The sequence below is a fragment of the bacterium genome (assembly GCA_036504735.1).
In the GTDB taxonomy this organism is placed as follows: Bacteria; Electryoneota; RPQS01; order RPQS01; family RPQS01; genus DASXUQ01.
In genome coordinates, this window is the sequence record DASXUQ010000016.1 from 1 (window position 1) to 57,671 (window position 57,671).

Sequence of the window (57,671 nt, forward strand, 5' to 3'; positions counted from 1 at the left end):
CCTTATCTTGTCATCTCGTTAGAGTCCGTGGACTCCACCGGAGTCTTCGACCTGCAGACCGTTACCCTTTCACTTGTCATCCTGCAGCCCGTCTGCGGGATGCAGGATCTCTCGGGGACTCGCCTACACCACGCACAGTAAAAGGTCACGTCCTCCGCCTATCCTACCAGAGCGCCAACCCCACCCCCATCTTAACCGGCGAAGACAAACTCCCCAGCTACAGCAACTACTTCCTGTCCAAGGATAGCTGCAAGTGGCGATCCCGTGTGGGCCACTATCGCACCGTCACCGCCAAAGACGTCTGGCCGGGAATCGACGTCCAGTACCGCATCCATATCAATATGAATATGAATGCCAATTCCGTAGGGGCACACAGCAGTGTGCCCGTCGGTGTGCCCGTCGGTGCGCCCGTCGGCATCGAAACCGTCTACCACCTTCACCCCGGTGCCGATCCCAATCAGATCCAGCTCCGCTACGAAGGCCAGGACACCCCCATCGCCGTAGATGCAAACGGCAGTTTGCTCTTGTCCACGTCGCTGGGTACAGTCAAGGAACAAGCCCCCTTTGCCTATCAGAACATTAACCACACCCAGACCGAAATCCCCTGCCGCTATGAACTGACCGCTGAGGATGGTTACCAGTTTGTGTTAGGGCCATACGATGCGACAAATGAGGTAGTGATTGATCCGGAACTTATCTACAGTACCTTTTGGGGCACGGGGGGATTTGATAACCCGGGCGTGGTGACGTTGGATTCTGCGGAGTGCCCGATTGTGGCTGGTAGCACCGAGTCGCACAACTTTCCTACGACGCCGGGAGTCTATGAAGACCACTGGGTCGGCCAGAACGGATTCGTCACCAAATTCAGTCCCGGCGGAGACTCGCTGCGCTTTTCCACGTATTGTGGCGGAGCCTTTAAGGTGACGCTATCTTTGGACACAGATCAATCGTTGGTGCTGGTCGGCAGCGAAGTATGGAACAATTGGCCGGTGACCGCCAACGGCTTTGACACCACATTGGGCGGTAACAGCGATATTGGGCTGGCAGCATTGTCTGCTGATGGCGGTCAGCTTCTTTGGGGATCATATTGGGGGGGCAGTAGCAGAGAAGATAATGCGGTGAGCAGTCTTGGCCCGGACGGAATCCTCTACATTACCGCGCTGTCCCAGTCTCAGGACTTTCCGCTAACGGAGAATGCGCTCTATACGACGCCACATGGAAGCGATGCGTCCATATTGGCGGCTTTCGATCTGCATCAAATGCAGGTGTTGTTTTCGTCGTATTTTCCCGTTAACTATCCCATCCCCTTTGCACAGCCCGGCGGTGCGGTCTGGCTTTGCGGGCAGAGTGATTCATCGGGTCTGCCGGTCACGCCCGATGCTCTCTTTCCTGGATTCGTCGCGCAGACACCACCTTTCTTTGCGCGTCTCCGTATGCGGCCTCCGACGGTTGAATATGCCTCATACTTCGGCAACCAAATCCCGCGAAGCGGCGATCAAGTTTACCAGGTTCAGGCGTTGGACAGTTCTCATGTCTTGCTGGCTGGCGTCTCTTGGGCAGCCGCTCCCGGTTTTGCCATGCCAAGCGGGGGGTATCAGTCGGCTCCTGATTCCCAATTCGACGCCTTTGTGATCGAGGTTGCCTTGCCTTCAACACTAATCGCAGGAACTTTTTTGGGAGGCTCAGGCATGGAAGGCGGACCGTCAATTGCCGCGGCTGCGGACAGGTCCGTCCTCATAACCGGATGCACACGCAGCGCCAACTTCCCGCTTTCGCCAGACGCTTACCAGCGCACGTACCACCCCGGCGAGTATGAAGCCGCGCTTGATTTGTATGTCGCACGGTTATCTGCGGATTTGTCAACGCTCCTCTATAGTACATATCTCAGTGGCAGCAATGGCGATGAACCGTGCTATGAACAAAGCATAGCCCTGCATGATTTGCGACATGTCTGGTTCGCAGGCGCAACATGGTCGCCAGATTTTCCCACCACGCCGAATGCTCTCATGCCCGGTCCACGCGAAGGGGATTATACGTGGCTGGCCTGCTTCGATCTGCACGACTCAGCGGATGCCGCACCGCCGTCCTTCATCCTTCCGCCTTCATCCTTCAGCCTTTCCTGCTTCCCCAATCCCTTCAACCCCACCACCACGCTTTCCTTCACGCTGCCCGCATCCTCCGAGGTGACGCTGGAGGTGTTTGATGTGCTGGGGCGCAGCGTCTATCAGCAAAACTTGGGACGAATGACTGCCGGAGAGCATCAGCACCGCTTTGATGCTACGACCCTGTCCTCGGGCATCTACTTTGCCAAACTGCAATCTGGAGAATCATCCCAAATTCGCAAACTGGTGTTGCTGCGTTAACCCGCTGCACTCTAACCGCCCATTCGGCGGTTGTCGGAGGGGCGGATCTCAGACCCGCCCGCACAAAAAACACACTCGCCGAAACCCCGCTCGGCCTCCCTTTTCCTATTTCCATTTCAAATTTCCCATTTCGCAATTCCTAATTCCCTATTTTCCAACTCCACCTCAATTTGACTTCCGGTACAAATGTTCATATATTACCAAACGCCTTTCCCCATCCCCCGAAAATCTTAATACGCGGCAGATGCATGATTTACGCAATTTGCGCCTCTAAAAATAACCGCACTAACAACAAAATCAATAAGTAACCCAGTTCGTTTGGTAAAAAATATTTTCGCGCGCCTTTTTTTCGCACCATGAGTCAAGTCCAATAGCCTTCTTCATTTCAGCCTTTTCAGAGGGCCTTTCTTTCATCCTTCATCCTTCATCCCTCATCCTTTCTTATGAATATCGGTATCATCGGCCCCGCGCGGTCCGGCAAAACCACCACGTTTCACCTGCTCACCGGCACCATCCCCAAGCCGGAAGATGCCTTCAAGCATGAAGTCCAGCACGGCGTTACGCACGTGCCCGATGCCCGCGTGGACAAGCTCTCCGAAATGTCCAGCTCCAAAAAGAGCATCTATGTCACCGTCGAGTATGTGGACACTCCTGCCCTCGAAGCCGGAGCATCCAAGACCGACTGGTTCCGCGCCGCCATGGACGGCGGCATCAAGACCACCGATGCCTTGCTGCTCGTCGTGCGGGCCTTCGGCGCCGAGGACCAGCCCGGCGGCGTTAATCCGCTGCGGGACATCATCGCCGTGCAGGATGAACTTGTCCTCGCCGACATGATCATTCTCGAGAACCGCCTCGAACGCTTGCAGAAACAGCGCCGCGTCAAAGCCCCGCTGCCCGAAGAGAAGGCCGAATTGGACCTGCTCACCAAGGCCCATGCTCACCTCGGTGAAGGCAAACCTCTACGGATTCTCGAACTCGAGCACAATGAGCAGAAGGCTCTGCGCGGCTTTCAGTTTCTCTCCGAAAAACCGCTGCTGGCCGTGGTCAATGCCGCCGAAGACATGCTCGCGTCCACCGATCTCCACAAGCTGGGCGACGACCTCAAACACTATCACATTCAGGTCATCGCTCTCTCCGCCGCCCTCGAAGGAGACATCGCCCGCCTGCCCCGCGATGAGCAGGAAGCCTTCATGTCCGATCTCGGCGTCACCGAACTCGCCCGCGACCGCGTGCTCCGTGCCAGCTTCGATCTGCTCGGCCTGCAGAGCTTCCTCACCACCGGTGACAAAGAGTCCCGCGCCTGGCCGATCCACAAGGGCGACACCGCGCAGGAAGCCGCCGGAGTGATTCATACCGACCTCGCAAAGGGTTTCATACGGGCCGAAGTCGTCCACTTCGATGACTTCGTACGGGAAGGGGGTTACCCCGGCTGCAAGGCCAAGGGCCTGCTACGGCTCGAAGGCAAGGAGTACCCGGTGAAAGACGGCGACATCCTCGTGATCAGGCACAGCGGTTAGCAGACGTTACAGCGACCTCTCGCACAAAACCCGGCCCTATGGCCGGGTTTTTCGTTGTTTGCCCTTCCACTCGCACACCGCTCTCGCACGCGCCCCTCTCAGCGCATCGTCTTTGAAGCACGTTTCCCCTTCGCAGCGCCCTTGCAGAATCCCGCGCGCTACCGCTCCGTGGTATGCGATTTGCAAAGTCTGGAGCGGATCAATTGCAGGATGCCAATGACGTTTGATAACGGAAACGGATCGACGGCCCCATGAACTCGCGCGTTCCAAACCTGCTGATGAACAACAGTCTCATCAGTCAGGAACAGTATCTGCTTTTCAAATCCCGGCAGAAGGACTCCGGCAACTCGGTCGTCACGGAGCTGTGCAAGCTCGGCGTGATCACGGAGGAGCAGATCGCGTCTTTTCTGGCGAGCTACTATGATTTGCAGAGAATGGACCTTGAAGGCGTCGAGGTTCCCGAGGTCGTGCGCAAACTGCTCTCGCCCGAGTTCGTCCAGAAATATCAGGCGCTGCCCGTCAAACGCACGGGCAAGATTCTGCAGGTCGCGCTGGTGGATCCGAGCATTGATTTCGTCGTTGAGGACATAAAGTTCATCACGGGCTTTAACGTTCAGCCGGTCGTCGTCACCGAGACGCAATTCCTTCGCGCCATCGAGATGTACTACCACATGGGCGGGACGCTGGACAAGATCCTCAAGGACATCGGCGATGATGTTGGGGCGGAGATCGTGCCCGACCGGCAGGAAACGGAAGCGGACAAACTCAAGGAAGAGATCGAAGCCGCGCCGGTGGTCAAACTGCTGGACGGCATCATCGCCGACGCCGTGCAGAAGGGCGCGTCGGATATTCATATCGAGCCCTACGAGACCCAGCTTCGCATCCGCTTCCGTGTGGACGGCATGCTGACCGAGGTCATGTCGCCGCCGCTGCACATGCGCAACGCGATCATTTCCCGCGCCAAGATCATGGCTAACCTCAACATCGCGGAGCGCCGCGTGCCGCAGGATGGCCATATCAAGATGAAACTCTCAGACCGCACCATCGACCTCCGTGTCTCCACGCTGCCCACGCTGTTCGGAGAGAAAGTCGTGATGCGTATTCTGGATAAGAGCAACCTGACCCTCGATCTCTCGACCTTCGGATTCGAAGAGCATGCCCTGGAAGATTTCGCGCGGGCCATCCGCCTGCCGTACGGCATGATTCTCGTCACGGGTCCCACGGGATCGGGCAAGACCACCACACTGTACAGCGTGCTGGCCAAGCTGAATACGCCGACGGTAAACACAATGAGCGCGGAAGACCCGGTGGAGTACAACTTCTCCGGATTGAATCAGGTGCTGGTGCGCGACGAAGTGGGCTTGACCTTCTCAGCGGCGTTGAAAGCGTTCTTGCGGCAGGACCCGGACATCATCATGATCGGCGAAATCCGTGATCTGGAGACAGGCTCGATTGCGGTACGCGCGGCGCTCACCGGGCACTTGGTGCTCTCAACGCTGCACACGAACTCGGCCTGCGCGACCATTTCACGACTGACGGATATGGGAATCGAGCGATTCCTTGTGTCGTCGTCGCTGTCTTTGATTGTAGCCCAGCGGCTCATCCGGAAGATCTGCACCAAGTGCAAGGCTCCGGTCGAGGTGCATCCCGAGGCGCTGACGGAGGCAGGAATCGATCCCGAGCAGGCGCGCGGGAAGATATTCTATCGAGGAGCCGGATGCATCGAATGCAACAACTCCGGCTACCGCGGACGATCAGGTATTTATGAAGTGATGCCGATCACGCCCAAGCTGCGCACCATGATTCTCGACGGGAAGCCGCCTGCGGAATTGGAGGCGGCGGCGGTCAGCGAAGGTATGCTGACACTGCGGACCGGAGCCATCAAAAAATTTGAGCGAGGCATAACCACCATTGAAGAAGTTCTCCGCGTGACAGGAGACACATGACAGGATTCGTGCCATGAGAAGCCGACTTTCACTCTGCCTGAACGATCTGACCCTCGACGAGATTTTGCATCTCGAAGAGGAGTTGGATCGCCGCAAGGAAAAATACCGCCGCAACTATGCGGTGCTCTCGGTGCAGGCCGACCGTGTGGTCCTGCAGGCGGAGCACGCGCCGGATCTCGGGTTGTTCGCGCGGGAAATGCGCCGCTATATATCGGCGAGCGCGGCGGCGGGCGGCGGCACCTTGCTCGCCTATTCACCGGAGGTCAGCGTTCTGCTGTTCAATTCGGTGCAGGGATCGAGCCGCACCTGTGGAGCATTGCTCAGCGGGCTGCCGGAGTTTAATGGGCGCTTCGGACTCCAGACCATGCGCATCGGCGTGAAGCTGGGGCTGGCATCGGGGGTGGATATCCTTGCGGCGGGATCTCTGCGCTGTGTGCGCGCTTCGGGGCTGGTGCGGCGCGCCAATCAGGCGGCGTGGCGGAGCGCGGCCAACAGCCTGCTGATGGACGAGAACAGCTATCAGGAGTGGCCGGACAAGTTCTCGGCGGTGCCGGCGCCGTTTGACATTGACGGCCAGCACATTTACCGGCTGATTCCGGGCTCGCTGGGGATGAACAACAGCAAGTGGGATAATGAGCCGATTCTGCGATTTCTGAAGCGCGTCACCGATGCCGGCATCCTGACTCTGAAATATGACATGGAGCGGGTGCCGGACTCGACGCCGGGAGAAGAGGCGCTGCAGTTGGTCATCGAGGGATATGATGCACAGCATGACATCAACCTCGTCCTGACGGAGCGAATCGTCGCCGCGGAGTTTGCGGACAGAATGGACGTGGTTAAGCGAATGCTGAGTTCGACGGGATTGGCGCTGGTTCGCCACGAGCTGATCGCCAACTCAGGGGTGTAAGAGCGCGAATACTATCAAGGAGCATGGAATGAGTCTCGACATACGAACCTTGCTGCGCGAGCTGATCGACGCCCACGGCAGCGACCTGCACATTACGGTGAACAGCGCGCCGCGCATCCGCGTCGACCAGCAGATTGTGGCGCTCAAATACGAACCGCTCTCCCCGGAGCAATGCAAGGCCCTGGCCTACAGCATTCTGACGGACAAGCAGCAGAAGCGGCTGGAGATGGATTTCGAAGTGGACTTTGCCTTCGGCGTGGACGGGCTGTCCCGTTTCAGAGGCAACGTCTTCTTTCAGCGGGGCTCCCTGACGACCGTTATCCGCGCGATCCCCTTCAAGATTCCGACCATCGAGCAGCTCAAGCTGCCCAAAATCTGCCAAGCCTTTCCGATGAAGCCCAAGGGGCTGGTGCTGGTGACGGGGCCGACGGGTTCGGGCAAGTCCACCACGCTGGCGGCGATCATCGACCGCATCAACTCCGAACGGCCGGTGCATATCATCACTATCGAAGATCCGGTGGAGTACATCCACGCGCACAAGCAGGCGATTGTCAACCAGCGTGAAGTCGGCGCGGACACGAAGAGTTTTGCCACGGCCCTCAAATACGTGTTGCGGCAGGACCCCGACGTGATCATGGTCGGTGAAATGCGCGACCTTGAAACCATTCAGGCGGCGCTTACCGCCGCGGAAACCGGCCACTTGGTGTTCGCGACGCTGCACACCAACTCAGCCACGGAGTCCGTCAACCGCATTATTGACGTGTTTCCGCCGCACCAGCAGGGACAGGTGCGCGCGCAGCTTGCCATGACGCTGGAGGCGGTGATGACGCAGAAGCTGCTTCCCAAGAAGGCGGGCAACGGTGTGACCATGGCCGCAGAGGTCATGGTATGCACACCGGCGATCCGGGCGCTGATCCGGGAGAACAAAGTCCACGAAATGTACGGCGTGCTTCAGGTTTCGCAGAAATACGGTATGCTGACGTTGAACATGTCGCTGCACGATCTGGTGACGAATGGCCAGGTGTCGGTGGAGCGCGCGCTCAACGTTTCGAACCTTCCGGAAGAACTGGAGCGGATGTGCGGAATGGCGCGGCCCAATCCGGGAGACCGGGCGCGCAATTTGGCCGGTCGAATGGACAGATAAGAAAGCGAGAGGGATACCATGCCGGTCTTCGTATATAACGGTCGCACACAGGGCGCAAAATCCGTCGCGGGCGAGATCGACGCGAAAGATAAGCAGGACGCCATTGCCAAGCTGCGGCAGCGAAAGATTGTCGTTGCCGACGTGCGCAACAAGCCCAAGGATCTGGCCATGGGTGGCATGGCCAAGAGTGTCGGCGTGAAGGATCTGAAGATCTTTGCCCGGCTTTTCGGCACCATGGTGAATGCCGGTCTGCCCATTGATATGTGCTTGCAGATTCTGGTGGATCAGACCAAGAACAAGACGTTCCGCAAGGCTATTGCGGACGTGCACAATTCCGTTTCCGGTGGTACGTCGCTGGCGGAAGCTATGGCCAAGCAGAAGAAAGTCTTCGACAATCTATTTGTGCACATGGTGGCCGCAGGCGAAGCCGGCGGCGCGTTGGCCATGGTCTTTCAGCGGCTGGCGGTCTATCTTGAAAAGGCCGACGCCCTCGCGCGCAAGGTGAAGGGCGCGATGATTTATCCGGCGGTGATTGCCTGTGTGGCCTCGGGAGCAACGATCTTCATGCTCATCAAGGTCATTCCGGTGTTCGCCAAGATGTTCGCGGACCTGGGCGCCGAGCTGCCCGGACCGACAAAGTTCGTGCTCGCGCTGTCCCTTGTCGTGCGCAAGACATTTCTCCCCGGCCTGGGCGTGATGATTATCGGGTTCTTCATGTTTAAGCGCTGGCGCAAGACAGATTCGGGAAAGCTGGCCGTGGACAAGTTTCTGTTCAAGTCCCCCGTGATCGGCAAGGTCATTCAGAAGACGGCGATTGCCCGTTTCAGCCGGACATTGGGTGTGCTGATTTCCTCGGGCGTGCCGATTCTGCACGGATTGGACATTACCGCCAAGACGGCGGGCAATATGGTGGTGCAGAACGCGATCGACAAGGTGCGGCGTTCGATTTCAGAAGGTAAGAATATCACCTCACCGCTCGGAGAATCGGGAGTATTTCCGCCGATGGTTGTGCAGCTTGTGGCCGTGGGCGAGCAGACCGGACGTCTGGCGGAGATGCTGGGCAAGATCGCCGACTTCTATGATGAAGAGGTGGACGCTGCCGTGTCGGCGATGACGGCCTTGATCGAGCCGGTGGTGATCGTGCTGATGGGCGGCGTGATCGGCGGCCTGCTCGTGTCCATGTATTTGCCGATGTTCGATATGATTGGCGCGATTAAGTAATCGGTATGCGCATCACCTTCGGAACACGGGAGAATTTCTCCACCTTTCTTGCGGCACGGCTCGTGTTTGCGACCGTGCTGCTGGGAGTCGGCGGGCTGTTCCGCACAGAAGCGGACAGCGCCTGGCCTTATTGGGGATTGTTCTTTGCCAATACCACGCTGAGTCTCGGCTGCTGGGAATGGTTTCACCGGCGGCCGCCGGCCAAGGCTCAAAGCTGGTTTGCGCTGACCGGGGCGGTCGTGCTGGACACCCTGATTCTGAGGTATACCGGGGGCGCGCGCAGCGAATTTGTCTTCCTCTATTTCTTTTCCATCGGCTCGGCGGGGCTGTTGACAGGATTACCGGGAAGCTTATGGACGGCGGCGCTCTCGTCGGCGGGTATTGTCTGGCTGTATTATGGGCTGTCGACACAGTTCATGGCGGAGCACAGTCTGAATGCGTTCATCTATGCGGTGAACTTCCTGCTGACGGCGGTGCTCTCCTCTTATGTGTTCGAGAAGCTGCGGGATCGTGAACGGACGCACCAGCGCACACTGGGCGAACTGGAACGGACACGGCTCGACACGCAGGCGATTCTGGATTCTCTGGGCACGGGCGTAGTCGTACTGGACAGCGAGGACAAAACCCTGTACGTGAACCCGGCCAGTCTCTCTGTCCTGGGGCTTGACGCCACAACATCGGCTCCTGACGTCGAACCGGTGTTTGCGGCGGATGTTCCTGTGGGGAAGGCCTATCGCGATTGCTGTTTGCAACTGGATGATGGGGGGAAGGCAGAGGAAGAGCTGCTTCTTCCCGCCAGCAAAAAGCCCGTGGGGATCTCGGTGTCGGCTCTCATGACGGCAGACGGGCAGCGACGCGGCCATATTGTACTGCTCAGCGACCTGAGCCGGATGAAAGAGGCGGAGCGGCTGGAGCGTGACCGGGAGCGGCTGGCGGACATCGGCAAGCTCTCGCAGGATTTGGCGCACGAAATCCGCAATCCACTGGCGACGGTGCGTGGCTGCGTGGAGGTGATCAAGCTCTCGGAGAAGGAACCGGGCGAGATGAGCCCGTACCTGGAACTGGCGCTGCGGGAATCGGACCGGCTGAACGGACTTTTGCGGGACTTTCTGGTCTTCTCACACATGGAGCCGCCGCGCAAGCAAAAGGGAGATCTGAGGGCATTCGTTCAGGCACGGATGCACGATGCCGGCCCGGGGATCGTGGCCAGAGATATGCTGGGGCGCGACCTTCCGGCGGAGTTCGACGGCGATCAGTTGACGCTGGTGGTGGAGACGGTTCTGCTTACTCTGGCGGAGTGGGCGGAGGGGAAGGGAGAGATCCGGATTGAAGAGGGCGAGCTTCGCGGACGAAGCGTGCGCTTCACTCTGTGTGACAAAAGCATTACCGCTGCGGCCCGCGAGGCGGCCTTCCGGCCCTTCTCGGAATCGCATCGGTTATCGAATGGGCTTGCGCTTCCAACGGCCATGCGCGCAGTTCACGCGCATGGCGGCAAGCTCACATTGCACAGCGAGCCGGGAGTTGGGACCTGGTTCGAATTAGCCATATAAGTCACCATGGCCAAAGAAAAGATCCTCATCGTGGACGATGAGCGCAGTATGGGCGAGTTTCTCACCCTGCTGCTGAGCAAGGATGGCTACCGGGTACGGGCTACGACCTCCGGGCGAGATGCGCTGACGCAGCTCGAGGAGGAGTCCTACAATATGCTGATCACCGATCTGCGGATGCCGGAAATGAACGGCATCGATCTGGTGCGGGAGGCACGACACCGGTATCCGGAACTCGGCGTGGTGGTCATGACCGCCTTTGCATCGCTGGACTCGGCGGTGGAGGCACTGCGGCTGGGCGCCGCGGATTACATCACCAAGCCGTTCCAGGTGGAGGAGATCCGCTCGGTGGTGGAAAAGGCGTTGGATGCTATCGCGCTGCGCAAGGAAAACCGGAAACTGAAGGCGAAACTGCTGGAAGAAGGCGGTGTTCCGCGGCTGATCGGCGGCTCTCCGGAGATGCGCGCGCTGATGGATCTGATTCACCGCGTCGCTCCGTCGGACTCTACGGTGCTGATTACGGGAGAGTCCGGCACGGGCAAAGAGGTGGTGGCGCAGGTGATACATCAACTCTCGGAGCGATCTCTCGGTGAATTCGTCACCGTGAATTGCGGCGCGCTGCCGGATACGCTGCTGGAAAGCGAACTCTTCGGGCACGTGCGTGGGAGCTTTACCGGCGCGGTGCGGGATAAAGAAGGGCTCTTCAAGGTGGCCAACGGCGGGACGCTATTCCTCGATGAAGTGGGAGATATGTCTCCGGCGCTGCAGGTCAAACTGCTGCGAGCGCTGCAGGAACGGGAGATTCTGCCTCTGGGTGCGACGCGTCCGGTGAAGATCGACGCGCGGGTGATCGCCGCGACCAACGCCGATCTGGAGGAGAAGCAGCGCACAGGGGAATTTCGCGCGGATCTGTTCTACCGGCTATCGGTGATTCCGATCCATATTAAGCCGCTGCGGGAGCGACGGGATGATATTCTGGAATTGACGGACCACTTTCTTGACCGCGCGTGCCGGCGGCACGGGTTGACACGCAAGACGCTCTCCGAAGAGGCGCGGCGGCTGTTCATCAGTTACGGATGGCCGGGAAATGTGCGGGAGCTGGAGAACACCATTGAACGGGCGGTAATCCTCTCCGAGGAGATGGTATTGGAAGCATCGATCCTGCCGGGGAAGATCCAATCGGCGCAGAGCGGCAGTTATGCCGGCAACGGTGACGGGGGTCACGGGACACTTGAGGATGTGGAACGAGCCTATTTGCTGCGGGTGCTCGAGGAGACCGGCTGGCAGAAGAAGAGAGCGTCGGAGATTCTGGGTATTGACCCATCGACCATTTACCGGAAACTGCAACGGTACGGGATTGATGTGCCGAAGTAGTCGGGAAACGGCGACGGGAGGTTTATCTGCACGCGGCGAGATGCATGACACGTTGCAAAATGCCCGCGCGAATCGCAGGGGAAAGGCGGATCAGCAGAGCGTGAGGGAGAGCTAAGTGTTGAACGACGGTGAGATTAGGCGGCGACGGCAGGGACTGGCACAAGCCTTGCCAATGTAAATAACAGAACGCGAAACCAACCAGTAACACAATAGACCATTCGGAGGAATCATGTTGAAAGCCATTCGCAGCAAGAACGCCCGCAGAGGTTTTACCCTGATCGAATTGTTGGTCGTGATCGTGATCATCGGTATTCTGGCCGCCGTTGCCGTTCCGCGCTTCATGGGTGCGCAGGACCGTGCGCGTGTCGGTGCCGCCCGTGCGGACCTTGACCAGTATCGTCAGGCCCTCGGAATGTACGAAATCGACTATGCGGACTATCCGGCTGCCATGACCCAGGCGAACGCCCCGACGGTGCTCGTGGATCCGCAGGGAAATCCGTACATGTCGCTGCCTTCGGGAGCGAACTTCGCGGCCTTTACGTACACGTATAACGGTGGCGCGACCCCGACGACCTATTCGATTCAGGTGACGGCGCTGGACAACGCAGCGTCGGTGCTGACGGCGACACCGGACGGCGTGGCGCAGTAACGACGCGCCTCCATCATGGGCCGCGCACAGGCGCGGAGATGATATAACAAACAGTAGGGTTCAAGCCAGAGAGCCTCCGGAAAACGTCCGGAGGCTCTTGTGCGTTTGGACAGGGCAGGAAGGCACCGCACTGTGCGGCAATTTGCGCCGTGCACTCTGCACGCGGTTGCGAGGCGGCAACGGAGTACACCCCCCTCGTCCCTGCAATTGATTGCAGAGTTTGACGTTGCGAATCCCGATTGCATATGGCACACGCCTTGCAAAACGTTGCACTGACAGGTCCTCATTCCACTAAAGCAGCCGGGTGTCCATGTCAGACGTCAAGATCCTGATCGTAGAAGATGAACAGGACTATCGTGACTTCCTTAAGCATCATCTTGAGGAGCACGATTACCAGGTGGTCACCGCCGGTGACGGCACGGCGGCGCTGGATGCGTTCACTGAAGAGGAGTTCGATCTGGTGTTTCTCGATCATCGTCTTCCGAATAAGGACGGGGTTGAGATTCTGGTGCAGATGAAGACGGTGAACCGTGAGACGCCGATTGTGATGATGACGGCCTATGGCTTTGTGCACAGCGCGGTTCAGGCCATCAAGTCGGGTGCGTTCGATTACGTGGCGAAAGAAGATTTGACGCCCGAGATGATCGACATGACCATCGCCAAGGCCCTGGAGCGTCAACGTTTGCGGCTCGAGAATGCGCGGCTGCGGCAGGAGGTCGGTGATCGCTACTCCTTCGATAATGTCGTGGGAAAATCGCAAGTGATGCGTGACATTTTTCAGAAGGTGGAGCGGATCGGGCCGTTCAACAGCACGGTGTTGATTACGGGGGAATCCGGGACGGGCAAGGAAGTTGTGGCACGGCTGGTGCATCTACGCAGCCGGGTGCGGAACAGCCCCTTCATAACCATCAATTGCGCGGCGATTCCGGAGACGCTGCTGGAGTCCGAACTGTTCGGCTACGCAAAGGGCGCGTTCAGCGGCGCGGTTCGCACGAAGAAGGGATTGTTCGAGGAGGCCAACGGGGGGACGCTGCTTTTAGATGAGATCGGCGAACTGCCGCTTTCCTTGCAGGTGAAGCTGCTGCGCGTTCTGCAGGAAGGCAAAATGCGGCGGCTGGGGGACACGAACGAAATCACTGTAGATGTGCGGATCATCGCCGCCACATCGCGGGTGCTGGCAACGGAAGTACGGGCGGGGCGGTTCCGGGAGGATCTCTTCTACCGGTTGAACATTATCCCCATTGTGATGCCGCCACTGCGCGAGCGCGCGGAGGACATTCCACTGCTGGTACACCATTTTCTGAAGAAATTGAATCGCGGGCCGGACACGGTGGACGTTTCGCCGGACGCGATGCAGCTCTTGGTGAAGTACGCGTGGCCGGGCAATGTGCGCGAACTTCAGAACATTATTGAACGGGCGGTTGTGCTGTGCGATTCAAACACAATCACCGCGGATTCCTTACCGCAGGAAGTGAAGCGGGCCTCCGAGGATTTCCACGTGGATATTCCGGATGAACGGCTCAGCATCAAGCAGGCTCTGGCCGAGTTGGTTCCGCGCATCGAGCAGGAACTGATTGCGAGGGCGCTGAAGCTGACGAACAATAACCGCACCCGCGCGGCGAAATTGCTGGAAATTTCGCACCGGTCCCTGCTGTACAAGCTCAAAGAATACAACTGCTCATAAGGAGGATTGGACGTGAAGCAGAGCCGTAGGGCATATCGTGTGTGGCTCCCGGCCTTGACGCTGGCGGCAGTCATGCTCTGGCTTGGCTGTGAGCAAAAGGGAGACATCAGCCCCACAGGCACAAACCGACAGGTTCTCACGTTCCTGGATACGGTGTTTGTGGATCCTGCGATTGTCGTTCCCGGCGGAACGGCCACCGTGAATGCGCTGGTCTTGAATGAGAGCAATGAACCGGCAGTCAGCGAAAACGTGCGGTTCAGCGTGAGTCGCGGCGCGCTCGGCGGAAATCACGCCGACACCACCATCCACTGCGATCAGGCGGGATGGGCGCGCGCAACGATCACGGCCCCCGCCGACAGCGGGGAGATTCTGGTGCGGACAGAACTGCTGAGTATGGCCGAAATGCGGACGAATGCGATCCGCGTCAGCGCCATTCCCGCGGGCGAAGGGCTGCTCTCGCTGTGGGTGGACTCGGATACGCTTTTTGCGGACAACGGCGTCTCGCGCACGCGGGTCTACGCCCGTCTGCGCAATGAGGCGCATAATCCGATTGTGGGGGCAGAAATCTTCTTCTCCACCAGCATCGGGTCCATTACGTCTCCTGTGATCACGGACTCCTTATCGGGTACAGCCGTTGCCACTCTGGTTTCCACCACGGAAATCGGCATCGCGGTAGTGGGTGCGACGCACAACTCGACTCAGGACAGCTTGCGGGTCTCTTTTCTGCAGCCTGCGGCGGCAAGCGATATCCGGCTTAGCGCGGCCAAACCGACGCTGAACGCCGGAAACGACAGTACAACAATTACGGCCTATGTGCTGGATGCGAGCAACCGGCCCATCAGCGACAATACGGTAGTCTTTTTCGGCACGACGCGCGGCACTCTCAGCAATTTGACGGCGCGGACACAATCCGGCGTGGCGACTGCGGTGCTGCACTCGTCTCCGACGACGGGCATGGCCACGGTGAGTGCCACCACGGGCGGCACGGTGCAGGGCAGTACGGACGTAGCCATTGTTCCGGGACCCGCGACATCAGTGCTGGTGAGTTCGACGGCGGACACTCTGTTTGCCGATAATAGCAGCACCGCGGCCATCAGCGCACTGGTGCGCGATTCGTACGGCAATCCCGTGTCGGAAGGCACTCCGGTGAGCTTTACGGCGCAAGGGGGCACAGTTACGGAAGCCTCCACCACCGGGCCGGATGGCCGGGCGGCGGCGATTTTCCGCGCGGGGCTGGCGATTGGCCCGGCGACGGTCGTGGCCACTCAGGGGAATGCCCACGGCAACGCCAACATCTATTTGAAGGCCACCGTTGCGGCAACGCTGAGTCTCAGCGCCAATCCACTCCAATTGAGTGCGGACGGCACATCGCAATCCGCGCTGCGCGCGGCCGTGCTGGACGTGGAAGGGCGGCCCGTTTCGGACGGCACTCCCGTAACGTTCAACTCGCACCTCGGTGTGATTACCGCGACTGCGACGCCGCTGCTCCAAAAGAGCGGTAACCTCACGATGGCGCGCAGCAGCGCTTGGAATCCCGTGCTGGCGCGCAACCGCAAAGACAACCCGAACGCCGCGGCGAAATCCGTGCGGCGCGCGGACAGGCCCGGACGAACGAACTCTCTGTACACGACGACCACCGAAGGCGGATACGCCTATGCCACATTGACCAGTCCGACCCAGGTGGGACCGGATACGATTACGGCCACGGCGCAGACGTTGAGCGATATGCGCGTGGTGACGTACGTGGCGGGTCCGGCGGCTCTGATTCAGGTGACGCCCACGGACGCGCAGTTGCCGGCGGATGGCACCAGCCATACGCGGATCACCAGCCGTGTGACGGACGCATTCGGAAATCCGCTGTCGGGCGGCGTGGCCGTCTCCGTGACGTCTACTCTTGGACAGGTGAATCCGGCGTCGGGCTTCACAGGCACGGATGGAACCTTTACGACGAATCTCTATAGCTCACGGCAGTCCGGTCTTTGCGGCGTTGTGGCCTCGACGAGCGGCGCTTCCGGATACGGCGAAGTGACCTTCACCGTGCCCGACGTCGCGGGCGTGGCTGTGTTTTCCAGCAGCCCCAGCGTACTGGCGGACGGCATCTCCACGGCGATGATGACCGTGCTGGCGTCCGATGCCGGCGGCCTTCCGGTGCAGGGGGCGGGAGTCTCGTGGCACTACGACGCGGGACTTGGACTCCTGATCGGCGGAACGACGATTACGGACTCGGCGGGACAGGCGCATGCGCTCTATGTGAGCGGCGCCTCGACCACGGATGCCACGCAAAACGTCAGCGCCACCATTGGCACGCACTCGGATACGCGGGTGATGCGGCTGCTGGGTGTGAGCCTGACGGCGTGGGCCGATACCACGGACCTGCCGGCAGACGGTCAAAGCACGACCAACGCGAATGTGCTGGTGCGCGAGACGACCAGCGGCTTTGCCGTGCCCAACGCCACCGTGCATTTTGCGGCGAGCATCGGCGCGATTGTCGGCACCGGCGTGACCAACAGCAGCGGCATTGCGACGGCAACCTACCGCAGCGCTCCGCAGGAAGGTGATGTTTCCATTACGACCGTTTACGGCGATACGCTGCGCGCTCAGACCGGGCTGCGCCTGACGGGAACGCTGGCGGACACGCTGTTTGTGACGGTGGGGCAATACGAGCTTCTGGCGGACGGTGTCTCTTCGACGCCGGTCACCGCGATTATCTTCAATCCGAGCGGGCAGCGTGTGCCGAACACCGCTGTGACGTTTACGGCAACGGGCGGCGGAACCTTCGATCCGCCCAGCTCCATGACCGACCAAAACGGACAGGCTATTGCCACGTATTACAGCGCGCCGATGGACCACGATCAAAACGTGGACCTGACGGTGGCGATTACCCGCGACAGCGACCTGAAGCAAATGTTGCTGCGCGGCGTGCGGTTGGACGTGACCGCTGCGGAGACGACGCTTCCGGCGAACGGCACGTCGGCGACACAGATTACCGCCCATCTGGTGCGCGCAAGCACGATGGTCGCGATTCCGGGCATGGCGGTGAACTTCGGATCCTCCCTGGGTTCTATTCCCGCGAGCGGCATGACGGATTCCTCCGGGCGGGCCACCGTAACGTTGACGTCCGCCAATACGGCGGGCATCGCCACGGTCATCTCGCGCTTCGGCAACGTGATTACCGACACCGCGACCGTAACGTTCTACGCTTCGACACCGACAACCCTGTCTCTTTCGGCGACGCCGACGGTGCTGCCTGCCAACAATTCGGCGAGCTCGACGGTAACGGCGGTGGTCACAGATCAGGACGGAAACCCCGTGCCTGACGGCACTCAGATTCATTTCTCGATTCCGCCGCAGTACGGTTCCCTCGAAACCATGCGCACGACTCATGGCGGCGTGGCAACGAACGTTCTGACCTCGGGAAGCACGCCGGGCTCGGTGCGCGTGACCGCATGGTCCGAGGCCAACGCCAGCGTGCGAGACAGCGTATCGCTGACCTATACGGTGGGCGATCCGGGGGCGATTGTGCTGACGGCACAGCGGGACACGCTGAGCGCCAACGGCATTGCCGTGGATACGATGACGGCGCATGTCACCGACGCGATCGGCCATGCACTGGCCAACGTGGAGGTCCACTTTACCACGACCATCGGCAACATTACCGCCAGCCGCGTGACGGATGCCGGCGGCAATGCCCGTGTGGCCTTTACGTCTTCGCAGACCGGCGCGGCGCAGGTGACCGCGTTCATCGGCGGCATTCAGGACAATTACACGGTCTACCTGATTCCCGGCGGAGCCAACAGCATTTCCATGAGCTACAACCCGGGCTCGGTGGGCGTACGCGGCAGCGGTCGCAACGAGACGCTGCTGATCACGGCGACGGTGCGCGACGCCAACAACAATCCTGTGGTTGACGGCACGGCGGTGACGTTCAACATCGCCAGTTCGCCGGGTGGAGGAGATTTCCTTTCGACGACGGGCGTGGTGTCCACGATCAACGGACAGGCTTCCGTGGCTTACAGCAGCGGCACGGTGTCGGGCAGCGCGCGAATTCGCGCCATCTGCGGCAGCGTGAGCGCGGTGTCGACCGAGATCCTCGTCTATGCCGGCCCGCCTTACATGGAAGACCTGACGAATCCCTGCGAAACCAGCCACATGTCCTTGGCCCCGAGCCCGTGCAACATGTTCGGTATGGACGTGGTGGGCGATTCGGTGAGCCTCGTGGCACTGGTAGGCGACCGCTACAACAACCCGGTGACCGCGGGAACGGCGGTGTATTTCACCACGTCGGGCGGCGTGATTACCACGGCGACGGGTTACACCGATTCGCTGGGCTTCGCGCGGGTAACGCTCTACTCGGGACATCCGCTGCCGAGCATCGACCGCTGGCTGAACACGCTGACGGATCCGAACCAGGCGGGAGCGATTCTCTGTTCTCCCACGCCGACCATGCCGGGTGTGGCCAAGGTGATGGTGTCGTCCGCGGGAGTGAATGCCGCAGGCGACAGCATTACGGTGTGGGCGACGACGGATGTGCGGTTCAATTACGGCCAGCCCATTCTTGAAGTGCGCAGCGCCACCGTCAACGGCAGTGACACAACGCGGACGTTGTTCATCGGCCAGAATGCGGTGATTACGGTGGCGGCCTTCGATCCGGACTTCTGGCCGCTCGTGGCCGGGTCCACGTTGAGTTTCTCGGCGAACCACGGAATGATTTATCCGAGCGAGATCACGGTGGGGTGTCCGGGCGACACGAGTTTCGCCATCAGTTTCTTCAACAACCTGACCGTAACCGATGACGACGCGGCTTCACCGGTACTGATTACCGTGGACACGAGGCAGGCCGACGTCTACACGTTTACCGAGACGTTTACGCTGCGAGCGGCATTGCCGTAGCCACGCTGGGCGGAACGGATCGAAGGTGGATTGCACGCAAACGGAAACAATGAGGGTTTTCATGAAAACCGTTTTTATCGCCGCAACGCTAATCCTCTGTGCCTGCACGGCGTGGGGCATGGTGGGCGGCCCGATCTTCCCGGTAGGAAGTCAGATGACCGCGATGACGGTGGAAGCGTCGAAGGTGACGTTGAAGACGGTCTCGCCGTCGGGAAGCGGATCGCAGGAGGGCACATCCGACCGGATGTTTCTGTCGGCGCGCTACGGAGTGCTGTCCAATGTGGACCTGTCGGCGATGTTGGGGACGTCGAATCTTGGGTTCAACAATCTGTACGGCGGCTATTCGGATTTCCGCTCGAACTGGTCGTTCGCGTGGGGCGCCGGGGCGCGGGCGGGATTTCCTCTGGGATCACCGCGGTACCAGGCCATTTGCGGGCTGCAGTACACGGGATTTCAACCCAAGGGTAGTTCGTCGAATGGCATTCAGACCGTGAGCAGCAAGTACATCTGGCATGAAGTTGCGCCGTCCGTGGCGGTGGGCGCGCGTGTGGGTCCGCTGGTGCCGTATCTGGGAGTGGCCAAGCCGTTCTTCTTCGGACGGCGCGACGTGATGGTGGCCATGCATGGCCGGGCCTTTCCGGCGGCGGGCGGGCAGACCAGCTATGCGGACGGGCAGCAGCCGGTGCGCGGGATTCTCGGTCTCGAATGGAAACTGCCCGACGGCTATTCGCTGACGGCGGAAGGCATGACGACGCCGGCGGGAATCTGGACGCTCAGCCTCGGCGTGGCGCAGGTGCTGAAGTAGATCGCGGCAGGAGTTGAACGGAGGTCATGATGAAGCGGATTCGGCGCAAACAATCGGGGCTCGGCATGCTGGAGATCGTCATCACGATCTTCCTCGTGACGCTTGGCCTGCTGGTGGTGATGTCCTCCTTTGTGGCGATTTCGAAATCGGGGCGGTACGGCGAGCGGATGAACGTGGCCACCACGCTGGCGCGGCTGGAGATGGAGCGGATCCGCAACCAGCCCTACGCGGCGGTGCAGAATGCCACCGGCGCAGACGGGGAGTATCCGGATCATCCCGGCTACTACCATGCGGTGCAGGTTCATGAGACCGGCACGGTCAAAGAGGTCGTCCTGCAAGTATTTTTCGAACACGGGCGGCGTCGGGCGGAAATGCGAACCTATGTGAGTAACCTGTAAGGATGAGTCGCGAGGAGGCGCACATGAGCGGTTTGGTGGATCGGTTGCGGAGCGGGCGCGGCAAACTGCCGCGGGCCTCGGGCGTCAGTCTGCTGGAAATGATCATTGCCATGTCGCTGGCGATGGTGCTGATGGCCTCGCTCTTTTCCCTCTACTATGGCGCGGCGCACGGGATTGCGAAGGAAGAGAACGCGATGTCGGCGGACCGGGAAGGGCGCCTTGTCGTCCAGCACCTCACGCGGGATTTCCGGCTGGTGGGTCTGATGGCCCTGCAGGATGTGAACGGCGACACCAACGACATCCGGCGCGACGTGCCTTATCAGGCCTGGAGCGATTCGATCCGCCAGGACTTCGAATTCGCGAACACCTACAGCGTGGTCTTTACCGCGGACATCGACAATGACGGCCGGACGGAAACGGCCCGCTATTATCTGGACCCGACCGCCCACATCCTGAAGCAGCAGACGTGGGTGTGGTCACGCGACTCGGTCAGGTGGCGGACGCCGACAACGCGCAACATTGCATCGCACGTCGATTTTCTGATGTTCCGCTATATCGACAAGGACGGACTGACGATTCCCAACCCGATTGCCTACCCGGCGGGCGGATACACGCTAACGGCAGGCGAGCGGGTGAGGATTACGGCGGTGGAGATCACCGTGGTGACGAAATCCGAACAGGCCGGAGACGGCCGCCCGGAATTCGTCCTGATGCCGGACGGCACTTACTGGCAGGACCGCTTCAAGCGGAATATCCAGCGATTCTTGGTACGAGGAAGAAATTTGAGCCTCGGAGCGTAATCACAGCCTCTCGCAGGAGACAATTCAATGCGAACAGCATGGACCATCGGGCGAGACGGGCAGGGCAAAGGGCGGCAGGCGGACCAGCGGGGCTTTGTAATGCTGGTGGCGCTGATACTGCTCAGCGGGTTGGTGTTCATTGCGGGATCGGCGGCGATCCGTTCGACCCGGCAAACACAGGTGTCCAGCGCGGAGTTGGACAATGCGCGGACGTTCTATGCGGCGGAAGGAGCGGTGGAATTCGGATCGGATCAGTTGCGCACGCTGCTGAACAACGTGCTCGATCCGACACAGGGGCAACTGGATGCGATTACGGCGCCCACGATTCCGGGATTCACCATCACCAATTATCATGTCACCAAGGTGGGCGCCCTGACGTCCGAGCGGATCACGTCGGGAGACTACACCGGCCTCGACGGTTATGTGCAGCGGTACAACGTGGAGGCGGACGCATCCAGCGAGCGGCGCAACACCCACATCGTACGGGAAATCCAGCATCAGTACATCCCGCTTTTTCAGTTCGGTGTGTTCTATGAAAAGGATCTGGAAATCTTCCCCGGTGCGGATATGACCTTCTCGGGGCCGATTCACACCAACGGCGACCTGTATATGGGCTGTGACGGGGCGACGCTGCGCTGCCAGTCCACGGTGACGGCGGTGGGACGGTACTGGCATTACCGGAAAGACAATTCGCACATCGATCTGAGCGGGCCGGTTTACATCAAGGATACCTTCGGCACGTGGCAGAACGTCTGGCGGGGCAGTTACTGGCTGGACAACCGCCGGGTCACCTGGGCTTCGGATGCGCTATCGCTTTGGGGCGGGAATTTCCGCGACGCGTCGCACGGCTTGTCCACCTTGCGGCTGCCGTTGCCGGCCACGTCCGATCAGCACGAGGTGATCGAGCGCGGCGTCGCCGGAGACAATGCGATGCAAAAAGCTTCGAAGTACTGGTACAAGGCTACCGTGCGCTATGTGGACGGAGCGTTGAAGGACAGCGCGGGGCACGTCTTGACCCAACCGGGTGTGTACACCTATACGCAGAACAAGTTCTATGACGCGCGTCAGAACAAAAACATGGACGTTGTGGACATCGACGTGGCCGCGATGATCGCGGGACACTACGTTCCGCCGAATAACATTCTCTACATCAGCAACTCGTCGGGCGACGCGCCCTGCGTGCGTCTGAAAAATGCGGCCACGCTGCCGTTGGGCGGCCTGACCGTGGCCACGGACCTGCCGTTGTACATTATGGGGAATTACAATTCCGTTTCCAAGAAGGGTTCCTCGCTGCTGTGCGACGCGATTACGATTTTGTCGCCGGCATGGACGGACGGCAATTCCGCGCAGCCCATCGGAAACCGGATTGCCACCCCCGTGACCGTCAACGCCTGCGTCATGGCCGGGCACGTGAACACACCGAACGGCGGAACGTACAGCGGCGGACTGGAGAACATCTTCCGCTTTCTGGAATCCTGGTCGGGAGTGACGGTAACCTTCCGGGGCAGCATCATCGATTTGTGGTTCAGCCGCCTGGCGACGGCGCCATGGGGGCAGGGGAATGTCTATAATCCTCCCAACCGAAACTGGGGCTATGATACGGATCTTTTGTCGCCTACGAACTGGCCTCCGGGCGCACCGAAGGTGCATACGGTACAGCGCGGCACGTGGCGGCAAATCAGTTGAGGTCATTCATGAAGAACTTGTTCGGCGATAAGGGTAATCCGGAGTTGCAGGCGCGAGACGCCATGCGGCAGAAGAAGTGGGGCAAGGCGCTCGAGTTCTACAGCAAGCGTCTCGAGGAGAATGAGCGGGACTTTGCCCTGTGGAATCTGGTGGGCGACCTGCACATCAACAATCGCTCCCGTGCCCAGGCGGTGGAAGCCTGGCGGCGCGCGCTGGAAGGCTTCGCACTGGAAGGATTGTACGAAAACGTGCTGGGCATCGCGCGGAAAATCCTGCGCCGTACCCCCGAGGAAGAGGACGTGCATCTGCTGTTGGCCGAGGCGTATCTCGGGCTGGAGTATCAGGCGGACTGTCTGGCATCCTTCCGCAGTTACCTCAAGCTGTCGCGTCATCGCTCCGAAAGCGATATGCGCTCGCTGTTCAAGAAGATCCTCGACCAGCCGATCCGGCACGCGCATCTGCTGCACGAATTGGAGGCGCTTTGGAAGGAGTCGGCCATCGAGGACTTCGAACTGGAGCAGCGCCTGCTGGAGTACGTGAAGACCGGACTGGAACACGCGGTGTCTCACGCTCCGGCGGAACCGGACGAGGATGCGGACCGTCCTTACGGCGAAACTGGGAGACGCGCGGCGGCGGAGTCTTCGGAGGAGAATCTGATCACCCTCGACGGGCTGGATTCCTTCCCGGAAGACATTGCGATGGACACGTTGTCCTACACACCGCCGATGATGAACGTCGATGTGCCGCCGGCCCGGCCCGCCCCGGTGCAATATGAAGCGGTTTCAGGCGAAGAGGCCGAGGAGCAGCCGACGGGCGCGGGGCGTGACCATTACGATCTGGGAGTTGTCTACAAAGAGATGACGCTCTGGGACGCGGCCATGGCCGAATTCGAACAGGCACGGCAGGACAAGTCGATCCGTGCCCGCGCTACCCTGGCCCTGGCGGAGTGCCTGCAGGAGTCGCGCGATCTGCAGGGTGCGCTGGAATTGCTCGAGAGCGAGTCGCAGCAGTCGGACGGATCTCCCGTGGAACAGCTTACCGTCATCCACCAACTGGGAATAGTGCACGAGCTGTTAGGCAATCTCGATCAGGCGCTGAACCTGTTTAAGACCGTACACGACCGGCATCCCGGATACGGCGACGTGGAAACGCGGATTTCGGCTCTTCAAAGCCGTCTCGAAAACGACAGTCCGGCGGAGTGAACTGAGCGCAGTCAGGGCATAAGGACACATGGATTTACGCGGATTACTTGAACTACTGTTCGTGAAGAAGGCGTCGGACCTGCATCTGCGGGCCGGAGCGCTTCCCGTGCTGCGCATCAATGGCGATCTGTTTGCCACCCGGCCGGAGAAGGTGACCGCCGAGGAGATGGATACGCTGCTGAAAGATGTGCTCACTCCGCAGCAGCTTGAAGCACTGTACCGGGACAAGGAACTGGACCTGGCGCTGACGGTGCCGGGGCATGGCCGTACCCGCGTCAACGCATTTTTTCAACGGGGCTCCGCGGCATTGGCGTTTCGCGCCATCAAGACCCAGATTCCGTCCTTCAAGGATCTGATGCTGCCGTCGGTGCTGGAAAAACTGGCCAATCTGCGGCGTGGGATTGTGCTGTTCACCGGCGCGACGGGCTCGGGCAAGTCCACCTCGCTGGCGTCGCTGATCGAATATATCAACATCCATCGCAGCACCAACATCCTGACGATCGAAGATCCGATTGAGTACATCTTCAGCAACAAGAAGTCGCTGATCGCCCAGCGCGAAGTGATGATCGACACGCTGACCTTCTACAGCGCGCTGGTCCATGCGCTGCGCGAAGACCCCGACATCATCATGGTGGGTGAGACACGGGATCCGGAGACGATGAAAGTGGCGTTGCAGGCGGCGGAGACCGGCCACCTTGTGCTGACGTCGCTGCATACTCTGAATGCCGTGGAAGCCATCAACCGCATTATTTCTTTCTTCCCGCTGAACGAGCAGATGCAGATCCGGTCGATTCTGGCGGGGACGGTGCAGGCAATCATTTCGCAGCGGCTGGTGGCGCGCTCGGACAAGCCGGGGCGTGTGCCCATCGTCGAGGTTCTGGTAAGTACGGCGGCGGTGCAGGAGTGCATCTCAGATCCGGACAAAATGCATTTGCTGCAGGGATTTCTCGAAGACGACCGCGGCACACACGGCATGCAGACCTTCGACCAGTCCATCCTGTCCCTGCTGCGAAACGGCACGGTCTCTTTCGAGACGGCGATGGAAAGCGCGACCAACCCGCACGATTTGGAAATGGCGGTGCGGGGAATCAATTCTTCGGGCTCACGGTTCGCGGCGGCGGCTGCGAACAACGCGGAGACCCGGCAATGACCCTTGATCTGTTTGTGCCGCCGGGCAGGGCGGCGTAGGGCTGGGCAGGAGGAGAGGAACATGGGCAAGAAAGAGACGACGCTGGGCAATCTGGATGAACGGGGTGTGCTGCCTGTCATCCGGGCGATTTTCCATGACGAATGGGGCGGAGTGCTGCGGGTGCGCACGGCGGGCCGCAACTGCTCCCTGTGGTTTGTGAAGGGCCAGATCGCCCATGCCCTTCTTACGGAAGGCAAGCAGCGTGTCGACGGCGTGGCTGCCCTGGAGAAAGTGGCCTTGTGGACGAAGGGCACGTTCATGCTGGATGCGGGTGAACTTCCCCCGGCGCGGAGCATCCGGCTGGCGATGGACGACATCCTGAGTTTCCTTGAGCACGAGGCGGGCGCCGTTACCGAAGCCGCGGCGGAACCGAAGCTCGACCATCTGGAAAGCGTGCTGGAGAGTCTGCGCGAACGCGTTCCCGGCCTGGAGTCGCTGAGCGTCATGAACGGCGCGCTGGTGGAAGCGACCACGGCCCTCGACCTCAAGGAACGCGGATGGCTGAGCGAGCAGCTCCGTTCCTATTGCGGCGAGGACTCGGTCAAACCGGAGAAGTTGTTCCTTCAGCAGGGAGACCATACGCTGCTGATTCTGAAGCGCGGGCAACTGGCGACGGTCTTGTCGGCGCGGACAGGAACGGCTCCCGAGGCACTGTTCTGGGCGGGGGAAGAGGCACGCAAACGCGTGATGACGGAAGAGACGAAGGACTGAAGCAGCGAGGACTATGGCCGTGGGCGCGAAACAGCAGACCCTTTCCACAGTACTGACCGAGAAGAAGGTGATCAGCGAGGAGCAGTACGCTCAGGCGTGCGACTATCAGAAACAGCACAGCGTCAGCCTGGACCAGGCGCTGATGGATCTGAACATTCTCGCGCAGGAGGATTTGATCGCCCTCTACCGCGATGTGCTGCAGGTGCATTTCCTCAAGCTGGAAGACGTGGAAATCGACCGCGAAGCGGTGCGGCACGTGCCGGCATCGGTGGCCCACCGGCATCATTTGATTCCGGTGCGGCGCAGCGGGAACTCCCTGGCCGTTGCCATGACCGACCCGACCGATCCGCAGGCGATGGCGGCCCTGCGCAGCGTCACCGATTTCGAAATCATTCCCTTTGTGGGGCGCTATGACGCCATTGAGCACGCGCTGTATGTGCACTATGGCGATCCGGCCAATGCCACGGACGCGGCGGACGTCTCACCGGGCGATCACGTTATCCGCGCCCGTGCGCTGCTGGAGGATGAACGCATCGGGCAGGTGGGGAAGAGCGTACAGCTTAACCGCAGTCAGACCTTCGACAGCTTCGTCGCCGATACGGCGAATGAGTTTCCGTTGAACGTGGCCCGCTCCATCAGCGATTTGCACGGGGACGAGGAGTACAATCCCTTCCATTGCTGGGGTGCGGAAGGCTGCGGCAAGTCGCATCTGCTTCAGGCCATCGCCAATCATGTGCTGGCGCATTCCCCGTTGAAACGGTGCGTGCTTACCAGCGGGCAGCGGTTTGTGGATGAACTCTTCGCCAGCATCCGCGACAAGAAAGTGAACTTCTTCCGCTACCTGTACGGCGAACTGGACCTGCTGCTGATCGACGACGCGGAAGCCCTGCTCACGCGGGACTGGGCGCAGCGCGAACTGGGGGAGACGTTTCGCAATCTGCAACGCAAGGGAAAGCGGCTGGTGGTGGCCTCGCGGCACAACCTCGCGACGGAGCCGCGCCTGATTCCCGACCTGCGGGTGGCGCTGGAATCGGGAGTCATCGCCGGGTTTTCGGCCTATTCGGTGCTTGCGCGGATGGACATTGCGCGGCGCCACGCCAACGGTGTGGACCTGAAAGACGATGTTCTGAGCGAACTAGTTGCGCGCAGTAACACCAGTCAGCGCGATCTGCTGGACCTGTTGCAGCAGGTGACTGTGATGGCCGCGCTGTCGCAGAAAGAAGTCACGGTGGAACTGGTACGGGACCTGATTAACCTGTGCGGCAAGGTGGCGGCGGAAACCCCGGCGGATCGCGCACGCACTCTCTTTGACCTGAGCCCGCTCGGAGGCGCGAAGAACAGCTTATGAGCACTCTGAAAGTTCTGGTGGTCGACGACGACCCCCGCTATCTCGAACTGCTTGAGTTCACGCTGGAAGGCGAGGGCTTCGACGTGCGCACGGCGCAGGATTCGACGACGGTGCAGGATCTGGCCGTGCAGATGCAGCCGGATGTGATTGTCACGGATGTGACCATGCCGGCGATGGACGGCTATGCACTGGCGGCGGGGTTGAAGTCCGATCCGCGAACCGCGCAGATTCCGCTGATTTTTGTCACGGCTCGAGGGATGGACGGGGAGCGTCAGCAGGGCCTAAATGTCGGAGGAGTGGATTACCTGATGAAACCGTTTTCGGTGGGAGACCTCGTGGCGCGTATCCGGCGTGTAGCCTGTCAGACTCCGGTGCGGGGGGAGCAGTGATGGAGACTGAACGGGCACGGGAAAAGGGCGGAGGCGCCGCGGGACCGGAAGTGTGGCAACACCTGATCGAGACCTCGCCGGACATCGTCTACGTGTTGAGTCCGGACGGTGTGTTTCTCGACGTCAATCCGCAGTTGTGCAAGATCCTGAAACTGCCGCGCGAACGGGTGATCGGCTCGAAGATCGGTGCGCAACTGGACCGCGACCACGTGGCGCTGGCCGAGCGCGTGCTGAAGAGCATTGTCGAGCGGCGGACGGTGGAACGCTCCACCCGGACCTATCATCCGTCGGGCGGGGACGCGCACACGTTTGAAGTGGTGGAAACGCCGCTGGTGCGCGACGGACGGGTGTGGGCGGTTGCAGGCATCGGACGTGACATCACAGAGGATCTGACGCTGGAGCGCAAGCTGTGGGATACCGCTGAAAGCCGGCACTCGGCTGTGGACTTCGCGCTGCGGACATCGTTGGGCCTGGTCAAAGGGTACGTGTACACTCTCGGACAAAGCCACGCCATGGATGACGTGCGGCGCGCGCGCTACGTCCACATCATCGAGGAAGAGATTGACCACCTGGCCAAGATCATTGAAGACATGCTGGATGTGCGGCGGATGGAGATCGGCGACCATCAATATGACGAAGAGATCGTGGACGTGGCGGATTGCGTCGCCTACGCGGTGCGGCAATGCGAGGAAGAATCGCAGCGGCGGGAGATCCGGGTCACGGTACGGATCAGCGAGCGGATGGATCCGGTCTACACCTCGCGTGAAGGACTGATCCGCGTGCTGCTGAATCTGGTGCAGAACGCCATTCACCACACCTTGCATACCGGTGAAGTGCAGGTGGAGGCGCAGGACCACGAAGCGTACGTGGAATTTATCGTCAAGGACAACGGAACGGGCATTCCCGAGAATGAACTGCCGTATGTATTCGACAAGTACTATCGCGCCAAGAGCAGTGTGGCGTCTCCGGTGCAGGGCACGGGCCTTGGGCTTACCATCTCCCGCACGCTGATTGAGGCGATGGGGGGACGGGTGTGGGCCACCAGCCGGGTGGGAGCAGGTTCGGAGTTTCGAGTGGTATTGCCGCGGCGTCCCGTGGAAACGGGTGGCGCGGGCGAAGGCGAAGCGGAGTTTCCGGGGTTCGCATCCCTGCCGGCGAAATCAGCATCTACTATCTGAGGGCGATTGATTATGGCAAAGCGTGCCAAGGTGGGCATAGGGCTGGACGTGGGAAGCCGCAGCATTCAACTGGCGGTACTCCGCCAGAAGAAGAACGGCGTCACGGTGGAACGCGTGGCCTCGAAGGAGTTGACCCACGACGCGATTGTCGAGGGGATGGTGATGGATTCGCAGGTGGTCTGCGACACCGTCGCGGCGCTTCTGAAGGAGAATCACGTGGCGGGCAAAGAGGCCGCGATTTCCGTGAGCGGCCGCCGCGTGATGATCAAGAAGATTGCCACGGATGAGATGAGCGACGATGAACTCGACGCCACCATCGCCTATGAAGCGAAGAGCAATTTGCCCTTCGACACCAGCGAAGTGTCCATGGATTATGCGCGTCTGCCGCAGGATGTGGACAGCGGGCGCATGGAACTGCTGCTGGTCGCCGCAAGGAATGAGATTGTCTTCGACGCCGTGGAGACGCTGCGCTGGGCGGGCGGTAAGCCGGTTCTGCTGGAAGCCGAACCGTTTGCTTTGCAGGCGGCGCTGTCGGAATCGGGGTACCTCGACGATCAGTCGACGGTGGCCGTGCTGCAGATCGGATTTCAATCCACCGATGCGGTGCTGTTCGACCGGGGGCAATACGAGAGCAACCGCGATCTGAGCGTGGGCGGCAAAACGTTTGTCGAGGGACTGATCAAGGAGCTCGGAATCAGCTTCGAACGCGCGGTGGCTCTGCTGGCGCACCGGGACTACAGCCCGGAGGAGCAAGAGGTTGTCGCCCGGGTTGCGCAGCATGTGAGTTCCATGCTCTGCGATCAGGTAGAGCGCAGCTTCCCGGAATTCTTCGGTCCCAATGCGGAGAGTGCGGGTTTGCGCATTCTGCTCTGCGGCGGGGGCGCCTATCTGCCCGGCCTCGAAGCGGAACTTAGGCAACATTTCGGGGCGGACGTGGAAATCGTCAACCCTTTCCGCCGCCTCGAGGTGAATGTGAAGTCCGTGGACGCGGCGACCGCCGAATCGGGCACGGACTACACGGCGGCCGTCGGGCTCGCGCTGCGGGCACTGGGAGACGATCATCCCGGGTTCAATTTGCTGTTTGCCAGCGACAAGCCGAGTTATAAGAAACGCAACTACGCGGGCCTGAAGACCGTGGTTCCGGTGGTCGGTTTCTCGGCAATGCTGTTCGGCATGGGCATGATCTATCTCAGCCAGGAAAACACGCTGAACGGTTTGAACCAGAAGCTCAAATCGATCCGCAAGGAGACCGATCTCTACCGGGACAAGATCGCGCTGGTGGAGGAACTGACGCGCAAGCGCGCGGATGTGTCCGCCAGAATCGACGTGATCTCCGAACTGGACCGCAATCGCTTTGCCCGCGTCAAGGTGATGCAGCTTGTGAATAATTGCCTGCCGGAACTGACGTGGCTGGTGGATGTGCAGGAGCTTCCCGCGGGGCGGGGGGCGGGCCTCAGCATTACGGGTCTGACCAGTTCGAATCTGAAGGTTTCGCAGTTCATGACGAATTTGCTGCAGTCGAAAGACGTGCGCGGAGTGGATTTGCAGGTGTCGGAGCAGACGGAGCTTGCCGGCGCGACCGTGACGCGTTTTACGCTGCAGGTTGCGGTGCCGGATCTGGGATTGTCCGGTCCGCCGCCGGCGCCTCCCACCGACGCGGCCAAAAAGAGCGCCGCGAAAGCTAAGGCGAAGGCGGACGCCAAGTCGGGGAAGTAAGCAACAACGCAAGGTGCCTTGAACGGCACGGAGGATATCATGACAGGAAAGTTGGCCGTTATCGCGGGCGTCGCACTTGCCTTCCTTCTGTTGGGCGTGGGCTGCGACCAGGGTGTTGATGATTGGAGCAGTTCCGCACGGGTGACGGGCGAAGTCTTCACCGACGCCACGCACACGCACGGCATTCCGGGGGTACGCGTGATTCTTGAGGGAGATCCGAGCGCCGACCATCCCTACGATGGCCCGGACCGCTGGACGCAGACCGACAACAACGGTCATTTTGAAGGAGCCGTGTTTCTCGGCAACAAGGACGGCGCGTACACCTACCTTGCCGACATGAGCGTGGGCTATTTCTACGGCAACAAAGCCTTCACGTGGAAGGGCGGCATCACGGTGGGGCCGGGCAGCGTGTTTACGCTTCCACCGGTGGATACGACGATGTTCAGCCCGCTCGCCGGCAACGGCGGACAATAAGGGGATCGCATGCAGATTAACTTACGCAGCCCGGCCACTCAGAAGCTGATTATCATTACCGCGCTCGCCTTCGGCGCCGTGTACGGCTATGCGAACTTCATGTTCGTGCCGCGCCGCGAGAAGGCCAAGACTCTGACCGCCGACATCAAGAAGGAAAACGAGCTGCTGACCAAGGGCAAACGGGTCGCCGCCAACTTCCAGTCGGTGCAGGATGACTACGCGCGGTTGATGCAGAGCTGGGAAATTGCCCATGAACTGCTGCCTACCCAGAAGGAGATGGAGGGCTTGCTGAAGAACATCACCCTCGAAGGGCAGGAGCGCAATGTCAATTTCCTTCTGTTCCGGCCCCTCGATCCCATCGAGAAGCCCTACTACTGGGAAAACCCGATCCAGATCAAGACTCTGTCGACGTATCATGATCTGGGGGATTTCCTGTCGGCGGTGGCGTCGCTCGACCGCATCGTGAATATCAACGATCTGAAGCTCACCGCGTATAAGCCCAATCGCGGGCGAAGCGCGCAGACGGTGACCGCCGAATTCACGGCGAGCATCTACATCTTCAAGGAATTGGGGACGCCGACGTCCGACGTGGCCAAGCCTGCGGATGGCGCGGAGGCGGACGCTCCGGCTGCTGCCGGTCAGAAGCCCGGCGCCAAGGCGCCGCCCAAGGCGAAAACGCCGCCCGCCGCTAAAGACAAGGAGCATCAGGCATGAGAATCGCCGTAATGATCCTCAGCGCCGTGCTGATCATGGCAGGCTCGGGGATGCCGGCTCCCGCCGCACCCAAGCATGAGACCCAGGGGCCGGAATTGTCCACGCCGCTCAGCGCCACCGATTCCTTGAACGTGGCGGGTGACAACTCGGCCACCACGCCGGACGGTGACGCGCACCGGACGCATCTGGAAAGCACGATCTTCCGCCGGGAGAATCCGGTGGAATACGAAGCCAACGGCCGCCGTGATCCGTTCCGCGCCCTGCTGGTCGACGAGAAGAAGACGGGCGAGGTAGAGACCGAACTGCTGCAACTGGACGACGCCGTGCTGACCGGAGTGGTTTGGGCCGAAGGCCAGTACCTTGCGCTGGTGCGGGACAAAGACGGAAAGAACTTCTTCCTGCGCGAGGGCGACCCCGTCTACCAAGGGCATGTCTCGCTGGTGACGCAGTCACAGGCGACATTCGAAATCAGTGATTTTGGCGACTACCAGAACGTCGTCCTTAAAGTCCGGGTTCAGGGCAAGGGCCGGGGCGACAAGAAGGACAAGGGGTAGCCGTGAACAGAGAGCAAACCAAGTTATCTCCGAACCGGGGAAAGGTGCCGGACATGCGAACCCTGCTATCAGCCCTACTGCTTCTGGGCGTGCTGTATCTTCCGTTTAGCGCGACGGCGCAGACCGTTCCATACAACGGATCTGCGGGACGGATCTCGATGAATGTCGAGGAGGCCGACGTGCGCGCGGTGCTCCGCAGCATCTCGGAATTCTCCGGCATGAACATCGTCGCCGGCTCGGAAGTCAAGGGAACCGTGACCGTGCTGCTGCACGACGTCCCCTGGCGCGAAGCGCTCGACAATATTCTCAAGATGAACGACTTCGTGGCGACCGAGCAGAGCGGCATTATCCGCGTGGCGACGCACAAGGATTTCGAAGCGGCCCGCAAGACCGAGAATCTGCAAACCACGATCTACCAGATCAAGTATGCCCGCGCCGATAAGCTGCAGTTGGTGGTCGCGAAGCTGTTGACGGATCGCGGCAAAGCCCAGGCCGACATCCGCGCCAACGCGCTGATTGTGACGGATATTCCGCTGGTGATCAGCAGCATGGATTCCATCGTGCAGACGCTGGACAAGCCCACGGCGCAGGTGCTGATCGAAGCCAAGTTCGTCGAGGTGGACGTCAACACCAAGGCGGAGTTGGGCGTGAACTGGTCTGTAGGCAACCTCGGCAATCCTCTGGCGAACACCCGGGCGGGCGCGTCGGTGGACGCCGCGGTGAACAGTCCCGCGGGTTCCTTCACCTTTGGCAAACTCGAGAATGGTGTGGATATTTCTGCCAAGATCAGTGCGCTCGAGGATGACCGCAAGGCGGAGATTCTGTCACAACCTTCGGTGCTCATCAATGACAATGAGGAAGCGCGAATCCTCTCGGGCAAGAAGATTCCGATTAATGTGCTGGATCAGGCGGGAAACCTCGTGACGCAGTTCTTTGATGTCGCGGTGCGCCTCACCGTAACGCCGCACATCAATCCGGACAAGGATGTGCTGATGGCCCTGAATCCGGAAGTGTCGGACCTTTCGGGCGAGGCCACCGTAGCCGGAGGCATTATCATCCTCACCTCGGAAGTGAATACGACGCTGATGGTCAAGGACGGCGAGACGGTGGTTATTGGCGGTGTGATCCGGTCTAAAGACGGCAAACTGGAACGGAAAGTGCCCCTGTTGCACGCGATTCCCCTGTTCGGACGCCTGTTTTCGTATTCGGCCAAGACCACGGACAAGACGGAAATTCTCGTGTTCGTGACGCCCCACGTTATTCCGGCGCGGGTCGCGGCCAAGTAGCGGCTTAGACAGGGCAGATTCTAAAACAACCTGTAGTCAGGCAGTCGCTGGCAAAATCTTGCATAGTGGCTGTGCATAATCTATTCGATAAAAAGCCTCATTGCGAGGCTTTTTCTTTATTTATCTTTGACTTATGGTCTCGCCCCAAATTTGCATTATCGCTTTGGAATAGACCGGCGGAGATTGACTTTAGGGACATAATTTGTTAAATTGTTTAGATTTTGCCCCACCTTCGCAGCAATCCATGTCAGGACCACAGGGTCTGTTGTCTCCTTTTTGTTTTTGCTGCATTTGTCGGCTTCGTTACTATTCTTCTCTTCGTCAAATTCCGGAGTTTGTTATGCGACACTGGCTGGCTTTGCTCCTGACTCTGCTTGTGGTCTGCTCCCTGTCTGTCAGTGCGCGTGAATCGGACCGATGGGCTCAAGCCGAATTTCTGCCCGGGCGCTTGATCGTGGATTTTACGCCGCAGGTTAAGGTCCATGCGTCGAGTGTGGATGACGCTCTGATGGCCACCGGTGTCGAATCGCTGGATGCGCTGTTCACGGAATATGAAGTCAGAGCGGCCTGGCGGCTGGTGCCGGACGGCACTCTGTCGCGGCTGAAGGTGGCGCCCGATCTGTACAGCACGTATGTGCTCGAGTTCAACGAAGGCGCGCTGGTGCTGGATGCGCTGGACCGTTTCGCGGCGGATTCTCATGTGCGGCGCATCGAGCCGGATGTGGTTTGCCGTACGTTTCGCACTCCCAATGATTCGTATTGGACTCAGCAGTGGGACAAGCGCATTGTCGGCGCGAATACGGTGTGGGACGTGGCGACGGGCACGCGGGCGATTGTCTGCGCCGGGATCGACGTCGGTGTGGACTGGCGGCATGCGGATCTGACTCCCAACCTGTGGGTAAATCCGGGCGAAGACGTGACCGGAGACTCGGTCGCGTGGACCTCCACCGACTATCCGGGTGACTGGAACGACGTGGACGGTACGGACAACGACAGCAACGGCTACGTGGACGATCTGCTGGGATGGGATTTTATTCAGGGCATTCATGGCTGTGCGCAGGGGGAAGACTGCGACGGTGCGATGGATAATAACATGCTGGGGTTGAATTCGCACGGCACCCACGTTGCGGGACTGATGGTGGCGCGCGGCAACAACGGCATCGGCGTGGCCGGAATGAGCTGGTACGGGCGGCTGATGGCATTGCGCGCAGGCTACGAAGATGAATCGGGGAATGGCTATATTCCGGAAAGCGCGTCGGCTCCGGCCATTCTGTATGCCGCGGCCAATGGCGCGAATATCTTGAACATGTCGTACGGCGGCCCGAGCATGTCCGAGTACGCGCAGGAAGTCATCAACTCCGCGTGGGACCAGGGGTGCATACTGTTTGCTGCATCGGGCAATGACGGTTCCACGACGCCGCAATACCCGGCGAATTTTGCGAATGTGATTGCCGTGAACTCCACGGATAACGATGACGGCCTGTCCTACTTCTCCAATCGCGGCACGTGGACGGATCTGTGTTCACCGGGCGGCGATCCGGGCATTATGAGTACGGTGGTCGGCAGCTACGGGATCATGGAAGGAACCTCGATGGCCAGCCCCAATGCGGCGGGCGTAGCGGCGCTGGTCTGGTCGATTTTTCCGCAGATGACGAACGCCCAGCTTCGGGATCTGCTGTTCAACACAGCAGCGGACATTCACGCGCAGAATCCGAGCATTCCGGTATCTTACCTCGGGCATGGGCGGATCAGTGCGCGCAACGCCGTTGCATCCCTTTACCCCCAGATGCGGATCACCACCTCCACGTTCAGCGATTCTGTGGGCGGCGATAACGATGGCCGGCTCGAAGCCGGAGAGACCGTGCGGTTGTATCTGACGGTGACCAACGTGACCGGCTGGGCCAATGGCGACAGTTTGACGGCAGTGGTCTCGGCGGCCGATTCCAATTTGACGATTACGAATAACAGTTGGTACCTCGGAGCTATGGCCACCGGCCAGAGCCGGAGCAACAGTTCGTCGCCGGTTTTGATCCGTGCAGCCGGCACGCTGGACACGGCGTACTGGCGGGACATCCATGTGATCTTCAGTTCGCCGAGCGGTTATGCAGAGACGCAGTCGCTGACCATCCGCATCGGACGCGGGCGCGTCCTGGTGGTGGACGACGACGGCACGGCGAACTATGAGCAGTACTATGTAACCGGGGCGACGACGAGCGGAGTGTCATCGGATTTGTGGAGCGTAAACACCGACGGAGTGCTGCCCGAAGCGGAAATGAGCCGGTACCCGGTTTTGATCTGGAGTTGCGGCGACCGTTCGTCGTCCACTCTGACCGCCGAGGATCAAGGCAACTTAATGACCTATCTGGACGCCGGCAATAAGCTGATTCTGATCGGACAGAATATCGATGAGGATCTGCGCACGTCACCGTTCTACGCCAATTACCTGCATGCCCAGAGCGAACAGCTTGCGGGTGAACGGCAGGTGGGCGGCATCAATGGAAATCCGGTGTCGGAAGGCATGAGCCTGTTGCTGGTCGGAGCCTTGTGCGCCGGTAACGGCAGCTTGAGCCCGTCGCGAATTCTGCCGCGCGATGGCGCGGTCGCAATGTTCGACTATGCCGGCGGCGGGACCGGCGCGATCCAGTATGAAGGAACCTACAAATTGGCGTACTTTGCATTCGCCCTTGAAGCCGCCTGCGGGTCCAACAATACCAACCGTTATGATGAGGTGATCTCGTCCGTGTTGAACTGGATGGGCGCCCTCGACGCCCGGCCTGCGGTGCACACGCCGCAGCCGCTGTCGCTTGCCTTGCATGGAAACTATCCCAATCCTTTCAATCCCAGCACGACCATTTCCTTTGACGTGGCTACACCTGCGCGTGTGACGCTGCGAGTCTACGATATTCTCGGTCAATCGGTGGCCACGCTGGTGGATGGACCGCTGTCTGCGGGCAGCCACAGCGCCGTCTTCGACGGCTCCCGGTTGGCCAGCGGTGTGTACCTGGTGCGCCTGCAGTCCGGCGCCGTTTCGCTGTCCTCCAAGATGGTTCTGATGAAGTAGATCATTTGCCAAGCCGCCATCACCGGCAGCTTTTTCTGTTTACTCTGAAGGAGAGAAAGTCTCATGAAGCGTTATTTGATCGCTGTGATGTTGAGTGTATTATGTAGCGGGTCGGCGCTGCTGTGGGCCGGTACCGATTACACCGGAGCCGAGTACTTATCGGGGCGGCTGATTGTCGGTTTTTCCGACCAACTGGGCCATTCCCTGAATCCGATAGATGGAAACGGTCAGGTGGTGTCGGTGGGCATTCCCGCAGTCGACGAACTGCTTGCCCGCTATCACGTGACCGAGATGCGCCGCATGGTGCCCAACGAGACGCTGGACAAGCTGGATTTCCCGCCGGACTTCTACCGCACCATGATCCTGCTCTGCCCGGACAACACCGACATCCTGAAGATGATGGCCGATTTCGAGCAGAATCCTTATGTCGAAACCGTGCAGCCCGATCTGCTGTCGCATACCTACGACCGCACGCCGAACGATTCTTTCTGGGGAAGCCAGTGGGACAAGCGCTTGATGCATTGCCCGGCCGTTTGGGAATTCTCGACGGGTTCGCGGGATATTATCTGTATCGCCGTGGATGGCGGCAACTGGTGGAAGCATAACGATCTTCACGACAACCTGTGGGTCAACCCGGGTGAAGACATCACCAACGACAGCGTTGCCTACTCCGATACGACGTATCCCGGCGATCAGAACGATATCGATGGCGAAGATAACGATCACGACGGCAAGATCGATGACCTGCTGGGCTGGGACTTCGTACAGGGACCGATCAACAATCCGCCGTGCGCGCCGGGTGAAGACTGCGACAACACGCAGGACAACGATCCGGTCAGCCTCAGTGATCATGGAACGCATGTGGCCGGGATCATGGGCGCCGTCGGAAACAACAACAACGGCGTGGCCGGCGTCAATTGGAACGTGAAGGTTATCGCCGCCCGCGCCGGTTATTTGCCGAGCAATGGGCAAGGCGGTTTGATCGTCAGTTCGTCGGCGGTCAATTGCATGCTGTGGGCCGTCACGAAGGGCGCGCGCATCATCAATATGTCCTACGGCTCGACGTACAACAATCCCGCGGAGCAGCAGGCGATTACGTCCTGCTGGAATCAGGGAGCTATTCTGTGCGGCGCGGCGGGCAACGACGGTGACAATCAGGATTCCATCCGCCTGCACTATCCGGGCGCGGACGCCAACGTCGTCTGTGTCGGCTCGGTAGATGACGGCGATAATATTTCTTACTTCTCGTGCCGTGGCACGTGGGTCGATCTCTATTCCCCGGGCAATGGCGTAACGTCGACGGTTATCCCCGGTTATGCGGCGTATCCCGGCACCTCCATGGCCAGCCCCAACGCGGCCGGCGTGTTTGCCCTGTTGTGGTCGCTGTTCCCGGAAATGAGCAATGCAGAACTGGTGGATTTTGTCTTCCAGCACTGCCAGGACATTGGCGCTCAGAATGAGGGTGAAAACCCGGCGTATTTCGGCATGGGCCGAATTGACGCGATGCTGCCCTTGGCTGCCGTGCGGCCGAATGTGACGGTGACCAACAATCAGCTTACGGGTGACACGGATCACGATGGCCGGTTGGAAGGCGGCGAAACGGCGAGCCTGACGGTCACGGTTCGCAATGATCCGGCATGGGCCGTGGGCCAGAATGTTCAGGTTGTGGTTTCGACCGATGACCCGGCTCTGCAGCTCTCCAACGCTTCGTTCACGATCAGTTCTCTTGCTCCGGGCGCCACGGCGGATAACGCCGGCAGTCCGGTGCAGATTACAGCGGGAGCCATTCCCAATGCTTACTGGTCGACCCTGACGGCGACGATCACCGCTGACGGCGGCTTCATTGCCCATCGCACGTTCACGATCCGCGTCGGCCGCCCGCAGGTGCTGGTTGTGGCCGATGACGACGATGACCTGTACCAGAATTACTTCATGACCGCTTTGACGACGCCGGATTACTACTACAACTACGATGCGTGGAATGTGCGCACGGACGGCGATCCGACGCTGGCGAATATCGCGGAATACGGTGTGATCATCTGGGTATGCGGCAACGAGAACACGTCGACGCTGACGGCGGACAACCAGACGATGTTGTCGCAGTGGCTGGACAGCGGCAGCAAGCGTCTGTTGCTGGCGGGCCAGGGTATCGATCAGGATATTTCCGGGACGAACTTCTATTCGAATTATCTTCACGCTCAGACCGCGTCGGCGCTGGGTGGCCGTAACCTTGTAGGTATCAGCGGTGATCCGATTTCCGAAGGCACCACGCTGCTGCTGATCGGCGGCGGTTGCGGCGGTAATGGCAATATTCATCCGTCGCGGATCACCCCGGTGAACGGCGGCGAAGCGATCTACAATTACGGTACGGCTGCGAATCCGGACGGTATCGGCGCGGTGCGTTTTGCCAATGACACCTACAAAGTCGCCTACTTTGCCTTTGCCATTGAGGCGGCGTGCGGTGCGACCAACACGACTCATTACTCCACCGTGCTTCATCATGTGATGGAGTGGTTCGGTGCAACGGCGACGGGTGCGGAACCGCGGCAGACATCCACGCTGCCTGCCGGATTTGCCCTGCATGCCAACTATCCGAATCCCTTCAATCCTACGACCACGCTGGCGTTCGATCTGCCGCGCACGTCGAAGGTCACGCTGACCATTTTCGACATGCTGGGCCGCCAGGTCGCGGTGCTGGCGAATGGTCCGATGCCTGCCGGATCGCATAACGTCAGTTTTGATGGCAGCGATCTGGCCAGTGGAACGTACCTCGCGCATTTGCAGGCTGATGGCTTCAGTGCCACGCAGAAGATGCTGCTGCTGAAGTAGGCCGGAAATTGGAAGAGTGAATGCAGAAGGGGCGGCTCGCGAGGGCCGCCCTTTCGCATGCGGACGGGTATTCGGAGGCATTGCCGCGCAATCATCGGCCCGGATCTGTCCGCTGCTCGCTTAGTGAACATATAAACAACGGATTGGAATAAACAGCCGGAGGCATGTGAAATATTGACAAGGCGGGAAATGCGGCGTATATTACATCTGAACGTAGGTTCAGACCATGCGTTCAGATTTTGTTAGGTTAGTTCTTGTTTATTTAGATAATCGGGTCCGACCATGCGCATCGAGGAGATTTTTGAATCGGTAGAAGTGATTGCCCTGTTCAGATCGGGCAAGTTGTCGCCGCTGAAGTTTCGCTGGCGGGACAAGGTGTACCGGGTGGACCGGGTGAACGGCAACTGGTCGGTGGAAGAGGGGACTGTGCGGTTCCACCATTTTGCGGTGATGTGTGAGGGGCCGGATGTGTATGATCTGGCTTATAACGCGCACATGCATGACTGGAAGCTGGAAAAGGTTTCTCTGGCGGGATGACGTGATGACCAGGCTCATTTTCCATCTGGACATGGATCAGTTCTTCGCGGCGGTGGAGTTGCGGCATCACCCGCATCTGCGCGGCAAGCCGGTGATTATCGGCGGCAGTCCATCGGGACGCGGGATTGTGACCACGTGCACCTACGAGGCGCGCCGCTTTGGCGTGCGCTCGGGTATGCCCGCAAGTGATGCGATCCGGCTGTGTCCGCAGGCAATTTTTGTCCGGCCCAACGGCGATAAGTACATCGATGTGTCGCGCCGCATCTTTGCTCTATTGCGGGAGTTCACGGATCGCGTCGAGCCGGTCTCGGTGGATGAAGCCTATATGGACATGACTGACGTGGTGTGGAAGGAGCATGGGGTGGAGGCGCTGGCGATGAAGATCAAGCAGCGCATCAAGGAGCGGGAAGAGATCACCGCGACGATTGGCGCAGGGGCAAACCGGCTGGTGGCTAAGGTAGCTTCGGGAATGCAGAAGCCCGATGGTTTCACGTATCTGCCGCCGGAGCGCGTGGCGGCGGTGTTTCAGAACATGCCGGTAGGTGATCTGTACGGCGTAGGCAGGGTCACGCAACGGACACTGGAGGCCTTCGGGATCCGCACGGCGGGGCAGCTTGCGGCGTTCCCCGTGGAGGTGCTGCGCCGCCGCATGGGGAAGTTCGGCGAGGAACTGGTGCGCATTGCCCGGGGTGAAGGGGACGACACTGTGGCCATGCCGCATGAGCATGCGCAGGAGCGCTCGATGGGACATGAGCACACCTTTGGGCAGAATTACAGCGATGAGGCGATTCTGCTGGGTCGGCTGAATCTGCTGTGCGAGAAGGTGGCACGGCGGCTGCGCGCCGCCGGTCTGGCCGGGAAGGTGGTGAATGTCAAGATCCGCTACAAAGGCTTCGAGACGGTGCTGCACGGCCACAAACTCAAGCAGTATGTGCAGCACGAGATGTACATTTACCCCGTGGTGGAAAAGCTGTTCCACGAGAGTTACCGGGCTGGAGAACCGGTGCGGTTGATTGGGGTGCATCTCGCGGGGCTGATGTCTACGGAGGAGATTCTGCAGCAGGAGTTGTTTGCTCCACCGGATACACCGTCACTGCTTGGCGACGCCTGCGACAGCATCAAGCAGCGTTTCGGCGAGGACGCGATTGGCTTTGCCAGCGGCACATTTCTGAACGGCTCGCGCACGAGGTCGCAGAAGAAGACGTTCAATCCGTTTTTTACGAATCTGCTGAGGGCATGAGTGTAGACGGGACTGAAGGCGCACGGCAGGGCAGCGCGAGACTTCGTGATCGTTATGAGACAGGAAAGCCCGATCCAATGGACCGGGCTTTCCTGTCTCAACTATGTGGAGTTGCCTATTCTTTCAGGCAGCGCTCCATGATGGTTTTCCACTCGGCTTCGCTGAGTTCCTCGGACTCATCTATCAGGAGATTGGGGATGCCGTCCACGATGCGGTAGCGCCGGCGGGTTTTGGCATCGGTGGAGACCAGAGCATCTCCATCCTGCACCAGCGGGGCGTGGGAGAGGGGGCAGACAAGAATCTTCAGGAACTCGGGATCGAGAGTGGTGTTCATGGTCGCTCCTTAAGCAATCGTAACGGCGGGATCGGCGTACACATCCTGAATGGCGTTGAGCAGTTCGACGCCGGTCTTCATCGGCTTCTGGAAGGCCTTGCGACCGCTGATCATTCCCATGCCGCCGGCGCGCTTGTTGATAATCGCGGTGCGGACGGCGTCGGCGAGGTCATTCTGCCCGGCAGCGCCGCCGGAATTGATGAGACCCTGACGGCCCATGTAGCAGTTGACGACTTGCCAGCGCGTCCAGTCGATAGGATGATTGGCCATGAGGGATTCGGGAATCGCCTTCTTAATGGCCTTGTCGAAATTCAGCGCGGCAAAGCCGCCGCTGTTCTCGGGAGCCTTCTGCTTGATGATGTCGGCGGCGATGGTCACGCCAAGGTGATTGGCCTGGCCGGAAAGATCGGCGGAGACATGATAGTCCTTGCCTTCGACCTTGAAAGCCGCATTGCGCAGGTAGCACCAGAGCACGGTGAACATGCCGAGGCGGTGGGCTTCTTCGAACATCACGCGGACTTCCTGAATCTGGCGCGCGCTGTTGTCGGAGCCGAAATAGATGGTCGCGCCCACACCGGCAGCGCCCAGATCATAGGCCTGCTCGACCGAGCCGAACTCGATCTGGTCGAAGCTGTTCGGATAGGTGAGAAGCTGGTTGTGGTTGAGCTTGACGATGAAGGGGATCTTGTGCGCATACTTGCGGGCGATGGATCCGAGGCCGCCCATGGTCGATGCGACGGCATTGCAGCCGCCTTCGATGGCCAGCCGGGCGATGTTCTCGGGATCGAAGTAGATGGGATTGGGAGAGAACGACGCCGCTCCGGAATGCTCGATGCCCTGATCAATGGGCAGAATGGACAAATAGCCTGTGCCGGCCAGCCGCCCATTATTGAACAGACGGTGAAGGCTGTTGAGCACAGGAATCGGACGGTCACTCAGGGAGACCACCCGATCCACAAAATCCGGTCCCGGAAGGTGCAGTTGCTCCTTGGGGATTCCCTTGCACTGGTACGTTAGAAGCCCGTCAGCGTCGGCCCCTAAGACCTCTTGGACTCTTGCTAACATTTTTGCCCTCGTGAATTTGGTTCAGGACATGGTTCAGCCTTACTTAGCAAGCGAATATACCACATCTAAATGGTCAAATCAAGTCTTGTTTCGCGGTCTTTCCCGGTCGCAGCGGTTCGCCGGAACGAAAACCGGGGCTGGAGATGCCTCCAGCCCCGGTTCTACTTCAATCATCGTGCCTTAGAAAGCGCGAGCTTCCGTAAAGCCGGTCTTGGTAACGCTTTCGCGAACCGGACCGACCGGGCTCGAAACGGGACGGAGGGTGCTGACCGACGTCGGCTTGCCCAACCGCTTGCTGAACGGAATCAGCGTGGATTCGCCGGTGGCGTCGTTCCTTAAGACAAGGCTCGGAACGTGCGGGGCCGGGGACGGCCGGGTGTTCACGTCACAGGACTGCACACCGGAAGCGGCACGCACCGGGATGCTGTTGTCTGCCGCCGTAATCAGCGAGCTGGTCGGGAGCACCGGCATGGTTTCCGGGACCTGAACCGACAGGCTGACCAGATTGGCAAGGAACTTCCCGAAGAAGTAGTTTGGCGACGTTCCCGGGTAGACATATGTAATCGGGGACACCGTGAACGGGCTGCCGGCGACGAGGGTCTGCGCGCCGGTCCAAGGGTTGGACACGTAGAGATTCATCGGATAGGGCAGCGCGCCGCCGGTGCCGGCTTCCTGCACGTAGATCATCGCCGCCGTGTTGCTGTTGTTCGGATAGACGGCCAGGTGCGGCGCAACCGGCGTACTGAAGCCAATAGCACTCACCATAAGCGTGCCGTTGCTGTCCGGCTGAAGAGCCCACGTGCCGGCGGTGGCATCAAACGCGTAGGTCGTGCCGTGGCCGAGGGAATCGAAAGTCCAGCCTTCTACTGCCGGAGCGACCGCGGTAGCGGGGTTGCCAATGGCGATGTAGAAGGTGCCGCTGTTAATGGTGAGTCCCGACGGGAAGAAGACCACGTTGGCGAAGTGATTGGCAAACGTGGTGTCGGGGTACCCGCCGCAGACATTGCCGATGGAACCGGTCACCTGGCTGTAAAGCTCGGTTCCGGGAAGACCGCCAGCGCCGTCACCGGCAAACACTTTGACTTCAATCTGCTCATGGGCGGCATTGGGCCAGCCATTGAGGATGCCGACTTTCGCGCCCGTCAACACGAAGGGATAAGAAGCGGGAGTGAAGCGTTCGGCATCGAGACTGGCGAGGTTGAAGTAGTAATGCGCGTTAGTCCAAGTGCCGTTGTGATGGGTCAATTCGGTCGCTCCCATCGCGGTCTGCACTTCGAACGTGTAGGTGCCCGCAACCGGCCAGCGTGTGGAGCCGTGAGCATCCTGCGCGGTCAGGTAATAACTATAGCTGCCGGCGCCGGACAGGAAGGCGCTGAAGTTCAAACAGAAGTTACCGCTGCCTGCGGGGGTTTCCGTCATCGGATAGTTCGCCACCACGCCATTCAATGGCGTGATGTGAGCGGTGATGGTAAACGGATCGCTGTTGGCGTCGAAGGCGCTGGCGGTGATCTGCTGATCACTGGCGAAGGCATCGCCGCGCGGATCGGCCATGGTGAAGGACGGCGGAAGCTGCGGAACATCGCTGACATTGATATCATCCAGATACCAGAGGTCGGCATCGGTGCCGGCATACTCGAAACCGACTTCGAAGCGGCGGAAGGCGGAGTCAATCCCGTTGATGTACCACGTCGTCGGGTAGTCGGCCCACTCCTGCGTGGTATTGGCCAGACCCAGTGTATCCAGCACGTAGACGTTGGTGTCGGAGTCCGCTACCACCAAGCCATGCAGGAAAACGAACGAGGGGAAGAGGGTCTGCTCGCGCCAGTTGACGCGGATGTTGTGGCTGGCGGGTGCCTGAAGGAAGGGGGTAAGGACCACATCGTCGACTGGCGGAACGCTGGCTGCGGTGTAGGGGTGACCAAGAGCGATGTTGCAGAAATTGTCGCTGTGGCCGCCATTGTAGTAGAGGCCCCATTGAGCCGCGCTGGTGTCATTGCCGAAGCGATAGATCGGCCAGCCGTTACCGTTGGCGTTCCACCAGTTTTCGTAAATCAGCAGATTGGTGTGGGAGATACCGCGGCCCCAGAGCATCTTGGTCGAGACTTGAGAATTCGGGACATTGTCCGTGAAGGTCAACGTCGCCGTATCTTCGCCGGCTACCGTAGGCGTGAAATGCACTCCGAGCTTGCGCGTTGCACCGGGCGCGATGACGATTCCTGCGCCGACCGGATCGGTGGTGAAAGAGGCAAGATCACTGGCAATGCTCTGAACGGTGAGAGAGGTGCCGCCCGAGTTGCCGAGTACGAGGGTATCGGTGACGGTTGAATCGAGAGCGGCGCCACCCATGCCTTCGAGCGTGCCGAGGGTCAAGTGACCGGGAGCCGCTGCGCCAATCCGCCAGCCTTTTGCCTGAATGTACTGCGGGCCGGGAGTCGTGGTGAACATGGCTTCATTGTCACGAATGCCGGCAGCAGCCTGATAATTCCAGTACTGGTCGCAGCACGTGATCAGCGTGGACTCATTATCCCACAGGATCGACGGGTACGCTCCTGTGCCTGTGATGGAGACGTACTTGATGCCGACGATAAACGCCCCTGCGAGTGTGTCATGAGGAACCGCGAAGGCGAACCACTTGGTCCCAACCGCTGTTCCCCAGTTCATGGCAAAAGTTCCCGTCGCGCTGGGATACTGACGCAGGACCGTGCCCGGGCCTGTTGTGCAGCCACACGCACCATTAGGAGGGGTTCCGGTGGCGGAGAAGATTTCAATGCGGATATTCAACTGGGCCGCGTATGCGGTACTGGCGCGATAGCCGAAGACCTTGATGGAATCAAGACGGAACTGAGCGCTGGTCGGGACGAGTTTCACGTACCCTTCCGCATTTGCGCCCCAGCCGCCAAAGAACGATTCGGGAGCGCCATCGGTATTGCACTTCAGCGTGTCATACTGCGCGAACGCTAAGGCCGGCAGGATGAACAGACCCAACACAAGAATCCAAAAATTTCTCATAATTCTTCTCCATTCAGTCTACTTAACGTGGACGATTCGAACGTACTATGCTCTTATCAACTTCAGGTACAAAATCGGGTGAGATCGGTAAAGAGGCAGTCTGTCGATCCGCAGGGGATCAAGACAGGGAGCACAGCTATGGAGCAATGGAAATTTAACACTGCAATGCCCCATTGTCAACAAGTGTTGCACAGATCATAAAATATTCTTTCATGGTACGGCGCGGGTCCCTACAACTTGATCAAAACATGACCAGTGCCGCAAGAACCATAATGACCCGCGCGTTCGCGGATGAATACTCCACACCGTTATTTTATCAGCATCTGCCCACTTCTTGGCGAATTTTCGACCTTGTCAGGAGCGCGTTGGCGCGAGCAAGTGATATAAAGTCGAGCCGCGCGCATTTCGCGCCCCAAATTGCGGTCTTGGAGAGGCGTGCTCACCGGGCTTGGGTACTTTACGGGACAGCAATTCTGGGGAACTGTCTGAAGTGTATCATAGTTACAATTGTGATCTTATTCCTGTCACAACATTGAAAGGGTCGGAACCTTGAAGAAGACATGGCTGCTTGTCCCTATGACTTTGGCGCTCCTGACGGGCGCTGCTTACGCTGCTGCCCCGGCATCATTGGAATCGCGCAATGAATTTGGTTTGGGACTTATCCTTGGTGAGCCTTCAGGTGTCAACGCACAGTTCTATTGGGCTAACCGTTCCTCTCTAAGTGTCACTGCGGCTTGGTCCACACGCGATTGGTTTTTCGTTGCCGCCGACTATCAGATCATGAACCGCTTGGGCGATTCGCCTCCGGAGTGGAAGTGGTTTTATGGTCTGGGCGGCTATCTGGCAACGCCGCACAACTCTCATGGACTGATTGGTGCCCGGATCCCGCTGGGTATCAAGTATCGGATTCCCAAATCGGTAGTAGACATTTGGGGCGAAGTTGTTCCTGCTATGCAACTTGCACCGGATACACAGGCCGAGATCCAGGGAGGAGTTGGTATTACCTTCTGGATCAAATGATCGAAAGGTCTTGCATCCATGCCGATAAATTTGTAGATTCTGAACAAACGGTGAACTTACGGAACAGGACGCATGACACCTCTCGAAAAACTGCTGGCGGCGCGCCGCAAGTGGGAGCAGGCATACCAGACTGAAGGACGGGTTCCATCCGGCAAGAGATTTGTTACGACTTCAAGTCTTGAGGTGCCGCCACTGTCCTGGACGGAAGATCCGGCTCAGGCCGAGGAGTACAACGAGAAGCTCGGCTTTCCGGGGCAGTACCCGTTTACGCGGGGAGTGCATTCCTCCATGTATCGCGGCAAGCCGTGGACGACGCGCCAGTTCTCGGGATTTGCCAGTCCGGAAGAGACCAACGCCCGCTACCGCTATTTGATGGAGCACGGCGCTGAAGGGTTGTCCGTTGCCTTTGACCTGCCGACACTGATGGGACGCGATCCGGATAATGAGTGGTCGCTGGGTGAAGTCGGGAAGTGCGGCGTGTCCGTGGCCTCACTGGAGGATATGGAGACGCTGTTCAAGGATATTCCTATCGGCAAGATTACGACGTCGATGACGATCAATGGACCGGCGGCGATTATCTGGGCGTTCTTTATTGCGGCGGCGGAGAATCAGGGGTGGAAACGCGAGCAGATCGGCGGGACGCTGCAGAATGATATTCTGAAGGAATTCATCGCGCAGAAGGAGTTCATTTATCCGCCGGAGCCGTCCGTAAAGCTGGTGGTGGACACGATTGAGTTTGCCACGCGTCAGATGCCGCGATGGAATCCGGTATCGATCAGCGGGTATCACATCCGCGAGGCGGGATCGACGGCGATTCAGGAGCTGGCCTTCACGCTGGCGGATGGATTTACTTATGTGGAAGAGTCCATCAAGCGCGGTCTGGACATTGATGAGTTTGCGCCGCGGTTGTCGCACTTCTTCAATTCGCATCTGGACTTTTTTGAAGAGATCGGCAAGTTCCGCGCGGCGCGACGGATCTGGGCGCGGCACATGAAGGAGAATTACGGCGCGAAGAGCGAGCGGTCAATGCTCTGCCGTTTCCACACCCAGACGGCAGGCTGCAGCCTGACGGCACAGCAGCCGGAAGTGAATCTGATCCGCACGGCGACGCAGGCCCTGGCGGCGGTGCTGGGCGGCACCCAGAGCCTGCACACCAACTCCATGGACGAAACACTGGCTTTGCCCAGCGAGAAGGCCGTTACGCTGGCAATGCGTACTCAGCAGGTGATCCGCCATGAAGTGTTTGCCGGAGCGCCGATTGATCCGCTGGGTGGTAGTTACTTTGTGGAGTGGATGACGGACACAATGGAGAACGGAGCCGAAGACTACTTCCGGAAGATCGAGGCGATGGGCGGCGTCATTGCCGGGATCGAGCGCGGCTTTTTTCAGCATGAGATCGCCAAAGCCGCGTTTACGTATCAGCAGGAGATCGACCGCGGCGAGCGCGTGATTGTGGGCGTCAACAAATATGAGATGGAAGGCGAGCAGTTGGAGATTCCGCTGCTGAAGATCGAGGCGACGGAAATTCAGCGCGCGCAATCCGAGAAGTTACAGGCTCTGCGCCACCGGCGGGATGCGGCGAAGGCGCGGGAATGTCTGGATAACATCAAGCTGGCTGCCGGTCAAAATGAAAACGTAATGCCGCACCTGATTGCCGGCGCGCATGCGTACTGTACGCTGGGCGAGATGGTGGACATTTTGAAGGAAGTCTACTCGGAATACGAGGAGCCGGTGACCTTTTAAGGTGGCAGGGAAGAGGCATGTTGCAGGAAGGCGGCTGTATTGGCCGCCTTTTTCCATGTCCAGACTTGACAATTCCAGAATTAAGTCTAAATTCAAGCATTCCAATTTGTCAGCGCCCATAGCTCAACTGGACAGAGCACAAGCCTTCTAAGCTTGGGGTTCCGCGTTCGAGTCGCGGTGGGCGCACTGAAGAAAAACAGAGGCTTAGGCCTCTGTTTTGGTTTTGCAGGGTTGTCATAGAAGGGCAATCCTGGTGGAGACTGACGCGAAACTTCAGGTGCTTGTGCATTTCACTTGACAAGTTGGGGTCAGATTGCTTAATTTGTGAAGTGAAAGTGGCGGATCGTCCTGCTCACGCATGAGCCGTGATGAAACCGTATCCCTGATTTCGTCGGGACGAGGAGATGTCCCGTTTTCCTTCTACACATGGCGGTGGATTACTGCCAAAACTGAGGTGTGAATTCATGAAGGCTTCTTTAACGATTCTTGTTCTGCTCGTTGCCACCGTGTTCGCCGTTATGCCCGTTCAGGCTGCGGACAAGCCGATTCAGCTCTCGCTGGTCGATCCTTTACAGCTTTTCAGCAACAACACTTCGGTTGGCGGTCTGCGTATCAGCGTGCTTTACGGACGTAATACGGATGTCACCGGGTTGGACTGGGGCCTGATCACCAAGACCACGGGCAAGTTGACCGGTCTGCAGGGATCGCTGGTGGGCATGGTGGATGGCGGCGGCGCGGGTCTCCAGTGGAATTTCATCACCCTTGACAAGGGCACGTTTACCGGCCTTCAGTACGGCTTTTACAATTCGACGGAGCACATGGTTGGCTTGCAGCTCGGCTTCATCAACACCAGCGAGTCGATGACGGGCGTGCAGCTTGGCCTGGTGAATATCATCCACAAGGGCGGCCTTCTGCCGTTCTTCCCGGTGATCAACGTTGGCCTTGGAAAGTAACAGGCTTTGGAAGTTGGGAGTGGCCGATGCCTCCGGGGCATCGGCCACTTTTGTTTTGTAGGCCACCCGCTGAGTGCATGGCACCTCGGAAGCAAAACGAGCACAAAAAACCCGTCGGGTACTCCGACGGGTTTTTAAATGCCTGATTATCAGGCCCTTGGTGCTGGAGGCGGGACTCGAACCCGCACGCCCTTGCGAGCACTAGGTCCTGAACCTAGCGAGTCTACCAATTCCACCACTCCAGCGATGAAGAACCGCAATCTACGATTTTTCGGAGAGTTTGTCAAGCGCCGCGATGGATTTGGGCTGGGTCAGGGCTGCGGACCGAAGTGAGGTTTTGCTGTCGGAAGTGAGGCTCTGAGGGGCTATCTGCTTGCATTTCCAGTAAATTCTCCTTAATTTCCTCTTTCATGGCAGAAAAGGAACCCTTCAAAACCGTTGCGAAGAACCGCAAGGCCTGGCACGACTACCATATTATTCAGAGGTACGAGGCCGGGCTCGCTTTGCTCGGCACGGAAGTCAAGTCGGTGCGGGCGGGGCACGTGGGTCTGAGGGACTCCTATGCGCAGTTTGATAAGGGCGAACTCTTCCTGTACAATGTGTCTATCGGGGCGTACCGCGACCGGGGTTACACAGAGCACGAAGAGCGCCGCCGCCGCAAACTGCTGCTGCATGGCGACGAACTGCGCAAGCTCAGACGGCAGGTGGAGGAGAAGGGCAACACGATCATCCCCTTGCAGCTCTATTTTAAGGGGCCATATTTGAAGGCCGAGATTGCCGTAGCGCAGGGCAAGAAGGAATATGACAAACGGCGGCAGAAGGAAGAGGCGCGTATGGCGCGCGAACTCGACCGTGAAGTGAAAAGCCGCATAAAGATAAGCCGATGAACATGACGTTTCCGCCGGTCAAAGAGCAATTAGACATTCTGCAGCGGGGAGCCGAGGAGATTATCTCGGTCGAGGATCTCGAGCGCAAACTGGAGAGGTCTTTCCGCACCCGTACGCCGCTGACTATCAAGGAAGGTTTCGACCCTACCGCACCGGATTTGCATGTCGGCCACACGGTGTCGATCCGCAAACTGAGACAGTTTCAGGATCTGGGGCATCAGGTGGTGTTTGTGATCGGCGATTTTACGGGCAGAGTGGGGGACCCGACAGGCCGCTCCAAAACCCGTCCGCCCATGAGTGACGAGGACATCGAGCGCAACGCGCAGACGTACCGCGAGCAGGTGTTCAAGATTCTCGATCCGCGGAAGACGCAGATCCGCTTCAACTCCGAGTGGCTGGGCACGCTGACTCCGTACGATTTTTTGCGCCTGACCAGCCACTACACGGTGGCGCGAATGCTGGAACGGGATGACTTTGAGAAGCGTTTCAAGTCCAACCAGCCGATTGCGATTCTCGAATTCCTTTACCCGCTATTGCAAGCGTACGATTCCGTGTGCCTGAAGTCCGACGTGGAACTGGGCGGCACCGATCAGAAATTCAATCTGCTGTTGGGGCGCACGTTGCAGGAGCATTTCGGGCAGGAGCCGCAGATCTGCATGATGCTGCCGCTGCTGGTGGGGTTGGATGGCAAGGAGAAGATGTCGAAGTCGCTGGGCAATTACATCGGCATCAACGAATCGGCGCAGGATATTTACGGCAAGACACTGTCGATTCCGGACCATCTGATTGTCTCTTACTTTGTGCTGTCGACGGACGTCGCAACGTCTGAGATTGAGCGGATAGCCGACGATCTGAAGCATGGAACGGTCAATCCGCGCGACCCTAAACGCAGATTGGCCCGCGAACTGGTGGCCTTGTACCATTCGAAGGAAGCGGCGGAGCAGGCGGAAGCGGAGTTCGACCGGATCTTCTCGAAGAAGGAGATTCCCGATGTCGTGCCGGAGTATGCGGTGCTCGCTAATGGTGAAATTCCGCTGGCAAAACTGATTGTAGATGCGGGCGGCGCCAAGAGCAACGGCGAGGCCCGGCGCCTGATGGAAGGCGGCGGCGTACAATTGGATGGCGAGAAGGCGGCGGATCCGATGATGCGGGTGACCATCGACAAGCCGGTGCTGCTCAAGGTCGGCAAGCGGTTTTTTGTGCGATTGATTCCTTCCGCATGATCGGAGTGCAATCCAGATGCGGGCAGGCAGACATAACAGGATGAGGTAATGGGTATGACGCGCAAGCGGGTTTACGGAGCAATTTGTCTGGCGGTACTCCTGTCGGGCGTCCTGATGCTTGGCGGCTGCGGGAAGACGAAAGGGTATCCGTCGGAAACGCGCAACGTGATGGGCACAAGTGTGACCGTCACCGTGTACGACGCGGGCATGAAGCAGAGCGACCTGAAGCCGACCTTCGATGAGATGTTTGCCCTGATGGCCGATTGGCAGAAGAAGACCCTCGATCCCGGCGCGGAGAATCAGGTGCTGGGGATTTCGAAAGGCGCGGGCAGCCAGTCGATTCCGGTGGACGCTCCCGTGTTCGAAATGCTGATGAAGGCACTGCGCCTGTACGACCAGACCGGCAAGGTGTTCGATATCCGCTACGGTCCGCTGCTTGACTTATGGGGCTTCGACAAAAGCCCGCGCGTGCCCAGCGGCGCCGAGCTGGATTCGATGAAACTGCTGGTGTCCGAAGGCGGGATGTTTATCGCCGGGAATTCGATTCTGCTGGCGAAGAAGGGCATGCGCTTTGACGTGCGCGAGATTGCAGTCGGTCACATCTTCGACGTGGTGGCGAACAAACTGGCGGAGAAGGGGATTCGCACGGCCAGCATCTGTTCGCCGCGAGTTTGCCGTACGATGGGCGATCCGCCTGACAAGCGCGGGTTCGAAATGAAGCTGGCCAATCCGACGAAGCCCGGTCAGCCGTGGGCTACCGTGTGGGTGCCGGTGGGCGGCACGGCCTACGCCCCGGCGAGTCTGGGACGCTTCGAGTCCGGCGGCAAGGCCTACAGTGCGCTGTTGGATCCGCGGACGGGAACGTCGGCGAGCCCCTGCGTGGGAGCGATTGTGCAAGCCCCCGATGCGGCCACGGCGCAGGCGCTGGCGTATGCGGTCAACGTCACAGGCGGCATCGATGGTTTCGACAAGGACGGCAAGGCGGCAGTGGGCGGCAGCGTGATCATCCGTGATCAGGGCGGCAAGACGCAAGTGGCAATGAACGGTTCTCTGGCCGATCATTTTGAAGAATCCAAGTGACGGCGTAGAGGACTCGGCGGATGAGCGGATTCTGGTGGTTCGCTTTTCCTCTCTGGGAGACATCCTGCTGACGGCTCCGGCGCTGCGCGCGTTGCATGCGCGCTTTCCGCACAGCCAGATTGACTTATTGGTGGCATCCGAGTTTGAAGCTGCCGCGCGGTTGATTCCCGGTCCGGACCGTGTTCTGACTTTTGACCGCCGCACAGGGATTGCGGGTTTGCTGAAACTGCGCTCGGCACTGGCAGGACGGTATCACCTGTTTGTGGATCTGCAGAACAGTTCGCGCAGCGCGTTTCTGCGGGCGACAACCTTTCCTACGGTGTGGGTGAAGGCGCGGCGCTACCGGGTTCGCCGCTGGCTGCTGATCAAATTCAAGCGCTCTTTCTACAAGGCTCTGCGACCGGTGCCGCTGCGCTATCTGGATGCGCTGGACCTGGTGGGAGTGGAAGATGACGGCGAAGGCTTGAACCTGCAGGTTACCGCAACCATGAAGGAATGGGCGCGAGATTTCCTGGCTGCGCGTTGCGACCTGTCCAAGCCATTGATTGTGCTCTGTCCCGGTGCGCGGCATACCACCAAGCGCTGGCCGGCGGACCGCTGGGTGACGCTGGGCGGAGATCTGGATCTTGCGGGTTATGCGGTGCTGGTGATGGGCGCATCGTCGGAAGCCGAGCTGGTCCGCGAAATTTCGTCGCAGATTCCCGGTTCTGTTCCTGTAACGGATCGCTCGATTCCCGAAGCGGCGGCGATTCTGTCGCTGGCAGCGACGGTGGTCAGCAACGATTCGGGATTAATGCACCTGGCCGGAGGAGTCGGCGCTCCGGTGGTGGCGATTTTCGGGCCGACGGTCGAGGAATTCGGATTCTATCCGTTTCGCTCGAAGCACATTGTACTCGCACATTCCCTCTATTGCCGTCCCTGCACGGCGATGGGCAGCGCCCGCTGTCCAGAGGGCCATTTCCGCTGCATGCTGGAAACGGCTCCCGCCGCCGTACGTGAGGCTGTTCACCGTCTGCTGCCGCCTGAAAGACCATCGCTGCCGTGAGTTCTTCCTTTTATCGCCAGTCTTACAATAACCTGATCCTCCCGGCCATCTGGGGAGGATCTCGTGTGTTTTCCCCGTTCGCGAGCAAGATCCGTACGGGCCTTGCGGAGCGAGTAGGACTGACCGGACGCGTGGCGGCATTCCGCAAACGGATCGGCGACAAACCGGTGCTGCTTTTTCACTGCGCGTCGGCGGGGGAACTGGAAGCATTGAAGCCGCTGGCGCACCGTTTCGATAAGAACGGCGTCGCCTTGGCGGTGAGCTATTTTTCGCCTTCGGCACGTTCGGCGCTGAAGAAATCGGACGAATTCGATTTCAGCGACTATAGCCCGATTGATTCTCAGACGCGAGTGAAGCAGTATCTCGATGCGCTGCGGCCTTCCGTGATTGCGATTACCAAGCACGACATCTGGCCGAATCTGGTGTGGCAGGCCCACGACCGCGGGATTCCCGTGTTTCTGATCAATGGAAATTTTCACGCGGACTCGCTGCGGCTGTGGCCGGTGGTGCGGCAGTTTCACGCCAGCATTTACACGGCGTTCACCGAGATTATGACCGTCTCCGAGAAGGACGCGCTTCAGGCACACCGCTTTGTGGGTAAGCAGGTTCCGGTGCGGGCGATGGGCGATTCACGTTTTGACCGGGTGCTGGCGCGGGCACAGCGCAGGGCGGAGTTGCCTGCGGGAATCGAGCAGGCCTGCGCGGGAAAGCCGGTGATTGTGGCCGGGAGCAGCCATCCCGACGATGAGCAGTTGCTGCTGCCTGTGCTGACGAAACTTGCGGCCGCTTTGCCGGGACTGCTGACGGTCATCGTGCCGCACGATCCATCGCCCAAAGCGCGCCGCAGAATTCTGGATATGTGCGGGCAGCACAAGTTGAAGGTGCATGATCTGGAAGCGGGAGCGGTTCCGAAGGACACGCGGGTGATTCTGATCAATCGCACAGGGATTCTGGCGGACCTCTATCGCGTGGGACAGGTTGCCTATGTGGGGGGAGGGTTCGGCAAGGGAGTGCATAGTGTGCTCGAACCCATGGCGAACGGGCTGCCGGTGATCTGCGGGCCGAATATCGTCGTCTCCAATGAGGCGGGTATAGCGAAGGAGAAGGGAATTCTCTCGGTGGTGGCGGGGCGGAAGCCGCTTGAGACGCAGCTTCTGGAATGGTTCAATAAGGATGTGCTGGCGTCGCTGCGGGAGCGGGTGCAGGTGTTTGTCAAAGAGCACACCGGTGCGACAGACCGCATTGCGGCGCGGTTGAACGAGGCGCTGCATGGCTGAACTGGCTGCCGAACAGGTCACATTCGGCTATGACGGCGCTCCTCTGCTGCGCGACATCAGCCTGACGCTGCGGCAGGGTGAGTTGACCGTCTGTCTTGGCGGAAATGGATCGGGAAAAACCACGCTGCTCCGGCTTATGTCGGGGCTTTTGACTCCTGCCGGCGGGCACGTCGTCGTGCGGGGAATGGAGAATGCACTGCCGCGTCAGCAGACGGGCATGCTCTTTCAGAATCCCGATCACCAGATGCTGGCGGGCAATGTCGAGGAAGAGATTGCACTGGGTTTGGAATTGCGTGGCACACCGCCTGCGCAGATCCGGGAGACAGTTGAAGCTTTACTGAGCCGGTTTCAGATAACGTCGCTGCGCCATCATCCGCCGCAGGCTCTGTCCGGCGGCCAGAAACAGCGCGTGGCGCTGGCAGCGATTATGGCGGCCAAGCCGCGATTTTTGCTGCTGGATGAGCCGGACTCCTTTTTGGATGCTCCGTCGCGCCGCGAGTTGATGAGTGCGGTGGATGAAGTGCGAGCGGAGTGCGGGATCTTGTGGATGACGCCAAGTCCCAAACGCATGCCGGCCGCTGACAGGCATTGCCTGCTGCGCACGGGGATGCTGCGCGAGTGCTCGCGAGAAGAGTTGCACAGCGTGGCCGATGCGGAGTGTGTTCCACGATGAGCCTGCTTGTAGAAAATGTTTCCTACACTTGGACTTTTCGCGGAGGAAGGAAGACCGCGCTGGAATCGATTCAGGCGGACTTTGCGGCGGGAGTTCCGCACCTGCTGTGCGGGCCTTCGGGCTCGGGCAAGTCTACGCTTGGCTATCTGCTGTCGGGTTTGATGACGGCGGATGTGGGGAGAATCTTGCTGGATGGCGAGGACATGCTCCACTGCCGGACGCGCGCCGCGCACGTGTTTCAATCTGCGGAAACGATTTTCTTTGAAGATACTCTTGCCGCGGAGCTGGAGCAATTATCGAATGGTCACGGGGCCTTGGATATGACGTGGTTCGAGCGGTTTGGGCTCTCCGTGGAAGACTTCGCGCCGAAGCATCCGTTTCATTTGTCGGCAGGGTACGGGCGGTTGTGGGCCACGGCGATGCAACTGGCGCGGAATCCACAGGTACTGGTGCTCGATGAGCCGACCATTGGTCTGGACTGGAGTTTTCAGCGGCGCATGCTGGATGCGGTGAAGAGTTGGATCAACCCGGAGCGGACACTGATTGTGATTACGCATGATCTGGACGTGATGCGCGAACTGGGCGGCCATGCCTGGGTGCTGGAGGAGGGACGGCTGGCGTGGAACGGCGGCACGACACACTTGCTTGCGGATCACACTTTGCTGGAAGCATACGCTCTGGCGGAATAGAATAGAAGGCGTGAAATGAGAAAGCCCGAAGATTGCGTCTTCGGGCTTCTGCGTTTTGAACTGCGGGGAATCGCTACACCGGTTTGGGCTTGGAGGCAGCCCAGAGAGTGTAGATCAGGGCGGCAAAGACGAGCAACGTCACCAGCACCTCGGATACTCCCGTGAAGGTGCCCGCTGCAATATCATAGCTGATCTTCAGACTGGCCAGAATGGCAAAACCAATTCCGATTAATGCTTCGCCGGCAATGAGACCCGAACTGAAGAGCACGCCCGGATCTTCACCGCTCTCTTCGGCGTTGATACCCGCTCTTGCCCAGCGCACCAGGCCGCCAACCATTACGCCCACCGCCAAACCAACGGGGAGGTAGAGCCCCACGGCGAAGGCCAGCGACGAGACGCCGAACAGCTCCACGATCAGCGCGAGGAAGGCGCCGAGGAAGATCAAATCCCAGGGCAGCTTGCCATGCATCACGCCGTCAATGATCATCGCCATCAAATTCGCCTGCGGAGCTTGCAAGGCGTTGGGGTGCGCCGCGTTGGTGACGAAACCGAACGTATTGCCCAGCAGATAGACGATGCCGCCGATCACCGATGTTCCCGCGACGATTCCGACAAACATTCCAAGCTGCTGTTTCCAAGGTGTAGCCCCGAGCAGGAAACCGGTTTTCAAATCCTGCGAAATGTCGCCCGCGGTGCAGACCGCTACGCAGACTATGGTGCCCACCACCAGTGCGGCTACCATGCCTGCGGTGCCCACATAGCCCATGCCCACAAACAACACGGTGGTGCCGAGCAGTGTGGCGATGGTCATTCCGGAAACCGGACTGGACGATGATCCCACCAGGCCGACGATCCGCGAGGTGACGGTTACGAACACAAAGCCGAATACCATCACCATGAAGATCACGGCAGGATTATCCGGCGCGAGTGTCCAGCTCAACAGGCCAATCGCCAGAGATCCTGCCAGCACCACCCAGCCGGGAAGATCGTGATCGGTGCGCACAGGCTCCGCTTTGACAGACGCTCTGATGCGGGATGCCGCCGAGGCCAGCGAACGCAGCAACGCGGGCAACGCCTTCAGCAGACTAAGAATGCCGCCCATGGTGACCGCACCGGCGCCGATGTAGCGAACATAGGTGGAACGGATGGCCTCGCCGCTCATGGCGGACACGGTCTGGTCGAGGGAGGGGAAGATCGGATTGGCATTTCCCGATCCGAAGAAGGCAATCATCGGCACCAGCACTGCCGTTCCCAGCGCGCCGCCGGCAAGCATGACCGCCGAAATGCGGGGGCCGAGAATGTAACCGACGCCGA

44 protein-coding genes and 2 tRNA genes (1 of these 46 running past the window's edge) are annotated in these 57,671 nt (G+C 59.6%); 41 read left to right on the top strand and 5 right to left on the bottom strand.

All coding sequences use genetic code 11. The annotated features are described in order from the left end of the window. The first annotated feature begins 266 nt into the window (after nucleotides 1–266). From VGL38_12505 to dinB, 30 genes are all read left to right on the top strand, one after another. On the top strand, nucleotides 267–2,363 hold the full coding sequence (locus VGL38_12505) for a T9SS type A sorting domain-containing protein (GenBank protein ID HEY3296241.1): 2,097 nt from the start codon (nucleotides 267–269) through the stop codon (nucleotides 2,361–2,363). Nucleotides 2,364–2,806: 443 nt separating this feature from the next. After that, nucleotides 2,807–3,880 carry a DUF933 domain-containing protein gene (locus VGL38_12510; protein HEY3296242.1) on the top strand — a complete coding sequence of 358 codons (1,074 nt, stop codon included), beginning with the start codon at nucleotides 2,807–2,809 and terminating at the stop codon, nucleotides 3,878–3,880. 251 nt (nucleotides 3,881–4,131) lie between these two features. Then, nucleotides 4,132–5,826, top strand: a complete 1,695-nt coding sequence (gene pilB / locus VGL38_12515) for a type IV-A pilus assembly ATPase PilB (protein HEY3296243.1) — start codon at nucleotides 4,132–4,134, stop codon at nucleotides 5,824–5,826. A 13-nt stretch (nucleotides 5,827–5,839) separates the two neighbouring features. Beyond that, nucleotides 5,840–6,733 carry a hypothetical protein gene (locus VGL38_12520; GenBank protein ID HEY3296244.1) on the top strand — a complete coding sequence of 298 codons (894 nt, stop codon included), beginning with the start codon at nucleotides 5,840–5,842 and terminating at the stop codon, nucleotides 6,731–6,733. A 28-nt stretch (nucleotides 6,734–6,761) separates the two neighbouring features. Beyond that, on the top strand, nucleotides 6,762–7,877 hold the full coding sequence (locus VGL38_12525; protein HEY3296245.1) for a type IV pilus twitching motility protein PilT: 1,116 nt from the start codon (nucleotides 6,762–6,764) through the stop codon (nucleotides 7,875–7,877). A gap of 18 nt (nucleotides 7,878–7,895) precedes the next feature. Further along, complete coding sequence (locus VGL38_12530) at nucleotides 7,896–9,098, top strand: type II secretion system F family protein (protein HEY3296246.1); 1,203 nt, start codon at nucleotides 7,896–7,898, stop codon at nucleotides 9,096–9,098. A gap of 5 nt (nucleotides 9,099–9,103) precedes the next feature. After that, nucleotides 9,104–10,648, top strand: coding sequence for a histidine kinase dimerization/phospho-acceptor domain-containing protein (locus VGL38_12535; GenBank protein ID HEY3296247.1), 1,545 nt, complete (start codon nucleotides 9,104–9,106; stop codon nucleotides 10,646–10,648). Nucleotides 10,649–10,654: 6 nt separating this feature from the next. Next, nucleotides 10,655–12,019: a sigma-54 dependent transcriptional regulator gene (locus VGL38_12540; protein HEY3296248.1), complete on the top strand. Its 1,365-nt coding sequence runs from the start codon at nucleotides 10,655–10,657 to the stop codon at nucleotides 12,017–12,019. 229 nt (nucleotides 12,020–12,248) lie between these two features. Further along, nucleotides 12,249–12,668 carry a prepilin-type N-terminal cleavage/methylation domain-containing protein gene (locus VGL38_12545; GenBank protein ID HEY3296249.1) on the top strand — a complete coding sequence of 140 codons (420 nt, stop codon included), beginning with the start codon at nucleotides 12,249–12,251 and terminating at the stop codon, nucleotides 12,666–12,668. Between the two features lie 310 nt (nucleotides 12,669–12,978). Beyond that, nucleotides 12,979–14,352: a sigma-54 dependent transcriptional regulator gene (locus VGL38_12550; protein ID HEY3296250.1), complete on the top strand. Its 1,374-nt coding sequence runs from the start codon at nucleotides 12,979–12,981 to the stop codon at nucleotides 14,350–14,352. 12 nt (nucleotides 14,353–14,364) lie between these two features. Continuing rightward, nucleotides 14,365–19,242: an Ig-like domain-containing protein gene (locus tag VGL38_12555; GenBank protein ID HEY3296251.1), complete on the top strand. Its 4,878-nt coding sequence runs from the start codon at nucleotides 14,365–14,367 to the stop codon at nucleotides 19,240–19,242. Between the two features lie 61 nt (nucleotides 19,243–19,303). Next, nucleotides 19,304–20,047 (top strand): hypothetical protein, encoded by a 744-nt coding sequence (locus tag VGL38_12560; protein HEY3296252.1) that lies wholly within the window; start codon nucleotides 19,304–19,306, stop codon nucleotides 20,045–20,047. Between the two features lie 26 nt (nucleotides 20,048–20,073). Continuing rightward, nucleotides 20,074–20,445: a hypothetical protein gene (locus tag VGL38_12565; protein HEY3296253.1), complete on the top strand. Its 372-nt coding sequence runs from the start codon at nucleotides 20,074–20,076 to the stop codon at nucleotides 20,443–20,445. A 23-nt stretch (nucleotides 20,446–20,468) separates the two neighbouring features. Beyond that, nucleotides 20,469–21,245, top strand: coding sequence for a hypothetical protein (locus tag VGL38_12570; GenBank protein HEY3296254.1), 777 nt, complete (start codon nucleotides 20,469–20,471; stop codon nucleotides 21,243–21,245). A gap of 27 nt (nucleotides 21,246–21,272) precedes the next feature. Next, on the top strand, nucleotides 21,273–22,931 hold the full coding sequence (locus VGL38_12575) for a hypothetical protein (protein HEY3296255.1): 1,659 nt from the start codon (nucleotides 21,273–21,275) through the stop codon (nucleotides 22,929–22,931). Nucleotides 22,932–22,939: 8 nt separating this feature from the next. Then, nucleotides 22,940–24,133 carry a hypothetical protein gene (locus VGL38_12580; GenBank protein ID HEY3296256.1) on the top strand — a complete coding sequence of 398 codons (1,194 nt, stop codon included), beginning with the start codon at nucleotides 22,940–22,942 and terminating at the stop codon, nucleotides 24,131–24,133. A 28-nt stretch (nucleotides 24,134–24,161) separates the two neighbouring features. Continuing rightward, entirely contained in the window at nucleotides 24,162–25,283 is a 1,122-nt protein-coding gene (locus VGL38_12585) for a PilT/PilU family type 4a pilus ATPase (GenBank protein HEY3296257.1), read from the top strand. A gap of 60 nt (nucleotides 25,284–25,343) precedes the next feature. After that, on the top strand, nucleotides 25,344–26,033 hold the full coding sequence (locus VGL38_12590; protein ID HEY3296258.1) for a DUF4388 domain-containing protein: 690 nt from the start codon (nucleotides 25,344–25,346) through the stop codon (nucleotides 26,031–26,033). Between the two features lie 19 nt (nucleotides 26,034–26,052). Next, nucleotides 26,053–27,381, top strand: coding sequence for a DnaA/Hda family protein (locus VGL38_12595; GenBank protein ID HEY3296259.1), 1,329 nt, complete (start codon nucleotides 26,053–26,055; stop codon nucleotides 27,379–27,381). After that, nucleotides 27,378–27,770: a response regulator gene (locus tag VGL38_12600; protein HEY3296260.1), complete on the top strand. Its 393-nt coding sequence runs from the start codon at nucleotides 27,378–27,380 to the stop codon at nucleotides 27,768–27,770. The genes VGL38_12595 and VGL38_12600 overlap by 4 nt, the downstream gene beginning before the upstream one ends. Then, entirely contained in the window at nucleotides 27,770–28,948 is a 1,179-nt protein-coding gene (locus tag VGL38_12605; protein HEY3296261.1) for a PAS domain-containing sensor histidine kinase, read from the top strand. Before VGL38_12600 ends, VGL38_12605 begins: the two co-directional genes overlap by 1 nt. 12 nt (nucleotides 28,949–28,960) lie before the next feature. Continuing rightward, on the top strand, nucleotides 28,961–30,664 hold the full coding sequence (gene pilM / locus VGL38_12610) for a type IV pilus assembly protein PilM (GenBank protein HEY3296262.1): 1,704 nt from the start codon (nucleotides 28,961–28,963) through the stop codon (nucleotides 30,662–30,664). A gap of 39 nt (nucleotides 30,665–30,703) precedes the next feature. Further along, complete coding sequence (locus VGL38_12615; GenBank protein HEY3296263.1) at nucleotides 30,704–31,138, top strand: hypothetical protein; 435 nt, start codon at nucleotides 30,704–30,706, stop codon at nucleotides 31,136–31,138. 9 nt (nucleotides 31,139–31,147) lie between these two features. Further along, nucleotides 31,148–31,852, top strand: a complete 705-nt coding sequence (gene pilO, locus VGL38_12620) for a type 4a pilus biogenesis protein PilO (protein HEY3296264.1) — start codon at nucleotides 31,148–31,150, stop codon at nucleotides 31,850–31,852. After that, nucleotides 31,849–32,406 (top strand): hypothetical protein, encoded by a 558-nt coding sequence (locus VGL38_12625; protein HEY3296265.1) that lies wholly within the window; start codon nucleotides 31,849–31,851, stop codon nucleotides 32,404–32,406. The genes pilO and VGL38_12625 overlap by 4 nt, the downstream gene beginning before the upstream one ends. A 53-nt stretch (nucleotides 32,407–32,459) precedes the next feature. Further along, on the top strand, nucleotides 32,460–33,692 hold the full coding sequence (pilQ, locus tag VGL38_12630) for a type IV pilus secretin PilQ (GenBank protein ID HEY3296266.1): 1,233 nt from the start codon (nucleotides 32,460–32,462) through the stop codon (nucleotides 33,690–33,692). A gap of 340 nt (nucleotides 33,693–34,032) precedes the next feature. Beyond that, entirely contained in the window at nucleotides 34,033–36,753 is a 2,721-nt protein-coding gene (locus tag VGL38_12635) for a S8 family serine peptidase (protein HEY3296267.1), read from the top strand. A 63-nt stretch (nucleotides 36,754–36,816) separates the two neighbouring features. Continuing rightward, entirely contained in the window at nucleotides 36,817–39,582 is a 2,766-nt protein-coding gene (locus VGL38_12640; GenBank protein HEY3296268.1) for a S8 family serine peptidase, read from the top strand. 282 nt (nucleotides 39,583–39,864) lie between these two features. Beyond that, the gene (locus tag VGL38_12645) at nucleotides 39,865–40,119 is read left to right on the top strand and encodes a hypothetical protein (GenBank protein HEY3296269.1); all 255 of its coding nucleotides are present in this window, start codon (nucleotides 39,865–39,867) and stop codon (nucleotides 40,117–40,119) included. A 4-nt stretch (nucleotides 40,120–40,123) separates the two neighbouring features. Then, the gene (gene dinB, locus VGL38_12650; GenBank protein HEY3296270.1) at nucleotides 40,124–41,359 is read left to right on the top strand and encodes a DNA polymerase IV; all 1,236 of its coding nucleotides are present in this window, start codon (nucleotides 40,124–40,126) and stop codon (nucleotides 41,357–41,359) included. Between the two features lie 115 nt (nucleotides 41,360–41,474). On the opposite strand, the gene VGL38_12655 is transcribed toward dinB, so the two are convergent. From VGL38_12655 to VGL38_12665, 3 genes are all read right to left on the bottom strand, one after another. Next, nucleotides 41,475–41,693: a Trm112 family protein gene (locus VGL38_12655; protein HEY3296271.1), complete on the bottom strand. Its 219-nt coding sequence runs from the start codon at nucleotides 41,691–41,693 to the stop codon at nucleotides 41,475–41,477. Between the two features lie 9 nt (nucleotides 41,694–41,702). Then, the gene (locus VGL38_12660; protein ID HEY3296272.1) at nucleotides 41,703–42,758 is read right to left on the bottom strand and encodes a class I fructose-bisphosphate aldolase; all 1,056 of its coding nucleotides are present in this window, start codon (nucleotides 42,756–42,758) and stop codon (nucleotides 41,703–41,705) included. 180 nt (nucleotides 42,759–42,938) lie between these two features. Then, complete coding sequence (locus VGL38_12665; GenBank protein ID HEY3296273.1) at nucleotides 42,939–45,767, bottom strand: hypothetical protein; 2,829 nt, start codon at nucleotides 45,765–45,767, stop codon at nucleotides 42,939–42,941. Between the two features lie 549 nt (nucleotides 45,768–46,316). On the opposite strand from VGL38_12665, the gene VGL38_12670 reads away from it, so the two are divergent. From VGL38_12670 to VGL38_12685, 4 genes are all read left to right on the top strand, one after another. Beyond that, entirely contained in the window at nucleotides 46,317–46,787 is a 471-nt protein-coding gene (locus VGL38_12670; GenBank protein ID HEY3296274.1) for a hypothetical protein, read from the top strand. Nucleotides 46,788–46,859: 72 nt separating this feature from the next. After that, nucleotides 46,860–48,530 carry a methylmalonyl-CoA mutase family protein gene (locus VGL38_12675; GenBank protein HEY3296275.1) on the top strand — a complete coding sequence of 557 codons (1,671 nt, stop codon included), beginning with the start codon at nucleotides 46,860–46,862 and terminating at the stop codon, nucleotides 48,528–48,530. A gap of 112 nt (nucleotides 48,531–48,642) precedes the next feature. Continuing rightward, nucleotides 48,643–48,716, top strand: a tRNA-Arg gene (locus VGL38_12680). 278 nt (nucleotides 48,717–48,994) lie between these two features. After that, nucleotides 48,995–49,483 (top strand): hypothetical protein, encoded by a 489-nt coding sequence (locus tag VGL38_12685; GenBank protein HEY3296276.1) that lies wholly within the window; start codon nucleotides 48,995–48,997, stop codon nucleotides 49,481–49,483. Nucleotides 49,484–49,641: 158 nt separating this feature from the next. Here VGL38_12685 and VGL38_12690 read toward each other — a convergent pair. Continuing rightward, nucleotides 49,642–49,728, bottom strand: a tRNA-Leu gene (locus VGL38_12690). A gap of 165 nt (nucleotides 49,729–49,893) precedes the next feature. On the opposite strand from VGL38_12690, the gene smpB reads away from it, so the two are divergent. From smpB to VGL38_12725, 7 genes are all read left to right on the top strand, one after another. After that, a complete protein-coding gene (gene smpB, locus VGL38_12695) occupies nucleotides 49,894–50,370 on the top strand; it encodes an SsrA-binding protein SmpB (protein HEY3296277.1) in 477 nt (158 codons plus the stop codon). Then, nucleotides 50,367–51,593 carry a tyrosine--tRNA ligase gene (tyrS, locus tag VGL38_12700; GenBank protein ID HEY3296278.1) on the top strand — a complete coding sequence of 409 codons (1,227 nt, stop codon included), beginning with the start codon at nucleotides 50,367–50,369 and terminating at the stop codon, nucleotides 51,591–51,593. The genes smpB and tyrS overlap by 4 nt, the downstream gene beginning before the upstream one ends. Before the next feature lie 48 nt (nucleotides 51,594–51,641). Continuing rightward, the gene (locus VGL38_12705; protein ID HEY3296279.1) at nucleotides 51,642–52,673 is read left to right on the top strand and encodes an FAD:protein FMN transferase; all 1,032 of its coding nucleotides are present in this window, start codon (nucleotides 51,642–51,644) and stop codon (nucleotides 52,671–52,673) included. Then, on the top strand, nucleotides 52,657–53,718 hold the full coding sequence (locus VGL38_12710) for a glycosyltransferase family 9 protein (GenBank protein ID HEY3296280.1): 1,062 nt from the start codon (nucleotides 52,657–52,659) through the stop codon (nucleotides 53,716–53,718). The genes VGL38_12705 and VGL38_12710 overlap by 17 nt, the downstream gene beginning before the upstream one ends. Nucleotides 53,719–53,783: 65 nt before the next feature. Further along, on the top strand, nucleotides 53,784–54,995 hold the full coding sequence (locus tag VGL38_12715) for a glycosyltransferase N-terminal domain-containing protein (GenBank protein ID HEY3296281.1): 1,212 nt from the start codon (nucleotides 53,784–53,786) through the stop codon (nucleotides 54,993–54,995). Beyond that, nucleotides 54,988–55,668, top strand: a complete 681-nt coding sequence (locus VGL38_12720) for an ABC transporter ATP-binding protein (GenBank protein HEY3296282.1) — start codon at nucleotides 54,988–54,990, stop codon at nucleotides 55,666–55,668. Before VGL38_12715 ends, VGL38_12720 begins: the two co-directional genes overlap by 8 nt. Further along, entirely contained in the window at nucleotides 55,665–56,357 is a 693-nt protein-coding gene (locus tag VGL38_12725; GenBank protein HEY3296283.1) for an ABC transporter ATP-binding protein, read from the top strand. Before VGL38_12720 ends, VGL38_12725 begins: the two co-directional genes overlap by 4 nt. 73 nt (nucleotides 56,358–56,430) lie before the next feature. Here VGL38_12725 and VGL38_12730 read toward each other — a convergent pair whose 3' ends face one another. Next, nucleotides 56,431–57,671 carry the 3' portion of an oligopeptide transporter, OPT family gene (locus VGL38_12730; GenBank protein HEY3296284.1) on the bottom strand. Its footprint extends 664 nt past the window's final position, so only the last 1,241 of its 1,905 coding nucleotides appear in the window; the start codon falls outside the window, past its right edge; its stop codon occupies nucleotides 56,431–56,433.

Coding starts and splice junctions, on each gene's coding strand:
- VGL38_12510 (HEY3296242.1), top strand. CDS start 2,807: ATGAATATCGGTATCATCGGCCCCGCGCGGTCCGGCAAAACCACCACG.
- VGL38_12590 (HEY3296258.1), top strand. CDS start 25,344: ATGGGCAAGAAAGAGACGACGCTGGGCAATCTGGATGAACGGGGTGTG.
- VGL38_12635 (HEY3296267.1), top strand. CDS start 34,033: ATGCGACACTGGCTGGCTTTGCTCCTGACTCTGCTTGTGGTCTGCTCC.
- VGL38_12665 (HEY3296273.1), bottom strand. CDS start 45,767: ATGAGAAATTTTTGGATTCTTGTGTTGGGTCTGTTCATCCTGCCGGCC.
- VGL38_12725 (HEY3296283.1), top strand. CDS start 55,665: ATGAGCCTGCTTGTAGAAAATGTTTCCTACACTTGGACTTTTCGCGGA.
- VGL38_12570 (HEY3296254.1), top strand. CDS start 20,469: ATGAGCGGTTTGGTGGATCGGTTGCGGAGCGGGCGCGGCAAACTGCCG.
- pilB (HEY3296243.1), top strand. CDS start 4,132: ATGAACTCGCGCGTTCCAAACCTGCTGATGAACAACAGTCTCATCAGT.
- VGL38_12580 (HEY3296256.1), top strand. CDS start 22,940: ATGAAGAACTTGTTCGGCGATAAGGGTAATCCGGAGTTGCAGGCGCGA.
- VGL38_12655 (HEY3296271.1), bottom strand. CDS start 41,693: ATGAACACCACTCTCGATCCCGAGTTCCTGAAGATTCTTGTCTGCCCC.
- VGL38_12720 (HEY3296282.1), top strand. CDS start 54,988: ATGGCTGAACTGGCTGCCGAACAGGTCACATTCGGCTATGACGGCGCT.
- VGL38_12525 (HEY3296245.1), top strand. CDS start 6,762: ATGAGTCTCGACATACGAACCTTGCTGCGCGAGCTGATCGACGCCCAC.
- VGL38_12545 (HEY3296249.1), top strand. CDS start 12,249: ATGTTGAAAGCCATTCGCAGCAAGAACGCCCGCAGAGGTTTTACCCTG.
- VGL38_12550 (HEY3296250.1), top strand. CDS start 12,979: ATGTCAGACGTCAAGATCCTGATCGTAGAAGATGAACAGGACTATCGT.
- VGL38_12660 (HEY3296272.1), bottom strand. CDS start 42,758: ATGTTAGCAAGAGTCCAAGAGGTCTTAGGGGCCGACGCTGACGGGCTT.
- VGL38_12600 (HEY3296260.1), top strand. CDS start 27,378: ATGAGCACTCTGAAAGTTCTGGTGGTCGACGACGACCCCCGCTATCTC.
- pilO (HEY3296264.1), top strand. CDS start 31,148: ATGCAGATTAACTTACGCAGCCCGGCCACTCAGAAGCTGATTATCATT.
- VGL38_12605 (HEY3296261.1), top strand. CDS start 27,770: ATGGAGACTGAACGGGCACGGGAAAAGGGCGGAGGCGCCGCGGGACCG.
- VGL38_12565 (HEY3296253.1), top strand. CDS start 20,074: ATGATGAAGCGGATTCGGCGCAAACAATCGGGGCTCGGCATGCTGGAG.
- VGL38_12540 (HEY3296248.1), top strand. CDS start 10,655: ATGGCCAAAGAAAAGATCCTCATCGTGGACGATGAGCGCAGTATGGGC.
- VGL38_12520 (HEY3296244.1), top strand. CDS start 5,840: ATGAGAAGCCGACTTTCACTCTGCCTGAACGATCTGACCCTCGACGAG.
- pilQ (HEY3296266.1), top strand. CDS start 32,460: ATGCGAACCCTGCTATCAGCCCTACTGCTTCTGGGCGTGCTGTATCTT.
- VGL38_12530 (HEY3296246.1), top strand. CDS start 7,896: ATGCCGGTCTTCGTATATAACGGTCGCACACAGGGCGCAAAATCCGTC.
- VGL38_12560 (HEY3296252.1), top strand. CDS start 19,304: ATGAAAACCGTTTTTATCGCCGCAACGCTAATCCTCTGTGCCTGCACG.
- dinB (HEY3296270.1), top strand. CDS start 40,124: ATGACCAGGCTCATTTTCCATCTGGACATGGATCAGTTCTTCGCGGCG.
- VGL38_12675 (HEY3296275.1), top strand. CDS start 46,860: ATGACACCTCTCGAAAAACTGCTGGCGGCGCGCCGCAAGTGGGAGCAG.
- VGL38_12575 (HEY3296255.1), top strand. CDS start 21,273: ATGCGAACAGCATGGACCATCGGGCGAGACGGGCAGGGCAAAGGGCGG.
- tyrS (HEY3296278.1), top strand. CDS start 50,367: ATGAACATGACGTTTCCGCCGGTCAAAGAGCAATTAGACATTCTGCAG.
- VGL38_12625 (HEY3296265.1), top strand. CDS start 31,849: ATGAGAATCGCCGTAATGATCCTCAGCGCCGTGCTGATCATGGCAGGC.
- VGL38_12535 (HEY3296247.1), top strand. CDS start 9,104: ATGCGCATCACCTTCGGAACACGGGAGAATTTCTCCACCTTTCTTGCG.
- VGL38_12685 (HEY3296276.1), top strand. CDS start 48,995: ATGAAGGCTTCTTTAACGATTCTTGTTCTGCTCGTTGCCACCGTGTTC.
- VGL38_12640 (HEY3296268.1), top strand. CDS start 36,817: ATGAAGCGTTATTTGATCGCTGTGATGTTGAGTGTATTATGTAGCGGG.
- VGL38_12585 (HEY3296257.1), top strand. CDS start 24,162: ATGGATTTACGCGGATTACTTGAACTACTGTTCGTGAAGAAGGCGTCG.
- VGL38_12645 (HEY3296269.1), top strand. CDS start 39,865: ATGCGCATCGAGGAGATTTTTGAATCGGTAGAAGTGATTGCCCTGTTC.
- smpB (HEY3296277.1), top strand. CDS start 49,894: ATGGCAGAAAAGGAACCCTTCAAAACCGTTGCGAAGAACCGCAAGGCC.
- VGL38_12615 (HEY3296263.1), top strand. CDS start 30,704: ATGACAGGAAAGTTGGCCGTTATCGCGGGCGTCGCACTTGCCTTCCTT.
- pilM (HEY3296262.1), top strand. CDS start 28,961: ATGGCAAAGCGTGCCAAGGTGGGCATAGGGCTGGACGTGGGAAGCCGC.
- VGL38_12705 (HEY3296279.1), top strand. CDS start 51,642: ATGGGTATGACGCGCAAGCGGGTTTACGGAGCAATTTGTCTGGCGGTA.